Below are 57,671 nucleotides of genomic sequence, written 5' to 3'. Positions count from 1 at the left end.
TTCTGGAACACCAGGTGAATCCGGCAAACCAAGTGTTGCCACACCAGAACCTGCTTTAATTAAAAGTGAATCGCTATGACCATGATAGCAACCAATAAATTTTACAATTTTATTTCTACCTGTATATCCTCGAGCCAAACGCAAAGTATCTAAAGTTGCCTCTGTCCCTGAAGACACCATGCGCACTTTTTCAATAGAAGGCACACGCTCAATAACAAGTTCCGCTAATTTATTTTCCTGTAATGTAGAAGCTCCGAAACTTGTACCATTGTCGACTGCCTCGTGTATCTTGTCGATAACTTGTTTATTCTTGTGACCTAAAATTAAAGGCCCCCAACTTAAGACGTAATCTATATACTCATTACCATCAATATCATATATTCTTGAACCTTCACCATGATCCATAAAAATCGCTGGTGTATCGACCGATTTAAATGCTCTTACTGGACTGTTGACGCCTCCGGGCATTAATTGTTCGGCTTTTACCATTGCTTGTTCTGAGTTACTATATCGCATTATAAAAAACCTCCTATTATTCGTCTAAATAACGACAAATATCTTTTGAAAAATAAGTGATAATCATATCCGCACCAGCACGTTTCATGGAAATCATTTGTTCCATAACGACTGCTTTTTCATCTATCCAACCATTTAGAGATGCAGCTTTTGTCATACTATATTCACCGCTTACATTATAAGCAACAACTGGAACGTTAGTTGTGTTTCTAACATCTCTAATAATATCTAAGAAACTAAGGGCTGGTTTAACAATCATCATATCTGCACCTTCATGAAGATCGCTGTCTAGTTCTCTTAATGCTTCTCTACGATTCGCCGGATCCATTTGATAAGTCTTACGATCTCCAAACTGTGGTGTTGATTCTGCAGCATCACGGAATGGTCCAAAGAAACTTGAAGCATATTTAATTCCGTAGCTCATAATCGGTACATTGTAATAACCTGCTTCATCTAAACCTGCTCTAATTTTTGCTACAAAACCATCCATCATATTACTAGGAGCAATGATATCTGCGCCCGCTTCAACTTGTGAAATCGCTGTTTTCACTAATAATGGCAATGATTTATCATTATCAACATCTTTGGTTTGTTCGTTGATAACACCACAATGGCCATGGTCAGTGTACTCACATAAACATGTGTCGGCTACGATTAATAAGTCATCATACATTGCTTTAGCTTTTCTAGTAGCTTCTTGAACAATGCCGTTATGATCAAAAGCACCTGTACCTATAGCATCTTTTTCGTTAGGTACACCAAAGAACATAATTCCTCTAATGCCTAAATCATAAGCTTCTTTAATTTCCTCATCTAATAAGTTCAGACTTAATTGATAAACACCAGGCATAGATTTAATTTCTTCTTTAACATTATCGCGTTCTACAACAAATATCGGATAAATCAAATCTTCTTTATTTACATGAGTTTCTCGAACTAAACTTCTCATTGAATTACTAGAACGTAATCGTCTATGTCTATCAAATTGCATTTTCTTCCCAACTTTCTAAAATTTTATTGACTAAAGCATCTAAGGTTTGTTTATCAGCTACGATACCCTCTTTTTGAAAATGATTCAACGTATCTAGTGTTTGTTGTCCAATAACAAAATAATTATCAAATGATACTTTTTGGTTATCTTCAAAAAAATAACGTACTGCTGATGAACTTGCGAATGAAATCGCATCAATTTCACCTTGTTCAATTAACATTTTAACATGCTTAATATGCTTTGTATGTGGCACAGGTTTATATAAATTAATCTTTTGAACGCTATAATTTTGTTCAATTAATCCGTTTTCAAGGATAGGTCTAGCAGCTGCGCTAGATGGCAATAAAATTTTGCTGTTTTTTTGTGTTTTAAATGTGTTAAGAAACCCTTCTTGAGAATAGTCATTTGGACAGAATGATACTTTCAATCCAATTGAAGTGCAATAAGCTGCTGTTTTTTCACCAATAACAGCAATTTTATTGTAGTTTACTTTAGCTAAGAACGGTTGAAAAAGTTCAACCGCTTTTTTTGACGAAAAAATAAGCCAATCATAGTGAACATTAAGCAAATTCAAATTAAAGGTTAATGGTTCTACACTTATAAATGGCTTGTGTAGTATACATACATCCTCTTTTAGAAATTCACTCGTCTGTGTCATTACTATAACTGGTCTCATTTTTTATCACCTCGAAGTATTATTGTTCTTCGTTTAGTGCTTTAATTATTTCATATGCGCCTTGCTCATTTAATACTGTGGTAACTTCCTCACCTAATGCAATTGGATCTTTTCCACGTACTGTATGTTCATAGCGTTCTTTACCGTCCGGTGACATAATTAAACCTGTAAATTCGATTGTCCCATCACTTTCTTTTGTTGCATAACCACCTATCGGAACCTGGCAACTTCCATCCATGCGTGTTAAGAAAGTACGTTCAGCAGTTACACAGTCAGCGACATCCTGATTATGAACTTTGCTTAGTAATGATAACAATGCTTCGTCATCTGAACGACACTCAATACCTAAAGCCCCTTGGCCAATCGCTGGTATTAGTGTTTCTTTATCTAAATAGGTTGTGACAATATCATCTGACCAACCCATGCGCTTTAAGCCAGCAGCTGCTAAGATAATCGCATCATAGTCCTCTGTCTCAAGTTTACTTAAGCGTGTATCGATATTTCCTCGTATCCATTTAATCTGCAAATTAGGATATTTTGCAAGAATTTGTGCACCTCGACGCAATGAACTTGTTCCAACGATACTATGATCTGGAAGTTCATTCAACGGTACATGATTTTTTGCGATATATGCATCATATGGATTTTCACGTTCAGGTATACAACCTAAAGTTAACCCTTCTGGTATCACACTCGGAACATCTTTCAAAGAATGTATAGCCATATCAATTTCATGATTAAATAATTCGTTTTGAATTTCTTTGACAAAAAGCCCTTTTCCACCCACTTTTGACAATTGCTTATCAACGATGAGGTCACCTTTTGTAACAATTTCTTTAATTTCTATATCTAAACTTGGATCAATGGCTTTTAATTTATCAATAAATTGTTGGCTTTGCGTTAACGCCAATTTACTTCTTCTTGAACCAACGACTAACTTACGCATGTTGCGTAACCTCCTAGCAATAAATCTATTTATGATTTCATGTTCAGTATATTATATCCCTGTCCATTGATGGAAATCAGATATATGAGAAGCGAATAATAAATTAATCATACTTAAACAAAACAAAATGATATTAAAATAAATCAATTTATGTTTTGATATCGTGTGCCTTACTCTTAACATTAGGTACACCCCATATAATATGGTGATAATTATAGACATAATTACTTTTGGATCTACAATAATCTTCATACCAATCGTGTTGAAGCCCCATTGTGCCCCTAGAATGATGCTTAATATGATAAATATAAACCCTACTAAACTATTATAAAACACAACTTGTTCAAGTGTGGCAACACTGCTGATTCTAAAATATTTTTGATCAAATCGCTTCTGCTTCAAGTTTTTAAATTGAATTAAATATAAAATACTATTTACGAATGCAAACGCAAAAACAGCATAGCTAATAATGGCAAAAGTTACATGCACTATTAGCAATTCATTTATTACATTTAACTTCTCACCTGTACCTTGGTAATGCATTGGTTGAAACGTACTAATTGCGATAAAAACGACCCCGATTAAATTAAATAAAAAAATCGATATATTGACTTGCTTAATGACATTAATCACTATAGATATAGAAATAATAAACCATGATAATGCAAAAAACACATCAAAAACATTTCCCAAGGGCACTTGATTAGTGGCAGTTACATAAAAAGATAAGGAGATTGTTTGTAACACCCAAACAATCCCCAATGTAACAAAACCAATTCTTCTAATCTTATAAAACTTTTTGACAAAATCGAAAAAATAACAAGCAATACTAAATAAATAAATTAATAATATTAGTTCATTTAACCTTATGAACAGAAGTTCTTGCATATCATCACCATTTGCTAATGCTTATTCAAAACTTAATATCTGACCTGTTTTTATATTTTTCTCTCGCTTAGTAGCATCATACGTGTGTTCAGCTTCAATATCAAATATGTTTTGAAATAGCTCTAATTTTTCGTTACTTTTTTTATCACTACTCAATTCTTTAGCTTGTTTTATAGGGTCTTTCAACATTTGGTTTATAATACTTTTTGTGTGTTTTGAAATAATCTTGCGTTCTCTTTCAGTTAAACCTGGCAGTTTTCTATCTATGCTATCCATCGTATCCTCTTGAATTGTCATGGCTTTTTCTCTAAGTGCACGAATTACTGGTACAACGCCCAACATATTCACCCATTCATTATGTGCATCTATTTCATTTGGGATACTTTGTAAAATTTGTTCTGCTGCTAGTTGACGTTCTCTAAGGTTTGCATCTACTAGCCCTTTCAAATCATCAACATCATAATTAAACACGTCTTGGATTGCATCAATGTTTGGTTCGATATCTCTAGGAACTGCAATATCAATCATTACTAACGAATCTGTTTTACGTTCAGTAGCTGTATCTTGTAACATATCATTTGTCACAATATAGTCTTCTGAACTAGTTGAACTAATTACTATATCTACGTCTGCTAAAAGTTTTGGTAGTGACTCCATTGATTCAAATTTAACTTGATGTTTCATTGCTAAATTTTGAGCTTTGCTCAGTGTTCTATTAACAATTGTGATATCTGTTACACCTGAACCAATTAAATTCAAGAGTGACAATTCACTCATATCCCCCGCACCTATGATTAAAGCTTGCTTGTTATTAATTTTGCCAAATACTTTTTTACTAAGTTCAACAGCCGCATATGAAACACTTACTGCATTATCTGCAATATCCGTTTCATTATGTGCCTTTTTCGCAAAAGTAATAGCCTGTTTAAATAAATGATTAAAGATAGCGCCTGTTGTGTCTTCTTCTTGAGCTAAAAAGAATGCATTTCTAATTTGCCCTAAAATTTGTGTCTCACCAAGAACAACAGAATCTAATCCTGAAGTGACTTGCAATAAATGTTTTACTGCTTCGTCCCCCACCTTAACTTCAGTCATATCTTTAATTTCTTCAATATCTAATCCAAATGACCTCGCTAAAAATCTTTGTATATAATAGCGACCAGTGTGAATTTGATCTGCAACAGCATATACTTCTGTTCGATTACAAGTTGAAAGTATAACGTTTTCTAAAATAGATTTCGTTTCATATAAATCAACATTGGCTGAACGTATGGCATCATCTTTAAAAGCAACTTTTTCTCTAAGTGCTACATCTGCAGTACGATGATTAATGCTTACCGCAATTAAATGCATTTATAACGCCCTCCATACATAATACAATACGTAAATTATAACACATTTATTGCCAACGTTAAGTAAATTGCTTTGTAAATTAGAAGAATTATAATCTACAGTCAAATTGTTGTCATAATTATATTTATATCACGGTTATATGTAACTATAAATTGGCATCACTTTATAATCATTACAAATACTTTTCAATAATATTCCAAACTTGCTGTTGATTATTATTTTTGATTGAAGAATAACTTATAATTTCATCCTCAGGTTCCATTTCTAATTTTTGTTGAATATTAGCTAAATGTTTTTGTACTTTTCCTTTTGCAATTTTATCTTCCTTGGTTGCAACTACAAAAGTTGGAATTTCAAAGTATTTCAAGTAATTATACATCAGGATATCGTCTTCTGTTGGATTATGTCTTAAATCAACGAGTTGAATGACTAATTTTAATTCTTCTCTTTGAGAGATATATTTTTCAATCATTTTGCCAAATGCTTCTCGTTGCTTTTTGCTAACTTTAGCATAGCCATATCCTGGTACGTCTACAAATACAAGTTGATTATCTATATTATAAAAATTAAGTGTTTGTGTCTTCCCAGGTTGTTGTGAAGTTCGCGCCATATTTTTTCTACCTATCATACTATTAATAAATGTAGATTTGCCCACATTTGACCTGCCACTTAAGCCTACTTCACTTAAACCTGTTTCTGGATACTGTTCTGGTTTCACAGCACTGATTAATAATTCTATTTCATTAGGATTAACTTTCATTATTCACCCTCTTTTCTTTTAAGCTTGTTGCTTTATTATATTACACAAATTCTCAAATGAATATGTATTTTAATGAAATAACAAATGTCCCATAAAAAAATGAGAGTAAGACCGTAATCAAAAATTAACTTTGATTGCTAAATCCCACTCTCATAACATCACTAAAATATTTAATTAAGCAGATGTCTGTTCTTTATTAACAAGATTTCCATCTTTATCGTATAGTTCCGGTTCTTTTTCCTCATTGATTGTTTCTTCAGTAATCACTACTTTAACAACACCATCTGAAGATGGAACATCATACATAATATCAATCAATGCTTCTTCAATAATAGAGCGTAAACCACGGGCACCCGTTTTACGTTCAATTGCTTTATTACTAATTGCTGATAATGCTTCATCTGTGAATTCTAAAGTAACATCATCAAGCTCAAGCATTTTTGTATATTGTTTAACTAAAGCATTTTTAGGTTGTGTTAAGATGTTTTTCAAAGCATCTACATCCAGTGTTTCTAGGTTAGCTACAATTGGTACACGTCCAATAAATTCTGGGATTAGACCATAAGATTGTAAATCTTCTGGTCTAATTTGTTCAAGAATTGCATCTTCATCATATTTAGATGCTTCACTACTTGAGAAACCAATTACTTTCTCACCTAGTCTACGTTTAATGACTTCATCAATACCATCAAACGCACCACCAAGTACAAATAAAATATTTGTAGTGTCAATTTGTATTAACTCTTGGTTTGGGTGCTTACGCCCACCTTGAGGCGGAACACTTGCAGTTGTACCTTCTAAAATTTTAAGCAGTGCTTGTTGTACACCTTCACCAGACACATCACGTGTAATAGATGTGTTTTCTGATTTTCTCGCAATTTTATCAATTTCATCGACATAAATAATACCTTTTTCGGCTTTATCTATATCAAAATCTGCAGCTTGAATTAAACGTAATAATATATTTTCAACGTCATCGCCAACATAACCTGCTTCTGTTAAACTTGTTGCATCCGCGATAGCAAACGGTACGTTCAATGTTCTAGCTAATGTTTGTGCTAAAAGTGTTTTACCACTACCAGTTGGACCTATTAAAGCGACATTACTTTTTTGTAATTCAACTTCATCTTCGTTAGGGCCTAATTGTTGAACACGTTTATAGTGATTATAGACAGCAACAGCTAAAGATTTTTTAGCTTTTTCTTGTCCAATGACATAATCATTTAACTTGTCCATAATTTCTTTAGGTGTTGGTAATTCAGTTAAACCTTCAGGTTCTGACTGAGCTAATTCTTCCTCAACAATTTCTGAGCATAGCTCAATACACTCATTACAAATATACACGCCACTTCCTGCAACCAATTTTTTAACTTGATCTTGATCTTTACCACAGAAAGAACATTTTAAATTTTCTTCATCTTCATTGAATTTGAACATTCTATTTACACCCCTATTCCCTAAAGACTATACTAGATAGTATTTTAATATGCAACTTGCAGCTTTAACAAGTTATTTGCACAAAATAGTGTAGCAGACACATTGTTTGAATGCATCTGCTACTGATTTACTATATTAAACGACTAACATATAAGTCACAAAGCAATTTGCTCTAATGATATTTAGTTACGCTTCTGAGTCATCTTTAGATGGTTCTACTAATTTAGCTTCATCAACTAATAAATCAATTACTTTTTGGATACGCACATCATTTTTAACAATATCCGTATTACCTAGTGTTTGTTTAATATCTTCTACTGAAATATTAAATTGTTCACTCATTTTTTCTAATTCTTTATCAATATCCGCATCTGAAACTTCGATTTCTTCTGCATCAGCAATAGCAGTTAATGTTAAGTTTGTTTTAACACGTTCTTCTGCATCATCTTTCATTTGTTCTCTTAATTGTGACTCATCTTGACCTGAAATTTGGAAATAAGTTTCTAAGTTAAGTCCTTGTTGTTGCATACGTTGTCCAAATTCTTGAACCATGCGATCTAATTCAGTGTTAATCATTGCCTCAGGAACATCAATTGAAGCGTTGTTTGCTGCTTTGTTAATTGTTTCTTCTTTTTGATTGTTTTCAGCATCTGTTTCTTTTTGTTCAGTTAAACGTTTACGCAAGTTTTCTTTGTACTCATCAACAGTGTTTGCTTCTGAATCTAATTCGTTAGCTATTTCATCTGTCAATTCTGGAACGTCTTTATATTTAATTTCATTAACTTTTGTTTTAAAAGTAGCTTCTTTACCAGCTAATTCTTCAGCATGATATTCTTCTGGGAAAGTTACGTTAACATCTTTCTCTTCACCAGTTTTAACTCCTACTAATTGCTCTTCGAATCCTGGAATAAATGAACCTGAACCAATTTCAAGATCATAGCCTTCAGCTTGGCCACCTTCAAATTGTTCTCCATCTACATAGCCATCAAAATCGATGTTAACTGTGTCGCCATTTTCAATAGCGCCATCTTCTTTAACCACCATTTCAGCTAAGTGACCTAATTGATGATCAATTGATTCTTGTATTTCTTCATCAGTTAACTCGACATCTTGTTTTTCAACTTCTAAACCTTTGTAATCACCTAATTGAACTTCTGGTTCTACAACAACATTTGCTTCAAATGTCATTTCACTACCTTTTTCAATTGATGTTACATTAATTTCAGGTTGATCAACTGGTTTAATGCCAGTTTCGTCAATAGCCTCACCATATGCTTCTGGTAATAAGATATCAACTGCATCTTGATATAATGCTTCTACGCCAAAGCGTTGTTCAAAAATCGGACGAGGTACTTTCCCTTTACGGAAGCCTGGTACGTTTATTTGTTTCACCACTTTTTTGAAAGCTTGATCAATTGCTTTGTCTACTTTTTCTGCTGGAACTGTAACGCTTAATACGCCTTCGTTACCTTCCTTTTTTTCCCAAGTTGCTGTCATGTATAAAAACCTCCATGATTATCCTATTTTATTTTTTCAACTTCACTATTATAGCACACGACTATGTCCTACACAAACCCTGTGCTTATATCGCTTTATTTTCTTGTAAAATTTTAACATTATTTGAAAAATAGTCGTACTACTTTTAATCATTACCCAATTCATTGACGATTAATTATTCGATTCTATCAAATGATGTAATAAATTTAATTACATCATTTGATTCATCTAAAATTTCTAAACCTAGCATTGATTTAAAATAATTAGTATATGCTTCAATCCAAGCATTGTTATCTGCAATTCTCTCTATGTCTAATGGGTATAATAAAATTGCGTGATTATTCATTAGATGTAGGGCTTCTTCGATTATTTGGGCAGCATCTTCTTCAATACATTCAATTACCTTTGGAATGATTGTTAATTTAAATAACGTATGTTCTAAGCCAGGCAGATGATTTGGTATGACTTCCATATTATAATCGAACTTTTGAATATCCAACACTTGATCGTATTCTGCGAATCTTAAGTATTCAAGCATGATACTTAACACATTATCCGCGAGTTTTACATTATCTATAATATTTACAACAGTACTTTGATATCGAAACTGGTTAAAATCAATTAGCGTTAAAATGGTATTGATTTGATCACGCAGTGAAATAGTGTCAAAATTCTGAAGCATATGTGTAGCATGTTCATTATGTTTATCAATTTGGCTCAATGCATGCTCTTTGATTGGAAATAATTCCATTCTCGTCCTATGATTATTGACTTCTTCAATAATTTGGTTGATTACTTCCACTACTTCAAAATATTGACCGAGACCGTTTAAACTTTTCACATAATACACCATCAAGTCATCATACTTTGTTGTGCCTTGCTTAAGTAAAATAATAGCTTCTTCACGCAATTCAAGAAAATGTTGCATCTTATATAGCATTGCACATTTTAGTAACGCCATTTGTTCATCTAATTCAAATTGTTCTTCAAAGCGTTCTACAAGCTGATACATTTCATCTAAATCATTGTTATTAAATGATTGCTTGATTTCTCTTCTCAATTTATCTTTTGATCGTGGAAAAGGAATGATATCTGACATCTTTTACACCCCTATTGTTTAGCTTGTAATATTAATGCACTCCATGATTCAAATTCATCATAGTTATCAATTTTACTCTGATCTACCCATTTAATTCTTAATGTATCTGTTTCCTTAGATTCAACATCGTTGCTATTTACATTAATTTTAAATACAACACCGAGGTGAACTTCTCCGACCTCATTGTTATCATCGTTTATAAAACCTATATAAGCTAAATTCTGTGACTTGCTATCAGATAAACCCACTTCTTCTTCTAATTCTCTTTGTGCATTGACTCTCAAGACCTCGTTTATAGATTCGGCGCCTTTAACATCATTCATATGGCCACCAACACCAATTGATGATTGGCCATGTAAACGAGACTCACCGCCACCCGATAAGCGTTCATAAACTAAAATTTCATCATGTTCATTTTCTAAAATACAATATGAAATTAATTGTTTATACGATGGATCTTCTTCCATATCACCGCGTCGCTTCACGTCGTACTTTCCTAGTGTGTCAAAAATAGCTTGACCTTTTGTAGTGTTTTTATCTAAGAAACCGTTGAATCTGTTTTTTTCATTATCAAATAAAATCGTTCTTGGAACTACCGTAATCATTTCATCAAATTTAGACATTAGGTTCTCCTTAAAATATGACTTCTTAATTATTTTATCAAATGAAAGTTATTTATCAAAATGATTATTCTAAGTTGGCTCACCATTTTGTAATAGTCCTTCATCAATCCAAATAACCCGAAGTTTCTATGTATTTTTGTGCATTAAAGTCAAGTAAAAATAAAAGAGATGTACACAATTGTACATCTCTTTACTTGATTATTATTTTAAAGCGTCTTTAGCTTTAGCCACTAATTCACCGAAAGCTTTTTCGTCTGAAATAGCAATTTCAGAAAGCATTTTACGGTTGATATCAATTTCAGCTTTTTTCAAACCATTCATTAATCTAGAATAGCTCATGTCATGTTGACGAGCTGCTGCATTGATACGTGTAATCCACAATTTACGGAAATCACGTTTTCTTTGACGACGGTCACGGAATGCATATTGACCTGATTTCATAACTTGTTGTTTTGCTACTTTATATAATGTACGTTTTGAACCGAAGTAACCTTTAGCTAATTTAATCGTCTTTTTACGACGCGCTCTTGTTACTGTTCCACCTTTAACTCGTGGCATAATAAATTCCTCCTCTAAATATGTTCAACCATAATGAACCTTGTTGTTGGTATAGCATTAATTATTTTTTATAAGCTAATAGTTGTTTTACACGTTTCATATCTGATTTGCTTACTAATGATGCTTTACGTAATTTACGTTTTTGTTTAGTACTCTTGTTTGCAAATAAGTGAGATGTGAAAGCTCTAGAACGTTTTAATTTACCTGAACCAGTTCTTTTAACACGTTTAGCTGCTCCACGGTGTGTTTTCATTTTAGGCATGATTCATTTCCTCCTGTAATATCAGTTATTATTTTTCGTTAATTGGACTTAACATGATGAACATTTGACGTCCATCCATTTTAGGTCTTTGCTCAATAGTAGCGATATCTTTGCATTCTTCTGCAAATTTTTCTAATACACGTTGACCAATTTCTTTATGCGTAATCGCACGACCTCTAAAACGGATTGAAACTTTACATTTGTCACCTTTTTCCAAGAATTTACGTCCATTTTTCAATTTTGTTTGGAAATCATGTTCCTCAATTGTCGGACTTAAACGAATTTCTTTAAGGTTAATTGTTTTCTGTTTCTTTTTCATTTCTTTTTCTTTTTTCTGTTGTTCGAATTTGTATTTACCGTAATCCATAATTCTAGCAACAGGTGGTTTAGCATTCGGAGCCATGATGACTACATCTAAACCTACACGCTCTGCCATTTCTAGAGCTTCATTTTTAGTTTTAACACCAATTTGTTCTCCGTCTTGACCGATTAAGCGTAGTTCTTTTGCACGAATCTTTTCGTTAACTTGAGTTTGATCTTTTGCTATGGTTGACACCTCCAAGATTTTTACGAAATTATCCCAAGCAAAAAGAGCGAGTATACAATATACCCGCTCTTCTCTACACATGACAATGCCATGTATATATAAGACCTGCCAACTGCCTTCAGCGTCGCAACAGGTGAGAAGCGGGAGCTTCTTCTTGGTTCGTTTCGTATTCAACGTTACCTATCTTATCAATAATACGTAGACAAGTCAACCACTTTTTTATTATTTGTTTATTTCTTCCATATCAACATCTTGGCGTAAATCAACTTGTTCTAATGGAACGATTTTAGTTTTATAACGCACTTTATGGTATATGAAGAACGCCAAGAATACTGGAATACCCATATATGTGATTACAAATCGATTCAAATCAAAGTTCCCTGTCTTAATAAAATCAACATCTTGACCAATGATTACAAGCACGCACAACACTCCGGCGAATATTGGTCCGAATGGGAACAATTTCGCTTTATATTTTAATTTTGATTTATCATAATTCTGTTTGTCAAACGCTTTTCTAAATCTAAAGTGACTCACAGCAATACCTACCCATGCTATGAAACCAGTCATACCACTTGCAGCAACAATATACTCATATGCGTCACCACTCAAGTGTTGTAATACAAATATTGCGATCACAATTAGCGCTGTAACAATTAACGAAACATACGGCACACCATTTTTATTTGTTTTACCAAATAGTGGATAAGCAAGTTTATCTTTACTCATTGAATACAGCATTCTTGTTGATGCGTACATACCTGAGTTTCCTGCTGATAGTACGGATGTTAAGATGACTGCATTCATAAATGAAGCTGCGAACGCCAACCCTGCATTTTGAAATACTAATGTAAATGGCGAAGTAGAAATATCATCTCCACCGCCCATAAGCGCAGAACTATCATACGGAATAAGCATGCCAATAACGAAGATAGCAAGTATATAAAAGATTAATATTCTCCAAAATACTTGTTTAATCGCTTTTGGTACTGCTCGTTCTGGATTTTCAGATTCACCAGCCGTAATACCTATTAACTCAGTACCTTGGAATGAGAAACCTGCTACTAAGAACACACCTAAAATTGTTAGTAAACTACCACCTAGACCATCGCCTAGAATAGGACCTCCGCCTTTAGTAAATGTTTCAAATCCTACAAATTCTCCTCCCATAATACCAAGTATGGTTAACAGGCCAATTGCAATGAAAATAATTACTGTGACAACCTTAATTAACGCAAACCAATATTCACTTTCTCCGTACACTCTAACAGATAAAGCATTAAGTCCAAAGATAATAATTAAGAATAGACAACTCCAACTCCAAGCCGGTATCCCAGTAAGCGGTGTCCAATATTGAATAACTTGCGCAGCTATCGTAACATCAGCTGCAACCGTGATAACCCAGTTAAACCAATAGTTCCACCCCAAAGCAAAACCTAATGACGGATCAACAAAACGTGTCGCATACGTGCTGAAAGATCCTGATACAGGTAAATATGTCGCCATCTCACCTAATGATGTCATAAGGAAAAAGACCATCGCTCCGATAATTGCGTATGCTAATAGTGCACCAAGTGCTCCAGCATCGTGAATCGCACCACCAGAGGTCATAAATAATCCAGTCCCTATACATCCCCCGATAGCAATCATGGATATATGACGATCTTTCAGTCCCCTTTTAACTCCATTATTTTGTTCCTCTTGATTTCCCATAGAAGCTTCCTTTCTTTAAATTTAGAGGCCAACGTTCTATATGATTAATATAATACGTATACAGTTAACAACACTTAGGTACATGTTTAGAAATACAAACACATTGCGCTAAATTTTAGTTCTATTCCGTTACTGTATATTTTATAATCATTTAACCAAAACAAAATGGTTGCATACCCATTAGATATGCAACCATTTTAATAATAGCATTTATATAGGTAGCACATCACATATGTGACAGTCCAGCTCCTTTCGGCAACTGTCCCAACCTGTACTGTAAATGGCCAATACAAGCTTCGGCATTTTCACCTTTCGTGTATCCAACATACGCCCCAGATGGCTTCTGAATCACTACTCTTTGAAAACGCAACCTCTAACTCAAATTTAATTTTATTTTAATTACTCACTAACCAGTAATATACACGATTTTAAGAAGACTTTCAAGATTATCTTTGTTTTTTCAATCTTATTTCATCAACTAAGTTCCAAATGAATTCATCTTTTTCAAGCGTTTCTTGATCTTGAGAACCATACTTTCTTACGTTCACTTCTTTATTTTCTACTTCTTTATCACCAACTACGAGTTGATATGGTATTTTTTGCATTTGCGCTTCTCTGATTTTATAACCCATTTTTTCATTACGGTCATCAATTTCGACACGTACACCCTGTGATTTCAATTCATCTTGAATAAGTCTTGCATAATCATAATGTAAATCAACATTAACAGGAATAATTTCTACTTGTTTTGGCGCTAACCATGTAGGGAACGCACCTTTAGTTTCTTCTGTTAAGAAGGCAACAAAACGTTCCATTGTCGATACAACACCTCTATGAATTACGACTGGTCGATGCTGCTCACCATCATTACCAATATATGTCAAATCAAACTTTTGTGGTAGTAAGAAATCCAGTTGTGCTGTAGATAACGTTTCTTCTTTACCCATAGCTGTTTGAACTTGTACATCGAGTTTCGGACCATAAAATGCCGCTTCACCAATTGCTTCTTCATAGTCTAATCCGAGTTCGTCCACCGCTTCTTTCAACATGCTTTCAGCTTTATTCCACATGTCGTCATCATCAAAGTATTTCTCTTTATCTTCTGGATCTCTGTAACTTAAACGGAAACTATAATTTTCAAAACTGAAATCGTCATACACATCAATGATTAAGTTCACTACACGTTTAAACTCTTCTTTGATTTGATCTGGACGTACAAAGATATGAGCATCATTCAATGTCATACCACGCACACGTTGTAATCCTGATACTGCACCACTAGCTTCATAACGATGCATTGTTCCTAATTCGGCAATTCTAATTGGCAACTCGCGATAAGAATGTGGTTTGTTAGCATAAATCATCATATGGTGTGGACAGTTCATCGGTCTTAGTACCATCTCTTCATTTTCATCCAACTTCATAGTTGGAAACATATCCTCTTGATAATGATCCCAGTGACCTGATGTTTTATATAAATCAACATTTGCCATTACCGGAGTGTATACATGATCATACCCCATACTCACCTCTTTATCGACTATATAACGCTCAATTTCACGACGAATTGTAGCACCATTTGGTAACCATAGTGGTAAACCAGCGCCTACTAATTGATTGTTTGAAAATAATTCCAAATCTTTACCTATTCTACGGTGATCGCGTTCCTTTCTTTCTTCAAGCATTTGTAAGTGTGCTTTTAAATCCTTTTTATCAAAGAATGCTGTGCCATAAATACGTTGTAACATTTTATTATTGCTATCACCGCGCCAATATGCGCCAGCAGTAGATAATAATTTAAATTCTTTAATTTTTGAAGTTGAAGGGACGTGAACACCACGACATAAATCTGTAAATTCTCCTTGTGAATACAATGTGACATTTTCATCTTCAGGAATCGCATCTATCAATTCTTGTTTATAAGGATCATCCGAGAAAAAGGCTTTTGCTTCATTTCGAGAGACGACTTTGCGCTCAATCGGATGATTTTCGTTTACGATTTGTTTCATTGTTTTTTCTATTTGTTCGAAATCATCGGAAGATATCTTTTCTTCCATATCAAAATCATAATAGAATCCACCTTCGATAACAGGTCCAACACCAAAATGAACATTACCATACAAACGTTTTAACGCTTGTGCCATTAAATGTGCTGTAGAATGACGCAATACTTCCAAAGCTTCTTCAGAACCTGGAGTCACGATTTCTATATCTCCATCACTTTCAATGGGTCTAGTTAAATCGATAAGTCGTCCATTTACTTTGCCCGCTACCGCTTTTTTTCTTAATCCTGGACTAATAGATTGTGCAATATCTTCTGTTGTTGTTCCTTTATCAAATACCTTTGTATTACCATCTGGAAATTTTATATTAATTTGATCCATCTCACATGCCTCCTAATTTATTCAAGCTCTCAAATCATCACGAACCGCTCAAAGATGTTTATGTAGAAATACAAAAAAACCCCATCCCTAAAAGGGACGAGGTCTTCGTGGTACCACCCTAAATTAAAGTCACTTAGCAATTAACTATTGGCAACTTTACTCTACATAAGATAACGGTCTTGAGCCGGATACTTATTACAGTATCATTGACGAAGTAGTAATCAATAATGTCACCTACCAATTCTCAACAATTATTGGCTCTCTGTGAGGTAATCATTTATCCATCGTGTCTCCGTTTTATTTCGTGTGATTTAGATTTAATTATATTATACAACATTTATTTTAAATTTCAATCGTTCCGATAATTTTTTCCTTCTAGGTAGTACGGATCGGAAAGTGTCTTAATCCGTTCCATAATTCTAGCAGCTTTTGTCTTTTCGGTACCATCTCGTGTAACTGATAAATGATATTCTAATTCTTCAAAGCTTAAATTTGAACTAAAAAAGGTTGGTAGCTCTTGAACCATTCTATAATGTAACAACGGACCAATCACTTCATCTCTTGCCCATGGTGTAATTTCTTCAGCACCAATATCGTCTAGCATAAGTATATTCGCTTCTCGCACTCTGGCTAGTTTTGATTCAAAACTACCATCCTTAAATCCGCCTTTTAATGAACGAATAAATTCAGGTAAATAAACAATAGTAGAAGGTATTTTTTCAGTTTTTAATTGATTCGCGATTGCACCAAGTATAAATGATTTCCCAGTACCAAACGGTCCATATAAATATAAACCTTTCACTTGCGATTGATGATTAGTAATCTTATCACAAATTTGATTTGCAGCCATTGCTACATCTAACCTATCTCTTCTATCCATATAGATATCTTCCAACTTAGCATTCAGCGTATCTCGTTGCATGTGGTGTGAAGTAATTAAATGTGCATTGAATTTTTCTTCATCATATTTGATTTTACATGGACATGGTAGATATCGAATCTTTATATGCTTGTTTTCTACATATAATTCAGGTATGTGACCTTTCACAAAGTTAGGACAGTCTTTATATGCATGGCCATCATAGTGTTTTCTTTGATCTTTATATTCTTGTAAAATGTTTAAGTCCTCATCAATCATTGCATTTGTTAATTCAGACTTATGTGATTCTAAAAACTGCTTAACGTCTGGGTCATTGATAACAACTTTTTTTATTTTTTCTATGCGTTTTGATAAATCATCTGATTCACCCATAATATGGTTGAAAGATTTCATTTATTTGTCCTCCTTCCATCTGTTTTTTAATTGATTAAGAAATTGTTCCCTATCTTTTTTTAGTGTTTCATCGTCCTCGCCCTTAGTTTGCGTATTCGTTTCATTTTTATCTCTTTCTTCCAACCATTTCGGTGTCATTTCTCTAGATGCTAATTGTTTCTGTTTAAAATAAGGTTTATTGGATTGCGTTTCTTTCTTCGGTTGGTTAACTTTGATGGCATAATCATAAGCTTGCGCCGCTGTTTTAATGCCTTTTTTCTTCCAATTCGATGCTATTTCAAATATATATGATTTTGGTAGCTTCATATCTTCTTTCAACATTACAAATTGTAATAGTATATTAATCACACCAAACGACAAATTTTCACGCTCTATAAGTTCTTCAATCATATATTTTTGTTGCATGGTTGGTTCAGATTCTGACCAGGATGCAAGCATATCAATTGGACTTGTTTCTTCCAATTGTTTGAGCCAGTCATTATTTTCGTTTTCTGATTGGTCCTTTTGATTATCTATTTTTTGATCAGATATGTTTTCAGGTTTAACCTTTAAAGTAGGTAATTGCTGTTCATGTTCCATTAGATAATAACTTCTTGCATGTTTACGCAATTCTTCAAAAGAAAGTGTTTGTGCACTGGTGATTGATTTTAAAATAATGCGTTTCATCGCCTCGGGTGTTAAGCCATATAATGTAGCAATTTGTGTAATTAACGCTTTCGCATCTTTATCTATGATTTCAGTGCTTATAAAATGATTTTGCAATAAATCATATAATGTTTCAAAATCAAACTCGACTCGGCTGAGGTTTAAACCTTCATATGTTGCTTCATCTATTATTTGTGATGTATCATTTTCATAAGCTTTATTAGGCACTTTAAAGACATCTGTAAAAGTACGGGTCACATCTTGAAATTGATTTAGATCAATGTGTATTTTACTTTCAAAATGTCGTTTTAATTGTTGATAACGCTGTTTACTGACCTCACTATATAAATAAATGGACAACATAGGATCGTTAAAAAACTGTTTTGCTGAAGGTGGTTGAACCAACTCATAAATAAATGTTGAATATTGTGAATTATGGTTAACAAATGATTTAACAAGACCAATTCCTTCTAATAAGTCCATTTCTTTTCTGAAATCTAACAGATTTATTTTCAATTCACTCATAACTATATAATGAGTTAGAACGGTGTCTGGTTCTAACTCAGCAAATTGATTTAAATAATGATACAAACCAGTTGCATTCGATCCAATCATTGGCGTAAACAACCTATTCAAGATTTCTAAATGATTATTGTTTATAGTAAAATTACGAACAACACTAAAATTATCATGTGGTCTTAAACCATAATCAAATGATTGTAACCCCATTAGGAATCACTCCGTTTGTTTTCTGCTAATATACCTTGCATAGATTGTAATAATTGGTCTACATCTTTAAATTCTTTATAAACGGATGCAAACCTTACATATGACACTTGGTCTACATGCATTAATAAATTCATGACATGTTCACCAATTTCTCTTGATGAAATTTCAGCATGACCTTCGTCACGTAACTTCCATTCAACATTATTCGTAATATCTTCTAATTGTTGATAACGTACAGGTCTTTTTTCACAAGAACGCACTAACCCATTTAATATTTTTTCTCGTAAAAATTGCTCACGTGTACCATCCTTTTTAACTACGATCAATGGCCTTTTTTCTATATGTTCAAAAGTTGTAAATCTAGTCCCACACTTTTCACATTCTCTTCTACGTCGAATCGCATTAACTTCATCTGCATGTCTAGAGTCTACAACACGAGAATGAGTCGAATTACATTTCGGGCATTTCATCGAATTATCACCCTCTCTATTTGATTACCTTTCATTATACTATAAATATGTATGTCACAAAAGATTCGCTATTACACTTAGTCTATATCCTAATAAAAGTTAATATGATAGTCCATGTTATAAGTACATTTTTCAATTGTACTTAGTATAAAATAATGGGTGATTGTGAAATGGATAAATGTAATTGGGAATGCTATCAATAAATAATAAAAAACACCACACAACGTAGTCATTCATTTAAGAAACTACAGTGTGTGGCGTTTTGAATTTAAACAACTATTTGTTTACTGTTTGTTGTATTTAAAAGCTAATTTGCTACAGCAGCTACATCATTTTTTAGCAATTGGCCAATTTGTGCAGCTACATCTACTACTCTATTAGAATAGCCCCATTCATTATCATACCATGCGATAACTTTGACTTTATTATCACCCATTACCATCGTGCTTTGCGTATCTATAATTGCTGAATGTGGATTCGTATTGAAGTCCATTGAAACAAGTGGTGCATCTTCAGTAGATATAACCCCCTGTAAGTCATAATCCTTAAATGCTTGATTTACTTGTTCAGCTGTTACGTTTTCCTCTAAATCAACTACCAGATCAACTAGTGAAACATTCTTCGTTGGCACGCGTAAAGCCATACCATGTAATTTGCCTTCTAATTCTGGTAATACTTCTTTCAATGCCTTTGCAGCACCTGTTGAAGTAGGAATAATACTTTCATTACAAGAACGTGCACGTCTTAAATCTTTATGCGGGTTATCAATATTATTTTGATCATTTGTAATTGCATGAACAGTTGTCATTAAACCATTTTGAATTCCAAATTGATCGTTTAATACTTTTGCTACTGGTCCGATACAGTTTGTAGTACATGAAGCATTACTATAGATATCAAATTTTTCTATATCTAATTGATCATTATTCACGCCTTTAACAATCATCTGCACATCTCCACCTTTAGATGGCCCAGTTAGTAATACTTTTTTAGCACCTGCTTTAATATGAGCAACAGCTTTATCCCCATGATTAAATTTACCAGTTGCCTCAATAGCAATATCGATATTTAATTGTTTCCAAGGTAAATTTTCAGGATTTCTGTCAGAAACTAATTGGATTTTGTGGTCACCAACTTTAATTCCAGATTCTATAGGCTCAACTTTATAATCGTAAGCACCATGTGTTGTATCATAATTTATTAGGTGAGCAATTGTTTCGGGCGGGTAACTTGCATTAATCGCTACTACATTTAAATCATTATTTTTAAGCGCGATTCTCAATACCATTCTTCCTATTCTACCCATTCCGTTAATTGCAATATTTGTCGTCATTCGAAGCACCCCTCGTTTTAGTGTTATACTTTATGGAAATAGTATAACATAAATATTCAGAATAGAAAGCGTTTTCTTTAGAAAATATAACAGATTTATTAATAAACTTTTATATTTTCTAAAGAACTAAGATTAACTTTTAAAAATTCTGAATATGTCATTACTTATGCTTAAAGATATTACAAAATCAAAGCTTATAAAAAATTGCCACCCAACGATAATATCGTTGGTGGCAATTGAAAATTTTTATAATACATCTTCAGAATAACTTTCAATGTAGCCTTCTTCTAATAATAAATTTTCTAAATTTTGTTTTAGTTCTAATTTTGTGTCCCGGTTATCTATTACATGATCTGCCATTCTACGTTTTTTATCTATAGAAATTTGACTGTAGACGCGTGCTTTTGCGTCCTCCATTGAAATATCATTTCGTTCCATCAATCTGTCAATTTGTATACTTTCAGACGTATAAACTAACCAGACCTCATCTACCGTATCTTGTAAATCATTTTCAAACAATAATGGTATGTCCATAATGACATTATACCCTTCATTGAGGTATTGTTCTTTTTCTTTTTCCATTATATCTCGAACAATTGGGTGAACAATTGCATTTAATTCTAACCTTTTTTCAGGCTGATTAAATACAACTTCACCTACATAAGACCTATTCATTTCTCCATTTTCATCAATTGCTTCTTCTCCAAAGGCTTCTTTAACTCGCTCCAGGCCTTTTGTACCTTTTTCAACTGCTTGACGTGATGCAATATCTGCATCCACAACTTTAAAGCCATGTGCAGTTAATAGTTCTGATACCGTAGATTTTCCTGATGCGATACCACCAGTTAGTCCTATAACTTTCGGCATATTCTCACTCTTCCTTTATTGTTGGCAAGTAGGACAAAAATGACTATTTCTTGTTGCAATTACTTGTGTTGCAATGTCATCTCCGCACACTTTACAAACTTTTTGTTTATACACGTTGAGGTGTTGTTGCATCGTACCAGTGCTACCATCAGCATGACGATAGTCTGAGATACTCGTTCCACCATATTTTATACCCGCTTCTAGTACTTCTCGAACATAATAAAATAATATTTCTCTTTCTTGATTATTCAAACTTTTTGATACTCTAGCTGGGCGAATACCGGCTCTAAATAATGCCTCACATGCATATATATTGCCGCAACCTGAAATCACTCGATGATCCAAAATCATTTGTTTGATTGGTTTATTTTGATACAGTTTTTTATCAAACCACCCCAAGTAATGATTCATAGCATCTTGATCAAAAGGTTCAGGTGCAATTTCTAAAAATGAGGGATATTCCTCAAATGATGCTACATTTCTAATTTCTCCAAAACGACGTATATCTGAATACACGAGTAATTTATCATTATCTAACTTGAAAATAACATGCCAATGTTTGCGATAATTCGGCACATTTATATCTTCAATCTTATCCACGACAAAGAATCCGCCAGCCATTCCTAAATGACTAATAAGTATTCTATGATCTCCCTGTTTTTCTAAATAAAAAAGAATGTACTTACTTTTTCTTTCAATATCTTGTATTGTATAATGCTCAGTGAATTTTTTAAATGTATCTAACTCCATACCTTTAATGATTGTTTCGCGTTGATTGGCTTTTCCTTCTTGTACTTTATCAGAAAAAATAATGGATGCTATGTTTTGTCCTTTTACAAATGGCTTAATTCCTCTTGTTACATGTTCTACTTCAGGTAGTTCAGGCACTCGTTTACCTTCTTTCTATTTTGCATCATACCACGTTTCTCCATAACTAGACTCAACTTTAAGTGGCACGTCTAATTCTAATGCGTTGTCCATAATATTTTCTATAAATTCTCCAAATGTTTCTACTTCTTCTTTAGGTAATTCAAAAATTAATTCATCGTGAACTTGCAATAATAATTGGGCATGGAAATTTGTATGTTTAACTTCATTTGCGAAATTGACCATCGCTAATTTGATAATATCTGCTGCACTACCTTGTATAGGTGTATTCATAGCTGTTCTTTCTGCAAAACCACGTAAATTAAAATTTCTACTCGTAATATCCGGAATATAACGACGACGATGTAATAAAGTTTCTACGTATCCCTGCGCTTTACAATCTTTAACAATATCTTCCATATATTGTTTCACCCCAGGAAAACTGTCTAGGTAATCATCAATAAATTGTTTTGCTTGTTTACGTGTAATACCTAAGCTTTGACTCAGCCCATAATCACTTATGCCATACACAATACCAAAGTTAACCGCTTTTGCTTGTCTACGCATAATACTATCAACTTCATCTGGTTGCACATCAAACACTTTCATAGCAGTTGCTGTATGAATATCTTCATCATTAATGAATGCTTGTTTCATACTCTCGTCTTGCGTAATATGTGCAAGTACACGTAATTCAATTTGTGAATAATCAGCAGAAAATATCACATTATTTTTGTCACTTGATTTAAATGCTTTTCTTATTCTACGACCTTCTTCTAATCGAACAGGTATATTTTGTAGGTTTGGATCAATAGATGACAATCTACCTGTTTGAGCGAGTGTTTGATTAAATCGTGTATGAATACGGTTGTCTTCACTGATAACTTTTTGAAGTCCTTCTACGTAAGTTGATTGTAATTTTGAAAGTGTTCTATATTCTAAAATATAATCAATGATAGGATGTTGACCTTGTAATTGTTCTAGCACATCTACAGCTGTAGAATAGCCTGTTTTGGTTTTTTTAATAACAGGCAATTCGAGCGTTTCAAATAACACTACACCTAATTGCTTAGGTGAGTTAACGTTAAATGGTTCACCGGCTGCTTCATAAATATTGTCAATGAGAACATCGAGTTTTAGTTGTATTTCTTTTTCCATTTCTTGCAAATCACTAGCAACGGTATAAATACCTGTTTCTTCCATTTTACTTAAAATCCGAGCTAATGGTAATTCCAAATCATCTAATAAATTGGTTTGATTATATTCTTTTAACTGGGATTGCATTTTGGGTTTAGCTTTATTAATCGCTTCAATTATCGTTGCGACATGATGATTTAAAACATCATCTTCAGGTACATGTCTTTTTTTACCTTTCCCGTATACTTCAACACTTTCCTTCACATAGTATTGTCCATAATTTGTAACCACAGAATTCACATCATCAATAGTACGTGATGGGTCAATTATATAACTTGCAAGCATGGCATCAAATACGATGTGTTTAATGGCTATATCTAAACGGTGAGCAACAATATATGATTTTTTAGCATCATAGACATTTTTTTCAGTTATCGAACTTTCTAACCAGTTAATTAATTCGGGATAATCATGTATTTTTTTAGCATCGATAACTATATGATGCGAACCGTCATATAGCGCAAATTTTAATATCTCATCCTTTAAATAATTCGAACCATTCAATTCGAAATGAATTGTGGCTTCTGTTAAATCATTAAAATCGACATGAGTGAAATCAGACGAGATTGCTATTTCCATTTTTTCAGTAGAGGAGTTACTACCATCCACATCAATTTGATCTAATAATTGTTTAAATTCAAGCTTTTTGAAGATATCAATTTTTGCTGTTAAATCTGGATTTTCAGGTAATTTCGTATCTTCTAGTGCCACTTCTAATGGGCTATCACAATTAATAGTGGCTAGTTCTTTACTCATTAATGCATCTGCTTTACTATTTTCAAGTTTTTCTTTTAATTTTTTACCTGAAACTTCTTCAATATGTTCATAAACGTTTTCCACTGTAGAAAATTGTTTTAATAGTTTAATGGCTGTCTTTTCACCCACACCTGCTACACCTGGGATATTATCTGATGCATCACCCATTAAGCCCTTCATGTCTATAATTTGATTTGGAACTAAACCATCATATTTCTCAGCAATAAACTCTGGCGTATAGTGATCCACCTCGGTTACGCCCTTTTTCGTATAATAAATTGTTACATCATCTGTAGCTAACTGTGTCAAATCTCGATCACCAGTAACAATAATTGTTTCAAATTTAGCGTGATTAGCCTCTTTACTTAATGTTCCAATAATATCATCGGCTTCATAATTTTCTAATTCATATCGTTTAATTTGATATGCATCTAACAATTGTCGAACATATGGGAATTGTTCACTAAGTTCGGGTGGCGTTTTTTGACGCCCACCTTTATATTCACTATATTTATCGTGTCTAAATGTCGTTTTTCCTGCATCAAATGCAACAAGAAAATGTGTAGGCTGTTCTTCTTTAATTATTTTTTCAAGGAACATCGCAAAGCCATAAACGGCATTGGTATGTATACCTGCCTTATTTTGCAAAAGTGGTAAAGCGTAAAATGCTCTAAAGCTCAGACTATTACCATCTATTAAGACTAATTTATTCAATGTTTTAACCTCCAACACATATTTATATTTATTTTAGCACAAATAGCTAGCGTAACAGTATCGATACGTCATATTTGCTTGTTACATATATTTAGCTAAATAAAAAAGACGGTCAAATACCTTTTGAGGTGATTTGACCGATATAAAAGTTAACTACAACTATTTTTTAAATTATAGCATGATTCGCTACGTTATTCGAAGAAAGTAACCCTAAATGTTGATCCTTCATTTGGTTGGCTAAAGACATTAATTCGTCCATTGTGCGCTTCCATAATATGCTTAGTAATTGAAAGACCTAGACCAGTACCACCTGAATCTCTACTTCTCGCTTTATCTACACGATAAAATCTTTCAAAAATATGTTGCTGATCTTCTGCACTGATACCAATACCAAAATCTTGTACCTCCATGATACGTTTATTCGCCTCTTTATAAACACGGACGATGACGTCGCTAGATGATTTGGAATAACTCACAGCATTAGATATTAAATTCAAAGCAACTTGAGACACCTTATCTTTATTCGCATCAATCACAATATCTGGGTTAATTTTATTAACAATTGTTATCTGTTTATCTTCCGCAATATGCTGCATATGCTTAATTGTATTTTCTGCAATTTCTGAAAGACTTACATATTCAGTTTCGATTTCCGTTTGTTGCTCAACATGTGACAAATCTAATAAATCAAAAACCAACGTTTCAATTCGGTCCGATTCTTTAGAAATTATTTTCAAGAATTCATTTAATGTCTGTTCATCGTTTTTAGCACCATCTAATAGCGTTTCTGCAAACCCTTTAATAGACGTAATAGGTGTTTTTAATTCATGTGATACATTAGCAACAAACTCACGTCTTAAATTTTCTAGTTTTTTAAGATTCGTAATATCATGTAACACAATAACCATACCGTAAAGATTTTTCTTTGTTTTTGAAAGAATAGGTACACAAGCTGTATCAAAATATTTTTGATGAACTTGATCAATCGTTAATTCAATTTGGTCGTAAATTGGTTTTTCCACTTTAAAAGCTTCAGTGATAAGTTTTTGTAGTTTCAAATCTACAAAGCCAACATAGCTTTTATGTTCAACTACTTCATCAGGTGTAAAGACATTATAAAATGACTTATTTGCCACAACAATTTCACCATATTTATCAATCATCAGTATAGAACTTGGTATATTTTCTACAGTTGTCTTTAATCGATTTGATTGAAGTTTCTGCTTATGGTTCAACCTTTGTAATCTTCGAGCAAGTTCATTTGTCGTTACAAACAATTCTCTTGTCTCTTTGACATTGCTTTCTGGTACTCTTACGTGATAATACCCTTCTGCCAAAAGATTAGTTGCATATGTAACTTCATTAATCGGTCTAATATAAGTACGATTGATACTTCTAACAACTAAAAATATAATAACGATTACAAATAAACCAATAAGCCCAATATATTTCCACATTTGTATCTGCAATTCTAATATCTCATTATTTATACCACTTAAATAAACATCTTTGTCATCAATTGATGTTTTAAATGTAAATCTGCGATCATCATTTTGCTTATCATAAATCAACCTAGAGGGATTTGCTTCATTTTTAATATCATTATTGATTTGAGTTCCTTGATTTGTGGAAAACAAGACATCGTTACTTTCTACTATATTGACAGTAAGTTTTTCGCTTTTAGCAATATCAATCATTTCACTTTCTTTACTATTTTTATACAAGTTAACAAGATGTTCTGCTTGATGTTCTAAGTCACCTTCTTGAGATGTAGAGACTGTATTATAAATAGCATGTGTGATGATTGCACCTAAAGCTAAGAAACTAATAATAACGATGGTACATAATAAAAATAATAGTCGTTGATGAAACTTCAACATTAGACTTTAGGTCTATCCAATTTATAACCTAAGCCACGAACTGTTTTAATTAGTTTAGGTTGCTTTGGATTTTCTTCTAATTTGTCTCTTAAATGACTTATATGTACATCCACAATTCTAGAATCACCAGCAAATTCATAATTCCATACAGAGTTGAGCATATGCTCGCGCGTAATTACTCTGCCTTGTCTTTCTATTAAATATAATAGTAATTCAAATTCTTTAGGCGTTAGCTCTAATAATTCATCATCTTTATATACTTCAAAATATTCAGGTCGGATTCTAATCGATCCTATGATAATATCATCTTCATCATTCTCAACTGGAACTGCTTCATTTACAATAGCAGACCTTCTTAATATAGCTTTCACTCTCGCAACTACTTCCCTAGGTGAAAATGGTTTAGTCATATAATCATCTGCACCTAATTCTAAACCTAAGACACGATCAAACTCATCATCTTTAGCCGTCAGCATAAGAATAGGTACTAGATTTTTTTCAGTCCGAATAGATTTACAAACTTCAATTCCATCTTTTTGGGGAAGCATTACGTCCAAGACAATCAATTCTGGGTTTGTAGCATGTACCTTTTCCAATGCCTCTTCTCCATCATAGGCAACTTCTACTATGTATCCAGCTTGTTCTAAATTATATTTTAACAAGGTTACAATTGATTGCTCATCATCTACTACAAGTACTTTTTGTGACATAGTATACCTCCATATTTGTTTTTACAAATTAATTATAACTTAAATTTTAATAAAAATAACATAGTTTAAAATGATTTAACATAAACTTTACAATGCATCTAATATCGACCTATGTAAATATTTTTTGAAACTTTTGTAATTTTGCTATAAACAAAGTGTTGCGCTTTTTGTAACTATGTTGATAGTTGCTATCAATATATTGAGTTAATAGAATCTTAACATTATATACATAATATGAACACCTTAACGTTATGTTTTAATGCATGACTACTTGTCTTAATCATTGTTTCATTACAACCTTGATACATAACATATGACATCTATAATTAGTTTCAAATGTATTGATATAAAAAAGACGAAATTCTATCGTTAAGAATTTCGCCTCTTGTATTATGCACTAAATTGAAATTAACAACTATTGTCTCTTGCAATTAGATATTTTTGATTAATTCATCCGCAAATTCTGAAGTAGAAACTTCTTTAGCACCATCCATTAAACGTGCAAAGTCATATGTTACAACTTTAGAAGCAATTGTTTTTTCGATAGATGCCGTTATTTTATCTGCTGCTTCTTGCCATCCTAAGTGTTCTAACATTAATACGGCACTTAAAATTTCTGATGACGGATTAACTTTATTTAAACCAGCATATTTTGGTGCAGTACCATGTGTAGCTTCAAAAATTGCGTGCCCTGTTTCGTAATTGATGTTTGCTCCTGGGGCAATTCCGATGCCACCTACTTGTGCTGCTAATGCATCTGATACATAATCACCATTTAAGTTCATTGTAGCTACAACATCGTGATCAGCAGGACGAGTTAAGATTTGTTGTAAGAAAATATCAGCAATTGAATCTTTAACGATAACTTTACCATCTTTTTCAGCTTGTTCTTGCGCTTCATTAGCTTTATCTTTGCCTTCTTTTTCAACAATTTCATCATATTGTTGCCACGTGAATACTTTATCACCAAATTCATTATGTGCTAAATCATAACCCCATTGTTTAAACGCACCTTCAGTAAATTTCATTATATTACCTTTATGCACTAGTGTTAATGATTTACGATTATTGTCTAACGCATATTGAATTGCTGCACGTACTAAACGCTCTGTTCCTTCTTTAGATACTGGTTTAACACCAATACCAGATGTCTCAGGGAACCTAATATTTTTAGCACCCATCTCATCTTGTAAGAAGTCGATTAATTTTTTTACTTCTGGAGAGCCTTCTTTAAATTCAATACCAGCATAAATGTCTTCAGTATTTTCACGGAAGATGACCATATCTGTATCTTCAGGACGCTTAACAGGTGAAGGTACACCTTGGAACCAACGAACTGGACGTAAACATGTGAATAAATCTAATTCTTGACGTAATGCAACGTTTAGTGAACGAATCCCTCCACCTATTGGCGTTGTTAAAGGTCCTTTGATCGCAATTAAATATGATTCAATTGTATCGAGTGTTTCTTTTGGAAGCCATTCGCCAGTCTCGTCATAAGCTTTTTGACCAGCTAATACTTCTTTCCATTCAATTTTCTTTTCACCATTATATGCTTGTTCAACAGCTGCATCGATTACTCTGCTAGCTGCTTTCCAAATATCTGGTCCGATGCCATCACCAATAATAAATGGGATAATCGGATTGTTTGGTACTGTTAAACCGTCATTTGTTTTTACTACTTTTTCGCCTGCCATGTAAAAAAACCTCCGTGTATTTGAATTCGATATTTAATTGCACTTACTAAATCGTTCTGTTTATTGCTTTACCTATCTTTCTTCAATCGGTGCATAAGTTCTGTTAGTTTCACCAATATATTGAGCTCTTGGGCGCATAATTCTATTGTCTCTATATTGTTCTAAAATATGCGCAATCCAACCAGAAGTTCTACTTACTGCAAAGATTGGCGTAAATAAATCATGCTCAATGTTCATACTGTGATAGACCGTAGCACTGAAGAAATCAACATTTGCAATTAGCCCTTTTTCTGCTTTCATTTTGTCTGCGATTTTAACTGAGATATCGAATAATTGACTTTGCCCAGTTTCAGCAGTAATTTTTCTACTCATTTCTTTTAAGTATTTTGCTCTTGGGTCTCCATCTTTATAAACACGGTGCCCAAAGCCCATAATTTTCTCTTTGTTTTTTATTTTATTATCGATATATTCATCAACTTCTTCAATTGATTTAACTTCAGATAACATACTCATTACACGTTCATTTGCCCCGCCGTGTAATGGACCTTTTAAGGAACCAACTGCTGCAACAATACCTGAGTACATATCTGATAGCGATGAAACCGCACATCTTGCTGTAAATGTAGATGCGTTAAGTTCGTGATCAGCATGTAATACAAGTACCTTATTAAATGCTTCAATTTCGATATCACTAGGTAATTCGCCTCTTAACATGTATAAGAAATTACCAGCATAATTTAACTCTTTGTTTGGTTTGACTGCTTCTTTGCCTTCTCTAACGCGTGCATATGAAGTAACAAGTGAAGCGATTTTAGCCTGAATGCGAATTGCACGTTCTAATGTTTGGCTTTCTTCTTCGTCTTCCGCATGTTCATCAAAATGTGCAATATAAGAAACAGAAGTTCTTAATGCTGTCATTGGATGAACATTTCCTGTTGCGTATTCTTTAAAGTGGTTATACACTCTAGGATTTAGTGTCATATATTCAAAGAGTTTTTCTTTTAATTCTTTCAATTCTGATTCACTAGGTAATCGATAATGCCATAATAAGAAGATAACTTCTTCAAATTCAGCATTTTGCGCTAAATCATCAATATCGTAACCAGCATAAGTCAATTGGCTATCGATGATAGAACTTACTTTTGTTTCAGCTGCAATTACCCCTTCTAAACCTTTTTGTAACTCTGCCATATATAATTCCCCTTTTCTATTTCGTTATGAAATGGCTTTCATAAACCATTATATCCAATTTTGTCACTTTTGTGAATATTTAGGTTTCAATTTTCTTACCAAATCAATAAGAAATATTTATTTGTTTATATGCCCTAAAACACGCAACTATCTTTTACGTTGTTATAAATTCATTTTAATATGTAACCACTCTCACTTCAATTTTTATATCTTTTCAATTGGTTATCATGATTAATAACAAATTATTAATGTACTATTATACTGTATTAAGAGCGATATAGTTTCAGAAAATAGTTGTTTTATTTTATATTGCATTGCATAATAATAAATAACTAAATAAAGGAGTATTAAAATATGGCAAAACAACAGTTACAAAGAGAACTAAGTAATCGTCACATTCAGCTTATTGCAATTGGGGGAGCAATTGGAACTGGATTATTCTTAGGTGCTGGCCAAACAATCGCTTTAACTGGCCCGTCTATTTTACTTACGTATATTATAATTGGCTTTATGCTATTTATGTTTATGCGTGGATTGGGAGAAATATTAATTACTAACACTAATTTCAAATCATTTGCAGATGTAACCAATCATTACATTGGTCCTTTTGCAGGTTTTGTTACAGGTTGGACCTATTGGTTATGTTGGATTATTACAGGTATGGCTGAAGTAACCGCAGTAGCAAAATATGTCAGTTTTTGGTTTCCAAATATACCAAATTGGATGAGTGCCTTGTTTTGTGTGCTTGTCTTAATGTCACTTAATTTATTAAGTGCTAAGTTGTTTGGAGAATTAGAGTTTTGGTTTTCTATTATCAAAATCGTTACAATTATCGCTTTAATTGTTGTTGGTGCTATTATGATTATCATGGCATACAATACGCAATTTGGGCACGCTTCATTAACAAATCTTTATAACAATGGTATTTTCCCTAAAGGAATGAGCGGTTTTGTAATGTCGTTCCAAATGGCATTGTTCTCTTTCGTAGGAATCGAACTTATAGGTGTAACAGCCGGTGAAACAAAAGATCCTATTAAAACATTACCAAAAGCAATTAATAGTGTACCTACACGGATATTAATATTTTATGTTGGTGCTTTAGCAGTAATTATGTCTATCATTCCATGGAACCAAATCAATCCTGATGAAAGTCCTTTTGTAAGGCTCTTTGCACTTATTGGGATACCATTTGCAGCTGGTATTATCAATTTTGTAGTATTAACTGCTGCCGCATCATCGTGTAACAGCGGTATTTTTTCAAATAGTCGTATGCTTTTTGGATTATCATCTCAAAAGCAAGCACCACCCTTTTTTAACAAAACAAATAAAAATGGCGTGCCACATATAGCTATTTTCGTGTCATGTGGATTACTCATGATCGCAGCATTATTGAACTATATTATTCCAAATGCAACATTAGTGTTTACTTATATCACTACTGTTTCTACTGTATTGTTCCTTGTGGTTTGGGCTTTAATTACTGTGGCGTATATTAACTATCATCGTAAAAATCCAGAACTACATAAGCAATCGACTTTCAAATTACCAGGTGGTAAATACATGGGGTATGCTATATTAGCCTTTTTTGTATTAGTGTTTAGTTTATTATTCGTAAATACAGATACAAGAATTGCAGTATTCTTAACACCTATTTGGTTTATCATTTTGGCATTAATGTATTTACGTTATAAACAAGTAGCTAAAAACCAACATTAAGCAAAATAACATGAAGTTCTATATTAAAGCTTTATTGTCCTAGCTTACATTAAAAAGCACCCCTAACTCATCCGATTGAGTTAGGGGTGCTTTTACATGAACATTACGCCGTTTAACTTAAAGTACGTTAGCATAACCTTCGAATATTTTTCCTTGGTTCGCATCTACTGTAATTAATACATCATTTTGAATTTCTGAAGTAGCATTTTCTACACCTACAATTGTTGGAATACCCTTTTCAAGACCAATAATCGCACTTGGTGACGTAATACCATTTTCTTCAGTGATAAGTCCACTTGCTTTTTCAATATAAGGTACAAGTGTTTCGTCTACAGAATGCGTTACAATAATTGATTCTGATAAATCTTTACCTTCTAGTTCGCTCGCATCATTAACAATTAATGTTTGACCTACAACTGAGCTTCTACCAATACCTTGTCCTTTAGCTAGTTCGTCACCTACAAGATGTAATTTCATCATGTTTGTAGTACCTTTTTCACCAGTTGGAACTCCTGCTGTAATAATAATTAGGTCACCATTTTGAACTCTTTCTGTTTCAACTGCTGTTGCTACTGCATTATTTAATAATGCGTCTGTCGTTTTACGGCCTTCTTTAACAACTGGGTATATACCCCAAACTAAAGCACACTGACGCGCAGTTTCAGCACTTGGCGTAACTGCAATGATGTCAGATTGTGGACGATACTTAGATATCGTACGTGCAGTCGAACCACTCTCAGTAGCTGCTACGATTGCTTTAACATTTAAGTTTAAAGCAGTATGTGCTACTGAAACACCAATCGCATTTACTAATGAAGTTTCAACTAATTTAGTACGGTCGGACAATAATTTTTTATAATCTTGTGCTGCTTCTGCTGAAACGGCAATATTACGCATTGTTTTAACTGCTTCTTCAGGATATTGTCCTGCAGCAGTTTCACCTGATAGCATAACTGCATCTGTACCATCATATATCGCATTAGCAACATCACTTGCTTCTGCACGTGTAGCACGAGGATTGCGTTGCATAGAATCTAACATTTGAGTAGCTGTAATGACTGGTTTACCTAATTTATTACATTGTCTAATTAAATCTTTTTGAACCATTGGTACAGATTCTGGTGGGATTTCAACACCCATATCACCACGAGCAACCATTAAACCATCTGATACTTCAAGAATTTCTTTAATGTTATCAATACCTTCTTGGTTTTCAATTTTAGGAATAATGCTGATATTTGTATTGTGTTTAGCTTCTAACAGTTTACGAATATCTAATACATCACTAGGGCGACGTACAAAGCTTGCCGCAATAAAATCTACACCTTCACTGATACCAAAGTTAATGTCATCGGCATCTTTATCTGTAATACCAGGTAAACTCACTTTCACGCCTGGTAAGTTAACACCTTTTTTATTTTTTAATTCACCAGTATTAAGAACATCACATAATACTTCGCCATTTGCTTTATCAATTGATTTAACTTGTAATTCAATTAAACCATCATCTAATAAAATATATGATCCCTCATTGACATCATTAATAAGGTTTTCATAAGTAACTGAGAATTTTTCAGGAGTACCTTCTACTTCATTCATGCTTACGATAACTTCTGAACCTTTTTCAAGTTCAATAAGACCATCTTTCATATTATGTGTACGTATTTCTGGTCCTTTTGTATCAAGTAAGATTGCAACTGTTTTTCCTAATCTTTTAGAAACTTTACGAATTGTATCTATTCTTGCTTTATGCTCAGCATGGTCCCCATGTGAAAAGTTTAAACGTGCTACATTCATGCCAGCCTTGATTAATTTTTCAAGCATTGCTTCAGATTCGGACGCAGGTCCTATAGTACAAACAATTTTAGTTTTTCTCATTATTATTTCCTCCCAGTATTTTAAATAGATAATTCGTTCGTTAATTCATAAGTTTCAAAGTCAAACTCGTGTTCGTGTGATCTAAATATCTCTTCAAAAGGTGTATCAGTTAATTCATTGTTACGAATTCCAACTCCAATCGCAGTTTTCCCTTCTAACAATAAATCAACTGCATGACCTCCTAAACGCGACGCTAATACACGATCTGCGCCACTTGGACTTCCACCACGTTGAATGTGTCCTAACACAGAAACACGCGCGTCAACATTGATATATTTAGTCAATTCTTCAGCACATGCTTCACCTGACATACATCCTTCAGCAACCATTACAATTGAATGCTTTTTGCCACGTTTGATTCCGTTATCAATTTTTTCTGCTATGTCTTTAATGTCTATTTCGACTTCAGGAACAATGATTGTTTCAGCACCTACAGATAATCCTGCCCAAAGTGCTAAATCACCACAGTCACGTCCCATAACTTCAATGATGAAAGTTCTAGCATGGCTAGAAGCCGTATCACGAATCTTATCAACACATTCAATGATTGTATTTAGTGCCGTGTCAAATCCAATTGTAAAATCAGACCCATTAATATCATTATCAATCGTACCTGGTATGCCAATTGTTTGAATTTCGGGGCATTCTTCACTAATGCGTTGTGCACCTCTATAGCTACCATCTCCACCAATAACTACGAGTCCTTCGATGCCTCTTTTACGTAAATTATCTATACCTTTTTTGCGGACTTCCGCTTCTTTGAATTCTGGACATCTTGCAGAATATAAAAAAGTCCCGCCTCGTTGAATTGTGTCACCTACCGAACCGAGTTCTAGTTTCTCGATATCATCGTTTAATAACCCTTGATAGCCCTGGTATACTCCATAGACTTCAATATTATTATAAATCGCTTTTCTAACTACAGCTCTAACCGCTGCATTCATGCCTGGAGAATCTCCACCACTTGTCAACACTGCAATTTTTTTCATGACGACATACCTTTCTAACATGTATTTCTTATTCTAAAAATACCATAAAATCTAAGCTGTTGCCATTAAAATAAGGACTTGTGACAAATGTAAACGTTTTATAAACAAGTATTCAATAAATATACACATAGTAAGCGTTTCCTAATAAGTTTTCGAAATAATTGAATACATATATTCTATTACCTTAAATTGAATTTCAATAAACAAAGCATCGAATAACAACACTATAATGATCATATAAAAAAGAAGCTAAGACATTAAACATCTGTCTAGGCTTCTTCTTAAATATCTTGCTAATTATTCTGTATATGAACCAATCGTTCTGAATTTTTGATATCGATCTTCAACAAGTTGCTCGTTTGTTAACTTATTCAATTCTGCTAAATGCGTTTCAAAAGTATGTTTTATACTTTGCGCCTGTGTTTCGACATCATGATGTGCTCCACCTAACGGCTCTTTTATAACTTCATCTGCAATATTCAATTCATATAAATCTTCTGCCGTGATTTTCATCGTTTCTGCTGCAATTTTAGCTAGATTACTATCTTTCCAAAGCAAAGCAGAAGCACCTTCAGGAGAAATAACAGAATATGTACTGTTTTCTAACATTAAGATGCGATTTGTAATACCCAAACCAAGCGCGCCTCCACTTCCACCTTCACCAATTACTATTGAAATCACTGGTACAGTTAGAGAAGCCATTTCAACTAAATTTCTAGCTATTGATTCACTTTGACCTCTTTCTTCCGCAGCCTTACCTGGATATGCACCTTTAGTATCAATAAAAGTGAAAATAGGTCTGTTAAATTTTTCTGCTTGTTTCATTAGTCTTAATGCTTTTCTATAACCTTCTGGATGCGCCATACCGAAATTACGATATATGTTGTCTTTTGTATCTTTACCTCTTTGTTGACCCACTATTGTTACTGCTTGACCATTTAGATAGCCAATACCACCAATCATTGCTGGATCATCTCTGTAATTTCTATCACCATGCAATTCAATAAACGAATCAAAAATATGTGGTATATAATCTAACGATGTGGGTCTTTCTTGTAAGCGTGCTAGTTGCACTCGATCCCATGGCTTGAGATTGGTATATACTTTTTCAGTTTCCCTCGCTAATGATGCTTCAAGCATATCTATTTCTTCTTGTAAATCGACATCATTTTTCTCTTGAGATTCTTTCAAAGATTCAATTTTATTTTTTATTTCAAACAATGGCTTTTCAAAATCAAGCATTCGTTTTCACCTCTTGGTGCATTTTTAAAATATCAGATAATGTCGTTCTCATTTCTTTTCTATGGACGACTTTATCCAATTGTCCGTGTTCTAGTAAAAATTCAGCAGTTTGGAAATCATCCGGTAATTTTTCGTTAATCGTTTGTTCAATAACACGTCTACCAGCAAATCCAATTAACGCCTTTGGTTCACTAATATTAATATCACCCACCGAAGCAAAGCTTGCAGAAACGCCACCAGTTGTTGGATTAGTTATATATGAAATGTATAATAATCCTGCATCTGTATGTCGTTTTAATGAAACGCTTGTTTTACCCATTTGCATTAAGGAAATAATGCCTTCCTGCATTCTAGCGCCACCACTTGCTGAAAACAATATAAACGGCAATCGGTTTTCAGTACAGTATTCAATGATTCTACAAATTTTCTCACCTAATACCGATCCCATACTTCCCATTCTAAAGCGTGCATCCATGACTGCTACACCAAATGTAACACCGTCTAACTGCGCAGTGCCAGTGACAACTGCTTCATTTAAGCCAGTTTTTTGTTGGTCTTTTTGAATTTTCTCTTCATAACTTGGGAAGTCCAATGGATTAGCAGAGGTCATTCCTTTATCAAATTCTTTAAATGTCCCTTCATCAGAAATAGCTTCTATGCGATTGTGCGCAGTTAGTGCAATATGATGATCACAATTAAAACAAACATTTAAATTTTCTGCTAGTTCTTTTGTATACATAATTTTTTTGCACTTAGGACATTTGGTCATGATACCCGCTGGTACATCACTTTGTTTTGAATCAGATACTGTTACGTACTTTTTCTTTTTACTGCTTCTATTGAAAAAATCTTTAAACATTGGTAAACCTCCACTTAACCATCGCTTACTTACTCCATACCAAATTGGTCGTTGCAATCAGCGTTAATGAATATTATTTATCTAAGTCTGTTAATTTCATTGTTTTATTATATATTTCTTCTGGATCAACATCTACTCTTGCTACCCCAGATTCCATTGCAGCTTTTGCAACTTCTCTAGCGACAGATGGCGCTACACGTTTATCAAAAGGACCTGGTATACAATAGTCCGGATTTAACTCTTCTGGTTTAATTAAATCAGCTATAGCTTCAACAGCTGCTTGTTTCATCTCTTCATTAATATGTGTAGCCTCAACATCCAATGCGCCTCTAAATATGCCTGGGAAAGCCAACACATTATTTATTTGATTTGGAAAATCTGAACGCCCAGTACCGATTACTTTGGCACCTGCAGCTTTAGCTACATCAGGTTTAATTTCAGGATTTGGATTAGCCATTGCAAAAATAATTGGATCATCAGCCATAGATTCAACCATTTCTTTTGATAATAAATCTGCTACAGATACACCAATAAATACATCTGCGTCTTCGATGACATCTTTTAGACTGCCGTCTACTTTATCTCTATTAGTCCACTTAGCTACATATGCTTTCGTATCATTCATACCAAATGAGCGATCTTCATAGATTGCTCCCTTTGAATCACACATAATCATGTTTCTTACACCATAAGAATAAAGTAATTTAACAATTGCAATACCTGCAGCACCAGCACCATTCAGTACAACTTTAATATCAGACAAATCTTTGTCAACTATTCTTAAAGCGTTAATCATGCCTGCAACCGTTACAATCGCCGTACCGTGTTGGTCATCATGGAAAACTGGAATTTTAGTTTCTTTTTTCAATCTTTCTTCAATTTCAAAACAACGTGGTGCTGAAATATCCTCCAGATTAATACCACCGTAATTGGGTTCAAGTAATTTTACAGTCTTAATTATTTCCTCTGTATCAGTAGTATTTAAGGCAATTGGCACCCCATCTATACCAGAGAAACTTTTAAATAAAACAGCTTTCCCTTCCATAACTGGAATACTTGCTTCAGCTCCTATATTTCCTAGCCCTAGCACTGCAGTTCCATCAGTAACAACTGCTACAGTATTGCCCTTCATTGTATATTCAAAAACTTTACGAGGATCTTCATGTATTTCTTTACAAGGTTCCGCTACACCCGGAGAATAAGCTAGGCTTAATTCCTCTTTATTTGTCACTTTTACTTTAGGTGAAACTTCTAATTTCCCTTGATTTCTTCTGTGCATTTCTAAAGCTTCGTCTCTTAAAGTCATGTAATCTACCCCTTACATCCAATTAGTTTAAAATAACACTCATATACATTTTTATTACAATCTAACCTAAATTACAAATAATATCGTTAACTCGCACGATAATTTATTTTGCTAGTTAATGTTTGTAATAAAAACATATAGGTATGTTTAGTTATTATATATTTTTTCAATCTTAATAAAATAAAATTAAAACTGATGGCAAGTTTATGCTTAACCATCAGTTAACTATACCATAGTTTATAGCGCGATTAAAGTTAAATAATTCTTATATCCCATGGTGAAAACCTTTGAATCAGTTCACTTAACAATTCATTATCCCGTGTAACATAGCCAATCGTTTTTATGTTATTTTGACGTTCATTAAAATATTGTACTGGTATTTGATCACGTACATTTTCTTCAGTTAAAAATGGATGCATCGTTGATTCATCATCTAGTTTTCTAATAACAATCTGTTCCGCTTGTTCAAACTTCGTTTTTTCAAACTTATCTATTGAATCTATTTGATTCAAAATCAGTTGCTGCTTATTATTTCTATTTTCAAACTTACCCCTTACGACTAGCATTTGAGATGTATTTAACTCAGTTTCATATTTTTTGAATGTATCTGGGAATAGTACACCATCCAAATTGTCAACACCATCGTTTAGGGTAACGAACGCCATATTTTGTCCGTTTTTCGTTCTAATACGTTTCATATTATCCATTTGAACAAAAATAGGTTTATTATCTTGGGCGTTTGCAAGTTTATATATACCTAGATATTGTTTTTGCTCAAACGCTTTTTCCACCGGATGTGTGGATACATAAAACCCTAAATATTCTTTTTCATATTCACTAAGTACTTTATCTGGCAGTTCGTCCTTTTCTTCATAAGTAGCTTTAGGTGTGAGCACATCAAATATGAAGCCATCTTGCTCTATATCTGAAATATCATCTAAGACTTGATCTATAGATTGTAATAGCGTCGCTCTATTTTTGCCGAAAGTATCAAATGCGCCAACTAAAATAAGTGATTCTATTAATTTTCTAGATTTTATCCTTTTCGGGATACGGCGAGTAAAATCAAAAAAGTCTTTAAATGCGCCGTTAGTTTTTCGTTCTTCCACAATTAGCTTAACGCTTTGATAACCGATTCCTTTTATGGCACCAATTGATAGATAAATGCCTTTTTTTGTAGCTTTATAAAACCAATGACTATGATTTATATTAGGTGGCAAAATGTTAATATTCTGGTGCTTTGCCTCATCAATCATCTGTGCGGTTTTCTTTTCACTTCCGATTGAATTACTTAAAATATTAGCATAAAAATAATTAGGGAAATGAACTTTTAAGTAACCCATGATATACGCTATCTTCGAATAACTAACAGCATGCGCACGAGCAAATCCATAATCTGCAAATTTTAAAATCAAATCAAAAATTTGTTTACTTAATTGCTCACTATAACCATTTTTTAAGGCGCCATTCACAAAATGTTGACGTTCGCTTTCTAAAACCGCTCTATTCTTTTTACTCATTGCACGTCTTAAGATATCCGCTTCACCATAATTAAAGTTGGCGAATTTACTCGCAATTTGCATTATTTGTTCTTGATAAATAATGACACCATATGTCGTTTTTAAAATGGGTTCTAAATCGGGATGAAGATATTGTACTTTATCAGGATTATGACGTCTTGATATATAGGTTGGAATTTCTTCCATTGGTCCTGGTCTATATAGTGATGTTACCGCTACTATATCTTCGAAATGCTCAGGCTGTAATCGTTTCAGTACATTCCTAATACCATCAGACTCTAATTGGAAGATACCTGTTGTATCCCCCTGTGATAATAATTGAAATACCTTTTTATCGTTAAAAGGTATTTGTTCTATATCTATGTCAATATTTAAATCATGTTTTACTTGTTTCACAATTTGATGAATAATCGAAAGATTACGCAAACCTAGAAAATCAATTTTCAACAGACCGATTCTTTCTGCCTCAGTCATTGTCCATTGCGTTAACAGACCTGTATCACCAAGCGTCAATGGTGCATATTCATAAAGAGGATGATCATTGATAATGATACCTGCTGCATGTGTTGAAGTATGTCTTGGCAATCCCTCTAACTTCTTACATATTTCAAACCATCGTTCATGTCTATGATTACGGTGAACAAATTGTTTAAATGCATCAAGCGTATAGGCTTCGTCCAATGTAATGCCAAGCTTATGGGGGATTAATTTAGAAATTTCATTTAATGTAACTTCATCGAAGCCCATTATCCTACCAACATCTCTAGCCACCGCCCTTGCAAGAAGATGACCAAAGGTAACAATACCTGCGACATGATTTTCACCATATTTTTCTTGGACATACTGGATAACTTTATCTCGATGCGTATCTTCAAAATCAATATCTATATCCGGCATAGTGACCCGTTCTGGGTTTAAGAAACGCTCAAATAATAAATTATACGCAATCGGGTCAATCGTCGTAATGTTTAGTAAGTAACTAACGAGCGAACCAGCAGCAGAACCACGTCCTGGCCCCACTAATACATCATTGTTTTTCGCATATTGAATTAAATCACTAACTATTAAGAAATAATCTTCGAAGCCCATTCTAGTGATAACTTGATACTCATGTACTAAACGCTTTTGATATATATTATTCTTATCTTCAGTTAAATTTAATCGCTGAAGTTCTTTCTCTAATAATTGCCATAAGTAATCGTTGGATTGCTGTTGGTTTGGCGTTTTATATTTTGGTAGCAGAGATTGATGATAACTTATTTCCGCCTGACAAAGCTGCTCAATGCGATATGTTTGTTCTAAAACTGTATCACTTAATGATAAATTTTCTAATTCTTCACTGGTATATAAATGTTCATCATAGTCAGGTTGTTCACTCACTAAATCTAACTTACTATTGTCTTTAATAGCAGCCATTGCAGAAAGCGTATCTGAATCTTGTGGATTAAGGTAACGTGTACTTTGTGCCCAAACCATTGGTAAATCAAAGGTAACTTCACTCGTATGATTCACAAATGTATGATTATGATTTAAAAAACCAGAAATGATTGATTTATGAGTTTCTGTAACATGTTTAAAAATGACTATAAGATGACTTGAATATCTTTTTAACCACTCTATTGGTGTCTCTGACTTTTCTTTCATCTTTATTGCTGAAGATAATTTGAATAAATCTTTTATCCCAGAATTATCTTGTGCTAATACGATAGTTTCAACCTCCGTTAAACCATCAGTAACATGAATCGTCATACCAAAGATTGGATGGATATTTGCAGCAATACACGCGTCATAGAATTGTGGAAGTCCATACAAAACATTCGTATCTGTAATTGCAAGTGCTGAATATCCTTCTTTTGCAGCTTTCGCAACAACTTCTTTAATTCTAATACTTGAATTTAGTAAATCGTACGTCGTATGAATGTTTAAATGCGCAACCATTTGCAAATACCTCCTATCTTATTAAAGTTTATGATTCAATGCTTCAGCTAGTTTTTCAAAGTGTTCCCAGTCTCTCACAGATACACCAGATGCATTTTGATGACCACCGCCACCAAAATCGCTCGCAATATCGTTTATAATGATCCCTTTAGAACGAATACGACATCTAATTTCTGAACCTTCATCAACTGCAAATACCCATATTTTCAATCCTTGAATATCGGCAATTGCATTTACAAACAGTGATGCCTGATTTGCAGCAATATCAAATTGTTCTAAGACTTCTTTAGTAATGACAACCTTGCAGAAACCTTTGTCATTTAAATCAAAATGTTGTAGCACATATCCTTGAAATGGTAATAATTTGGGATTTTTTTCCCCCATCTTATTAAGCACTTCATTATGATTGAATGGAAATTTTAATAATTGACTCGCAACATTCATCGTATGTGGCGTTGTATTATTGAATAGGAATCTTCCTGTATCTCCAACGATACCAAGATAAAGTACTCTGGCTACGGTTTCATCTATGATAGACACGTCATTAAAATGAACGATAAAGTCAAATATAATTTCACTCGTTGAAGATGCTTGATCATTTACATAGTTAATATCACCATATTGGTCTACTGCAGGATGATGGTCTATTTTCACTAATAAACGCCCTTTATTAAATCTTTCATCACTGATACGAGGTGAATTAGCGGTATCACACACAATGACTAATGCCTCGTCATAAACATCATCAGATATTTCATCAAACGTACCAATAAAATCTAATGAAGGTTCTGCTTCTCCTACAGCATAAATCTTTTTATTTGGATATTTGAGTTTTAAATAGTTTTTCAGACCCAACTGCGAACCGTACGCATCTGGATCTGGTCTGACATGCCGATGTATAATAATCGTTTCTGCTTCATTGATTTCGTGCATGATTTCATTAAATTCTTTCGTCATCTATATCTTCCTTTTTATTATAAATTTATTAATCTATCATTTGGCAAATAATCATTGCTTTTGCTACTCGATAACCTTCACTTGTCATCGTTACTTCTAGTTTAGAAAAATTTCGACCTACATCTAACATATCATATTGTACATGTATTTCAGACTCAATTTGCACTGTCTTAATATACATAATATTTAAACTCTCAATCATAACCTCTAATTTCTTTAACTTTCTCATTTCATAACGAACTGTTTCTTCAATAATGGCAACGAACACCGATTTACTTAATGTCCCAAATTGGTTTGTTAATAATGGTGTAATTTGCACTTGAATTCCATCGTTTTCAATAGTTATATGCTTTGCAATTTGATCATTAATTGTTTCACCAACTTGAGGTTGCCTACTTAACAATTGCATAGCTGTTAATACGTCTTTTCTTGTAATTACACCGATTAGCTTTTTACTTGCTGTTGTAACAGGTAACAGTTCAATGCCTTCCCAAATCATCATATGCGCGCAGTTCGCAACAGTAGTAGATAGCTGTACGTTGATCGGCGATTTAGTCATGATTTGTGCAAGTGTATTTTGATTTTCCATTTTAATGATTTCTTTACTTGTCACTATACCTACTAACCGCCAATCTTCATCGATGACTGGAAATCTTGAATGACCTGTTTTACGTGCTCTCATTTTATAATCATTTAAACTCATACGATCAAATACAACGGTTTCTTCCGATACTGGTTTAACAATATCTTCGACAACCAATATTTCTTTACGAATCATTTGATTGTACATTGCTCTATTAATAATGTTTGCGACTAAATATGTATCATAGTTTGAAGAAAGAATTGGTAAGTCGTGTTCATCTGCATATTTAATGATTTCTGCTGAAGTATTAAAACCACCAGTAATTAGCACTGCACTCCCTCTTTTAAGTGCAGCTAACTGCACATCTTTACGATTACCAACTATCAACAGTGTATGAGTACTTAAATATTTTACAACATCATCGATTTCCATTGCACCAATTGCAAACTTTGTTAGTGTTTTTATCAAACCATTCCTACCACCTAACACTTGGCCATCAATAATTTTTACAATTTCTGCAAAAGTAAGTTGCTCAATTTGCTCACGTGATTTCTTTTCAATACGTACGGTTCCCACTCTGTCTATTGTTGCTACTAATCCAATTTGACCTGCGTCCTTTATTGCTCTATAGGCTGTTCCCTCAGATACATTTAAATCCTTTGCAATCTTTCTAACAGAAATCTTTTGTCCAACTACTAGAGATTCTATATACGCTAAGATTTGTTCATGCTTTGTCATTTCAATAACCTCTTTTATTTTGACAGTTTCTATGACATTATAACTTTTTATCACTAAAATTGCGATGTAACTCATCAAATTATCACGTGATTTTCTATAAACATCTTTATAGTCACATAAAATAATATAAAATCATCGTATAAGTAAATTAATATGTTAAATAGACAAATTTAATTGGCTTTATTAATAAAATTTTATTAGAATGAAGTCAAGGAGGGATGAACAATGTTCAAAAATATACTACTTGGTGTTGATACAACGCTTAAAAATGAAAAAGCACTTGAAGAAGTTTCTAAGCTATCAGGTGAAGGTACTAAAGTAACAATTTTAAATGCTATTAGTGAACAAGATGCACAAGCATCCATCAAATCGGGTGTTCACTTAGATAAACTCGTACAGAAACGTAGCCAAGGTTTAGAGAGCACACGCCAAAGATTAGAAGCGCATGGCATCAAATATGATGAGATTATTGTGCGTGGCAATGCGAAAGAACAATTAGTTAAAGAGGCTAATAGTGGAAAATATGAAATCGTTGTTCTCAGTAACCGTAAGGCTGAAGATAAGAAAAAATTTGTATTAGGTAGTGTTAGCCATAAAGTTGCAAAAAGAGCACACATCCCAGTATTAATAGTAAAATAATAAAAAAAGCCTGAAGAACTTTAAAGAACTTCAGGCTTTAAATATTTTCAACCGCTATTTTATCAGATAATTAAAATGCAACTGCTTCGCCAGGTTTTAAGATTTGAACTTCCCCAACCGTCACAGCTTCTTTAAATTTACTTGGATCTTGTTCAATCAGTTCGAACGTATCATAGTGTATTGGAACAGAAATTTTTGGTTTAATGAACGTATTAATCGCATAACTTGCATCATCAATGCCCATTGTAAAATTGTCACCAATTGGTACAAAACAAACATCTACTGGATGGCGTTCGGCAATTAATTGCATGTCACTGAATAATCCAGTGTCACCAGTGTGATAGATTGTCTTACCTTCAATTTCTAAAATAAGCCCCATTGGCATACCTAAATATACTGGCACACCGTTTTCATCTGTTAAACTTGAACTATGAAAAGCTTGTACAAATTTTACAGTTCCAAAGTCTAACGTTGCTTTACCTCCGATGTTCATTGGTCTTACATTTTCCACATTATGATAAGTAGTTAGATAATCACCTAACTCTGCAGAACCAATGACAGTTGCATGGTTTCTATTAGCCAATTCTACTGTATCTCCAAAATGATCCCCATGACCATGTGTCAAAATAATATAGTCCACTTTTAACGTAGAAGCATCTAAATCAGATTGACCATTCCCTGAAATAAATGGATCTACGATAACCTTTTTACCATTTGCTTCAAAATAAATTGTTGATTGTCCATGAAATGAAAGTTTCATTATTTAATTCCTCCCGTAATGCTATTTAGTTTATGTATACCACAAATATATCATGGTATAACACGATTATTGGAATTCAGTTCAGTGTTTTCCCTCTTAATTTTAAATATTTTTCTATGAATTTTTTTTATTATTCTATTTAACTTTTGAATTCCTTCATGAAGTAACATAAAATTAAGAGTAATTAACTTTGTAGGAGGATGATTGAAAAATGAAATTAGCACAGATTACCGAAGTCTTAAAATCACAACAGGCAGATGCAGCATGGATAACAACACCTTTAAATATCTTTTACTTCACAGGTTATTTAAGTGATCCTCATGAACGTCTACTAGCGCTACTAATTAAAGAAAATGGTGAACAAGTATTGTTTTGCCCTCAATTAGAAGTTGAAGAAGTACATGCCTCACCATTTGAAGGTGATATCATAGGCTACTTAGACACTGAAAATGCGTTAGATAAATATGAAGTTAAATTCAATAAATTGCTTGTTGAAGCAACGCACTTAACAGTACAACGACAACGAGAACTTATTGAAGCATTTGATGTTCAAAGCTTTGGCGATATCGATCAAACCATCAAAACATTACGTAATGTTAAAAGTGATGCTGAAATAGAAAAAATTAAAAAAGCTTGTGAACTTGCCGATAAATGTATCGACATTGGCGTTAGCTTTTTAAAAGAAGGTGTCACAGAACGTCAGGTCGTCAATCATATAGAATATGAAATTAAAGCTTATGGTGTAAACGAAATGAGTTTCGATACAATGGTATTATTTGGTGATCATGCAGCTTCGCCTCATGGTACGCCAGGAGATCGTCAATTGAAACAAGATGAATTTGTCCTGTTTGATTTAGGCGTTATCTATGAAAATTATTGCAGTGATATGACGCGAACAGTTAAATTTGGTACGCCTGACGCCAAAGCGCAAGAGATTTACGATGTTGTATTAAAAGCTGAAAAAGCAGCTATAGAAGCCATTAAACCAGGTGTTACAATTAAAGATGTCGATGATATTGCACGCAACATTATTACTGAAGCAGGCTATGGTGAGTACTTCCCACATCGCTTAGGTCACGGATTAGGTTTAGAAGAACATGAATATCAAGACGTTTCAAGCACGAATACAAATCAATTTTTAGCAGGAATGGTTGTCACAGTCGAACCTGGTATCTATGTTCCTGGCGTAGCCGGTGTAAGGATTGAAGATGACATATTAGTAACTGAAAATGGCAATATAAGTTTAACTGGTTACGAAAAATGATTAAAGAAGCGGTAGTGGAAACTATTCAACAAGTTGAACAAGCAATTGCTAATGGCGCTAACAGAATAGAGCTTTGTGATAACTTAAGTGTGGGTGGAACGACGCCAAGTTATGGTATGGTGGAAATTGCAACTGAAATATGTAAACATAATCAAGTTGAAATTGCAGTGATGATTCGTCCACGTGGTGGCGACTTTGTTTATAACTTATATGATTTTGAAATCATGCAACGCGACATAAAAATATTAAAAAAATTGAACGTAGATTATTTTGTGTTTGGTTGTTTAACTAAGGATACACTTATAAACGAGTGGCAAATGAAAACACTAAAACAGCTGTCCTTTCCTACACCAGTAGTTTGTCATATGGCTTTTGATGAAATACATTTAGAAGGACAAATTAAAGCATTGCATCAATTAATCGATATCGGCTTTACACGTTTATTAACTCATGGTGGTCCAAGTGATACACATCTATTTGATAATTTAAATCAATTAGGTAAACTTGTGGTTAATTCGGGTGGCAACATCGAAATAATGCCAGGCGGTGGATTGAATAAAGACAATTTACCCGACCTTATTGCAGCGTTTCCTTTCCAAGAAGTCCATGGTACTAGAATTGTCTAAATATTTTTGCTTTATTATTACAAAAAAATATGTTAGTGACAGATAATAAAAAACTGGTTATGTTTAATTGAGTTAATCACTCGAAAACATACCAGTTTTTTCGTTTTATTATTCACTTTGTTAATTCTTTTTTACTTCCTACTATTTAAGTGCACTATCGATATCTGTATATGATAGATTCAATGCTTGTGCAACACCTTTATTTGTCAACTCGCCATTAATAGTATTAAGTCCTAATGATAACGCATGATTATCTTGTAAAGCTTTTAAGTAGCCTTTGCTCGCTAATTGTTGCGCATAAGGTAACGTTGCATTGTTTAATGCAATCGTTGATGTACGTGGAACCGCTCCTGGCATATTCGCAACTGCATAATGTACAACACCGTGCTTTTTATATGTTGGGTCATCATGAGTTGAAATTCGGTCAGTGGTTTCAAAGATACCACCTTGATCAATCGCAATATCAACGATAACGGCGCCATCTCTCATTTCTTTCACCATATCTTCCGTAACAAGATTTGGTGCTTTAGCGCCAGGTATCAATACAGCTCCAATAACTAAATCACTATCTTTCACACACTGCTCTATATTTAAAGGATTAGACATGATTGTGTGTACTCGACCATCAAATAAGTCTTCCAATTCTTGTAATCGTTTAGGATTAACATCTAAGATAGTAACATCTGCTCCTAAACCAAGTGCAATTTTAGCAGCATTTGTGCCAGCTTGTCCTCCGCCAATAATCGATACACGACCTTTGGAAACGCCAGGAACACCACCTAGTAAAATACCCATGCCGCCTTTATATTTTTGTAAAAACTCAGCACCAATTTGCGCAGACATACGTCCTGCAACTTCACTCATCGGTGTTAATAATGGTAACGAACGATCTGGCAATTGTACTGTTTCATATGCAATACCAACGACTTTGTTTTCTAGTAATGCTTGTGTTAATTTTTCTTCATTCGCTAAATGTAAGTAGGTAAATAGAATTAAACCTTCTTTAAAATATTGAAACTCTTCTTCTAATGGTTCTTTTACTTTCATAACCATATCTACGTTCCATACTTCAGCTTGCTCATTAACGATTTTAGCCCCAGCTTCTGTATAGTCAACGTCTTCAAAATACGAACCTAAACCAGCAGATTTTTCAACAATAACAGTATGGCCTTGTTCTACCAAAGCATGTACACCACTTGGCGATAAACTCACTCTATTTTCGTTGTTTTTAATCTCTTTTGGAATACCTATAATCATTTCATCCACCTCCAAATTTATAGTAACGCGTATCTAATGAAAGCGCAATCAAAGTTTAGAGTATTTTTACAATATATAAATTGTGTTAATATTCTGTAAACGGTGGTATAATATAAGTAAGAAAAATAAGGAGGTAATAACGATGCTAACTTATAAAAATATTTTAATAGCTGTCGATGGATCACATGAAGCTGAGTGGGCATTTAATAAAGCTGTGGATGTAGCAAAACGTAATGATGCAAAATTAACAGTGGTGAATGTTATTGATTCAAGAACATATTCTTCATATGAAGTGTATGATGCACAATTTACTGAGAAATCTAAAAATTTCTCAGACGATTTGTTAAAAGGTTATAAAGAAGTCGCTACAAATGCTGGTGTAAAAAATGTTGAAACACGTTTAGAGTTTGGCTCACCTAAAGCGATTATACCTAAAAAACTTGCAACAGATGTAAACGCTGATTTAATCATGTGTGGTACTTCAGGTTTAAATGCAGTAGAAAGATTTATCGTTGGTTCAGTATCTGAAGCAATTGTACGTCACTCACCATGTGATGTGTTAGTTGTTCGTACAGAAGAGCTTCCTGAAGATTTCCAACCACAAGTTGCTACTGACGAATTTAGATCACAATATCAAGCTCATTAAATCATTATGTAAATTACAGCACTTTGAATTAATAATACGTTGTATTAGCTGACTGAGATAAAGAACTTATCTCAGTCTTTTTTGTTGGCCATAACTAACCATCATCAACTTTCTTAATAATCTTTTCCTCATCTAGCCTAGAGCATAAAAGATTATTATTTCCAGTACTTTACAATATAGACATTAAAATTTTATTTTGATTTCATAAATGCATTTTATAATTAATTTGATAACTGAAAATTAAAAAGGAGCTTGCATATTTATGAAAATCATTTATCAATCATTTACATCTGTCTTAATAGCATTAGCTGCACTTAGTCCCATTCATAGTCACCCTATCGTTGCACAAACAACAAAACCAACAACTCAATCCGACAATCATACTGTTGACAATCTTAAACTGATTGATAGTTATACCCTACCTTATACATCCAAATTAGATGATACAAAAGTTGGTGGTATTTCTGGAATTAGTTACAATCCGACCACTAAGAATTGGTTATTAATAAGTGATGACCGATCGGAACATAATGCTTCTAGATTTTACGAGGCAAAATTAAATTATAACCAGAATCACTTTAATAACATTCAACTAAAGTCTACCCATTTTTTGAAACAACCCAACGGCTCAAACTACATCAACAAAAAGCATTTTAAAGATAATCCACAACTAGAGGTTGCCGATCCTGAATCTATTCGCTTAGACCCTTTGTACAATCAGATAATGTATACCAGTGAAGGAGACCCTGGTATAGGACTTAATCCTTTTATCCGAATAGCATCAAGAAATGGTAATTTCATCTCTGAAATACCCATCACTAGCACACAAAAAATGGATAAGCATTTTAACCACGGCTTTCGTAATAATCTCTCATTAGAAGGCAGCACTTTTTCGACAGATGGTAAAACGATTTGGACAGCAATGGAAGCACCTTTAATTCAGGATGGAAAAGCACCCACCCCTTTAAAACGAGGATTTTCGCGTATCACACAATATGATAGACAAGGTAACTTACTATCAGAATATGCCTATCATTTAGATGCTATACCTAAAGCACCTGGTAAAGGAAAGGAGGCTGAAAATGGCGTCTCTGAATTATTAGCTATTAATAACCATGAATTTTTAACCTTAGAACGCGCGAGTGTTCAATCTTCTGATGGTTCATATCAAAATGATGTACGTATATATAAAATCAATACTGAGGGAGCTTCCGATATTAAAGATCAAGACACATTAAAGCACAATAAATTTAGGCCAGTAAAAAAAGAGCTCGTTTCTAATTTAAATAAAGAACATATTGCACATATAGATAATTTAGAAGCTATATCTTTCGGCAAAAAATTACCCAATGGTCATGACAGTATTGTTGTTGCTGCTGATAATAATTTTAATAAATCTCAAATATCACAATTCATAGCTTTTGAAGTTATTCCAGAATAATATAAAGGGCATTTTCCAAAATTGGAAAATCCTTTATATTATTTATATTATGATTTATTTAAGATCACTGAAAGTGATAACGTCACGAGCAATCATCACTTCTTCGTTTGTTGGTATTACAATGACTTTAACAGGTGAATGAGGATAGTTTATAAAAGCTTCTTCTCCATGAATGCTTTCGTTTTTCTTAGCATCCCAATATACGCCCATAAATTCTAAACCTTCTAATACTTTAGCTCTTACAGCGTCAGAATTTTCACCAACACCAGCAGTAAATACGATAACATCTACACCATGCATGCGTGTCGCATATGAACCGATATATTTGTGAATGCGTGATGCGAAAACATCAAGTGCTAGTTGAGCTCTTTCTTTACCTTCTTCTGCTTCTTCTTGAATATCTCTTAAATCACTAGATGTACCTGAAATACCAAGTAATCCTGATTCTTTATTGAGTGTATTTAATACTTCCTCTGCATTTTTGCCAGTCTTTTCCATAATAAATGGAATTAATGCTGGATCAATATTACCTGAGCGTGTTCCCATCGTCACACCAGCCAGTGGTGTGAATCCCATTGATGTATCAACAGATTCTCCACCATCAATAGCAGCAATAGATGCCCCATTACCAATATGACATGAAATAATACGTAATTCTTCAATTGGCTTACCTAATATGTCAGCTGCTCGTTGAGATACATATTTATGACTCGTGCCATGAAAACCATATTTACGAATACCAAAATCTTTATAATATTGGTACGGTAAACTGTACAAGTATGATTTTTCAGGCATTGTTTGATGGAATGAAGTATCAAACACTGCAACATGTGGAATTTCTGGCAATAACTTGCGGAAAGCACGGATTCCCATTAAGTTAGCAGGATTGTGTAAAGGCGCTAGTTCACTTAAAGATTCGATTTGTTTTTCTACTTCATCAGTTATATATACTGATTCTGGGAATAATTCTCCACCATGAACAACTCGATGCCCAGTGCCATTGATATCATAGATACTATCAATAATACCATGTTTTTTGAAACTTTCTAACATGATATTAACTGCTTCTTCATGATCAGTAATATCTTTCGTTTCTTTGATTTTTTCCCCATTTAATTCAATAGTGAACACAGAATCTTTTAAACCAATACGTTCAATAAGCCCCTTCGTTACAATTTTTTCTTCCGGCATTTCAATAAGTTGAAATTTCAAAGATGAACTACCAGCGTTTATAGCCAAAATCAATTTTGACATAAGCATAATGCCTCCATTTTCAATTAAGTTTTATATCCACTACTATTTAATCATTAATACAGTCTGAATTCAAGAATATTACAGTTTAATTCTCAGGATGATTTTCTTGCATCCACGTATTTAAATCTTGTAGAAATGCTTGGAATTGTTGCGGACTTTTGAAATCTGGTATATTAGCCAACAATACTTCAACTGATTTGGTCACATTCGTTTCTTTTTTCTGTAAAACTAGAATCGATTTACGTGCTTTTTCATTTTTAAATAATGTTGAAGGTAAATTTAAAAATGCCTGCATTTCTGTTTCTGTAGCAATGAAATTTTGTAACTGTTTCACATTGTCACCCTCAAAAATGTTGCTTGGGACAACTAAGAATGCAAAACCGGATGGTTTCATCGCTGTAATTGCTTGTTCAATTAGCAAAAAATGAGAATAACTATGACCTGTTTCAAAACCAAGTGCCATCTCTTTACTTCGATCATCTACAGGATAGTATCCTATTGGTAAATCCCCAATCACAACATCAGCCTCTTCGAAGGGTAAAGGCATAATTGCATCTTGTGGGTAAACATCAAAAGGTATTTCTAAAAAGTTTGCCAAATGAACACTCACTCTAGAGAGTACTGGATCTACCTCAACTAAGTGGTGCATTAATGTGTGCTTTGAAAGCACTTCGTGTACTGAGGCACTTAAATGTCCTGCACCACTTGCAATATCCGCAATATGCATGGACTCGTTGTTTTTCAAGAATCGTTCAGCTAAAAACCCTAAAATTAATCCAATAGAATCAGGTGTAATTTGATGGTTGGCTTGGATATCTTCTTTTTGCATTAAACTAAGATAAGCAAACTGAAATGCCTTTCTTCTATCTTGTAACGTCGCTTGTTCTAATAAATCTCTTTTATTTATATAAACATGTTCCATGGCAAGTCCTAAATTTTCGATAAAGCTTTGTCCATTCGTATCATTTAAAGATTTTGCTTGCTCATCTAACGTTTTGAATAACTGCTCCATTACTGTTTCTTCTTGTGTCATTTAATAGTCCTTTCTAAAAAAACTGCCCATAATTTGATTGAAATCAAGTCAGTTTATACTAACTTATTTTACCAAATAATTATGGACAGTAATTTTTATAATGTCAATGATACTGTTTGCTTCTGTAACAATATTTTCAACATATTAAATATATATAATAACAGGATTAAATACTACGATACGCTTCTAAAGCTGATTCAAAGTCAGGGAAGTCTGTACCTTCAGAAACAATCTCTGAGTATACTACTTTATTATTTTTATCTAATACAAAAACTGAACGAGCAAGTAAACGTAAACCTTCCATTACTACACCGTAGTTTTTACCAAAAGATAAATCTTTATGATCACTTAAAGTAACAACGTTATTTAATCCATTAGATGCACACCATCTCTTTTGTGCAAATGGCAAATCAACTGAAACTGTTAATACAACGCCATCTTCTTCTGATGCATCTTCATTGAATTTACGTGTTTGTTGATCACAAACACCTGTATCTATTGATGGTACAACACTTATTAATTTCTTTTGACCATCATAAGTTGATAAGTTTACTTCATTTAAATCATTATCAAGCAATGTGAATTCTGGAGCTACTTCTCCTGTTTTCACTTGCGAACCTAATAATGTTACTGGTTCTTGTTTGAATGTAATTTGCGCCATTTAAACGCCTCCTAAATTAAAAGTGCTTACAATACTAATTATAACGCTTTACTATTATGAATGATACTATTCTAACTATAAAAAGTGTTAATCTACTTTAAATAAAACAATTTTTCAAATTTATTTTTTATAACAACTGTATCGGCAAAATAATCGTGTATACCTCTGTGTTTTTTGGTGAAAATTGTAACTAAGTATGGTAAGTTTGCAAATACCCCGCTGATAATACGTCCTATCCACTCTCTAAATAAGACGTCAGGCCATGTTAATTGTTGTCTATCTATCCGTTCAACTCTGATGTTACAAATGATCTTACCTAAAGTTTGTTTAAAATATTTTGTCATTAGTACAAAATATAAATAAAATACGAATGCATCCAATAGATGGCCAATACTAAAATAATCTATCCATAATTTTACTGTGTCTAAATTAGTAAAATGGTAAAGTGGTTTTAAAATTAAACTATGAACACCAAAAATGATTAATAAATCAATAATAAAAGCACAAAATCTAATACCAAAACCCGCATATAAACCTTTTAACATTTGTTGATGATATAGTGCATCAGCATCTGATTGCATAGTTTGTTCACTACTATTTGTAAGATTCACATTTTCATATTGTTTGTTTTCCATATTTACACCTAACCTTCGTATAGATACATAGGCTCCGTTTTAGTATCATTAGTAATTATTGCCTTCACATCTTTAAACTCATTTGTAAATTGAGCAATACTCGATTTAACATTATACATTGATGTAAACCAACCACCATCTGTACTATATTCAAACACTTCTGCATCTTTGGCATTCATATCTTTCTTCAATGCTTTAACAGTTTCATTTTCATAGCCAATATCATCAATTAAACCATTGCTTTTCGCTTGTTGAGCGCTATAAATACGACCATCTGCTAATTTTCTAACTTTGCTTTCTGACATTTCTCTTCCGTCTTTAACGATATTAACAAATCTATTGAAACTATCATCTAATACAGATTGTAAGATATCTCTTTCTTCACCAGTCATTTCTCTAGAACTACTTAAAATATCCTTATGCTCACCAGATTTTATTACATTCTGTTTTATACCTAGATTCTTTTGTAATCCTGAATAATCGATACTAGACATGATAACTCCGATTGAACCCGTCATACTTTGTGGTCCAGCGTAAATTTTATCAGCAGGTGCTGAAATATAATATCCACCTGAGGCAGCCATACTGCCCATATGAACATAAACTTTCTTATTCTTCTGTTTTATCTCTTTTATTTTTTCATAAATTTCATCACTTGGGTATGTACCGCCGCCTGGTGTATTTACGCTTAACAATACACCTTTAACAGAATTATCTTTTTTTACATTGTCCAACTGTTTCAAAAATGCTTCATGATTGTATCCTTCTCCACCAAACATGCCACCACCATTGCCTTCAGCAATTTCACCATTTAATGTTAAATGGGCGATACGTTTACTAGAGTTCCCTTCATCTTCTACTTTTTCTGTAAAAGGGTTCGTATCCGATGTCGTCGACTCATTAAAGAAAGATGACACAATAGCGGAAACAGAACTCATTATGATGCCCCCTAATACAATGACAACCGCTAGTACAATGGCTATAATACGCTTTTTCGACATTATTAGTCACTCCCATATATTTTCTATTGACTTATACTTTATTTAAACACAAATATTTACTAATTGTATACCTTTAATAAGATTTTAAAAAAGAGAGTAGGAAAGCAATCAAGACGTTTCGTTTGATTTCATTTTCCTGCTCTCATTTGCGCTTGGATTCATCTTTCAATGCTAGGCGTTTGTAAGACTTTGCAATATATATGATATAAATAAATCCCCATTATCCAATCATCATAAATTTATATCCAACTCGTACAACATAGTTTCACTGTAATCAGTTAAAATACGCGTTATGTATAAAATTAAACTATTAATATACTTACTTATTGACGTCTTTCTATAATATTTGCATTAAATAATCATAAGTGTTTTTCAAAATTAATATTGCAGTCACTACTATAAACAACACTTTTACATATCCCACACCTTTTTTAATGGCAAACATTGCACCAACGTAAGAACCACATATCATACTTACTGCCATAATCAACCCATAAAAATAGTCCACCTGGTTCAAACAAATAAATAGGATTAATGCACCTAAATTTGAAGCAAAATTTAATACTTTGGCATTACCTGCAGCACCTAAAAAATCAAACCCAAACATTAACAAAATAAATAGCATAAAGGAACCCGTACCCCCGCCTAAAAAGCCATCATAGAAGCCGATTAGACACATTAACAAAGCAAATAGTATGGCTTTACTAATAGTTAATTTTGTAAAGGTACGGACATTTCCCCAATCCTTTTTTAAAATTGTATAAATCATGACTAGCGTTAATATTATGATAACAACTGGCTTCAAAAGCTCTGATGGCAAAAACGTAGCGACACTCGCTCCACCTATTGCAAATAGAAAAACAAATGGAAATAATTTGCCTACAATTTTTAAATCTACATTACCTGACCTAAGAAATCGCAGTGCACTGGTTAATGAACCAAATGCACTGGCTAATTTATTAGTACCTAAAGCCATAGAGGGCGACATACCAACTGCAAGCAGTGCGGGGATTGATATTAAACCGCCTCCACCTACAACTGCGTCAATGAACGCAGCTAAAAATCCAAGAAGAACAATGATGATTACAATTGAAACATCCCATTCCAACATTTAACCAACCCCTTTATTTATTCTAAAAGATACGTCCATATTTAATTGTGTATATTAAAATAACTCATCGGCAAGCGCTTGTGTTGCTGAATCTTTTTCACTTTGGTAATCACTCGTTATATGCAATGTTTCAATACCATCAACAGCTTGTTGCACCAATGGTTCAAAATCATAACCGCTTTCATATTTTTCTACTTTATCTATATCTGGTTCAGTTATTGGATTTTTGGGGGTGAATATTGTGCAACAATCTTCATATGGTTGTATTGATACATCAAATGTACCAATATTTTTTGCTTTTTTAACAATATCCTCTTTATCTAAAGTTAGCAATGGGCGTAATACTGGCGTTGAAGTAACATGATTTATAGCGTACATACTTTTCAGCGTTTGGCTTGCAACTTGGCCCAAGTTTTCACCATTAACAATTGCATGCGCATCAATGTCATGGACCACTTTGTCAGCAACTCGCATCATCATACGTCTAGTAGAAGTCATTGTGTAACGTTCATGTACTACTTTATTAACTTGTTTTTGTAAATCTGTAAAAGGCACAATATGCAATTTGATTGGTCCAACACTTTCAGATAAAATACGCGTTAATTCAATAACTTTTTCTTTTGCCTTTTCACTGGTGAATGGTGGGCTATGAAAATGAATAGCTTCTACTGTAACACCTCTACGCATCACTTCAATGCCTGCGACAGGGGAATCTATACCTCCAGATAACATGAGTAATGTTTTCCCACCAGTACCTACTGGTAAGCCACCTGCACCTGCAATAACTTTATCGTACATATAAATTGCATCTAATCGCACTTCAACTTTTATATTATGATCTGGATTGTGCACGTCAACAGATAAGTGATCCGTTGCATCTAACACAGCACCACCAATTGTTCTTTGTAGTGCGTAAGTATCATAAGGGAAGTTCTTATCTGAACGTTTTACATCAATCTTAAATGTATCTCCAGTTGCGTAACCCTTAGCAAAACGTATTGCCAATTCATTTGCCGTTTCTAAGGTTTTTTCAATTTT

Annotated in this window: 50 protein-coding genes, 1 riboswitch and 1 other annotated feature (2 of these 52 cut by a window edge); of the genes, 6 read left to right on the top strand and 44 right to left on the bottom strand. The window is 33.4% G+C overall.

Translation table 11 applies throughout. The annotated features are described in order from the left end of the window. The 27 genes from hemL to BTJ66_RS01165 all read right to left on the bottom strand — a co-directional run. Positions 1 to 516, bottom strand: partial view of a glutamate-1-semialdehyde 2,1-aminomutase gene (hemL, locus tag BTJ66_RS01295; protein ID WP_099089192.1) — the 5' end (the start) only. The gene continues 768 nt to the left of window position 1, outside the view; the window shows 516 of its 1,284 coding nt (coding positions 1-516); it begins with the start codon at positions 514 to 516; its stop codon lies off the left edge, out of view. Positions 517 to 532: 16 nt separating this feature from the next. Next, positions 533 to 1,507 carry a porphobilinogen synthase gene (gene hemB / locus BTJ66_RS01290; RefSeq protein ID WP_099089191.1) on the bottom strand — a complete coding sequence of 325 codons (975 nt, stop codon included), beginning with the start codon at positions 1,505 to 1,507 and terminating at the stop codon, positions 533 to 535. Continuing rightward, the gene (locus BTJ66_RS01285; RefSeq protein WP_099089190.1) at positions 1,497 to 2,183 is read right to left on the bottom strand and encodes a uroporphyrinogen-III synthase; all 687 of its coding nucleotides are present in this window, start codon (positions 2,181 to 2,183) and stop codon (positions 1,497 to 1,499) included. The genes hemB and BTJ66_RS01285 overlap by 11 nt, the downstream gene beginning before the upstream one ends. A gap of 19 nt (positions 2,184 to 2,202) precedes the next feature. Beyond that, positions 2,203 to 3,129: a hydroxymethylbilane synthase gene (gene hemC / locus BTJ66_RS01280; protein WP_099089189.1), complete on the bottom strand. Its 927-nt coding sequence runs from the start codon at positions 3,127 to 3,129 to the stop codon at positions 2,203 to 2,205. 51 nt (positions 3,130 to 3,180) lie between these two features. Further along, positions 3,181 to 4,017: a cytochrome c biogenesis protein CcsA gene (gene ccsA, locus BTJ66_RS01275; RefSeq protein WP_099089188.1), complete on the bottom strand. Its 837-nt coding sequence runs from the start codon at positions 4,015 to 4,017 to the stop codon at positions 3,181 to 3,183. Between the two features lie 21 nt (positions 4,018 to 4,038). Continuing rightward, positions 4,039 to 5,370: a glutamyl-tRNA reductase gene (gene hemA / locus BTJ66_RS01270; protein WP_099089187.1), complete on the bottom strand. Its 1,332-nt coding sequence runs from the start codon at positions 5,368 to 5,370 to the stop codon at positions 4,039 to 4,041. A 172-nt stretch (positions 5,371 to 5,542) separates the two neighbouring features. Next, the gene (gene yihA / locus BTJ66_RS01265) at positions 5,543 to 6,130 is read right to left on the bottom strand and encodes a ribosome biogenesis GTP-binding protein YihA/YsxC (protein ID WP_099089186.1); all 588 of its coding nucleotides are present in this window, start codon (positions 6,128 to 6,130) and stop codon (positions 5,543 to 5,545) included. Between the two features lie 174 nt (positions 6,131 to 6,304). Next, the gene (gene clpX / locus BTJ66_RS01260; RefSeq protein ID WP_099089185.1) at positions 6,305 to 7,567 is read right to left on the bottom strand and encodes an ATP-dependent Clp protease ATP-binding subunit ClpX; all 1,263 of its coding nucleotides are present in this window, start codon (positions 7,565 to 7,567) and stop codon (positions 6,305 to 6,307) included. A gap of 186 nt (positions 7,568 to 7,753) precedes the next feature. Next, positions 7,754 to 9,064, bottom strand: coding sequence for a trigger factor (tig, locus tag BTJ66_RS01255; RefSeq protein ID WP_099089184.1), 1,311 nt, complete (start codon positions 9,062 to 9,064; stop codon positions 7,754 to 7,756). Between the two features lie 175 nt (positions 9,065 to 9,239). Next, positions 9,240 to 10,163 carry a hypothetical protein gene (locus BTJ66_RS01250; RefSeq protein WP_099089183.1) on the bottom strand — a complete coding sequence of 308 codons (924 nt, stop codon included), beginning with the start codon at positions 10,161 to 10,163 and terminating at the stop codon, positions 9,240 to 9,242. An 11-nt stretch (positions 10,164 to 10,174) separates the two neighbouring features. After that, positions 10,175 to 10,786, bottom strand: coding sequence for an NUDIX domain-containing protein (locus tag BTJ66_RS01245; RefSeq protein ID WP_099089182.1), 612 nt, complete (start codon positions 10,784 to 10,786; stop codon positions 10,175 to 10,177). Between the two features lie 201 nt (positions 10,787 to 10,987). Then, positions 10,988 to 11,344: a 50S ribosomal protein L20 gene (gene rplT / locus BTJ66_RS01240; RefSeq protein WP_002483065.1), complete on the bottom strand. Its 357-nt coding sequence runs from the start codon at positions 11,342 to 11,344 to the stop codon at positions 10,988 to 10,990. Between the two features lie 61 nt (positions 11,345 to 11,405). Next, complete coding sequence (gene rpmI, locus BTJ66_RS01235; protein ID WP_002483064.1) at positions 11,406 to 11,606, bottom strand: 50S ribosomal protein L35; 201 nt, start codon at positions 11,604 to 11,606, stop codon at positions 11,406 to 11,408. Positions 11,607 to 11,634: 28 nt separating this feature from the next. After that, the gene (infC, locus tag BTJ66_RS01230) at positions 11,635 to 12,162 is read right to left on the bottom strand and encodes a translation initiation factor IF-3 (RefSeq protein ID WP_099089239.1); all 528 of its coding nucleotides are present in this window, start codon (positions 12,160 to 12,162) and stop codon (positions 11,635 to 11,637) included. Between the two features lie 23 nt (positions 12,163 to 12,185). Beyond that, positions 12,186 to 12,315, bottom strand: a sequence feature (ribosomal protein L20 leader region). A 60-nt stretch (positions 12,316 to 12,375) separates the two neighbouring features. Further along, complete coding sequence (locus BTJ66_RS01225) at positions 12,376 to 13,866, bottom strand: amino acid permease (RefSeq protein WP_099089181.1); 1,491 nt, start codon at positions 13,864 to 13,866, stop codon at positions 12,376 to 12,378. A 211-nt stretch (positions 13,867 to 14,077) separates the two neighbouring features. Continuing rightward, positions 14,078 to 14,250: riboswitch (Lysine riboswitch) on the bottom strand. 62 nt (positions 14,251 to 14,312) lie between these two features. Further along, positions 14,313 to 16,250 (bottom strand): threonine--tRNA ligase, encoded by a 1,938-nt coding sequence (thrS, locus tag BTJ66_RS01220; RefSeq protein WP_099089180.1) that lies wholly within the window; start codon positions 16,248 to 16,250, stop codon positions 14,313 to 14,315. A gap of 349 nt (positions 16,251 to 16,599) precedes the next feature. Continuing rightward, positions 16,600 to 17,523 carry a primosomal protein DnaI gene (gene dnaI / locus BTJ66_RS01215; RefSeq protein WP_099089179.1) on the bottom strand — a complete coding sequence of 308 codons (924 nt, stop codon included), beginning with the start codon at positions 17,521 to 17,523 and terminating at the stop codon, positions 16,600 to 16,602. Further along, complete coding sequence (locus BTJ66_RS01210; RefSeq protein WP_099089178.1) at positions 17,524 to 18,897, bottom strand: replication initiation and membrane attachment family protein; 1,374 nt, start codon at positions 18,895 to 18,897, stop codon at positions 17,524 to 17,526. Further along, positions 18,897 to 19,367 carry a transcriptional regulator NrdR gene (gene nrdR, locus BTJ66_RS01205; RefSeq protein WP_099089177.1) on the bottom strand — a complete coding sequence of 157 codons (471 nt, stop codon included), beginning with the start codon at positions 19,365 to 19,367 and terminating at the stop codon, positions 18,897 to 18,899. Before nrdR ends, BTJ66_RS01210 begins: the two co-directional genes overlap by 1 nt. Positions 19,368 to 19,674: 307 nt before the next feature. Next, positions 19,675 to 20,700: a type I glyceraldehyde-3-phosphate dehydrogenase gene (gene gap, locus BTJ66_RS01200; RefSeq protein WP_099089176.1), complete on the bottom strand. Its 1,026-nt coding sequence runs from the start codon at positions 20,698 to 20,700 to the stop codon at positions 19,675 to 19,677. A 246-nt stretch (positions 20,701 to 20,946) separates the two neighbouring features. After that, on the bottom strand, positions 20,947 to 21,567 hold the full coding sequence (gene coaE / locus BTJ66_RS01195; RefSeq protein WP_099089175.1) for a dephospho-CoA kinase: 621 nt from the start codon (positions 21,565 to 21,567) through the stop codon (positions 20,947 to 20,949). Positions 21,568 to 21,582: 15 nt separating this feature from the next. Further along, positions 21,583 to 22,455, bottom strand: a complete 873-nt coding sequence (mutM, locus tag BTJ66_RS01190) for a bifunctional DNA-formamidopyrimidine glycosylase/DNA-(apurinic or apyrimidinic site) lyase (protein ID WP_099089174.1) — start codon at positions 22,453 to 22,455, stop codon at positions 21,583 to 21,585. Positions 22,456 to 22,470: 15 nt separating this feature from the next. Then, positions 22,471 to 25,101 (bottom strand): DNA polymerase I, encoded by a 2,631-nt coding sequence (gene polA / locus BTJ66_RS01185; RefSeq protein ID WP_099089173.1) that lies wholly within the window; start codon positions 25,099 to 25,101, stop codon positions 22,471 to 22,473. 191 nt (positions 25,102 to 25,292) lie between these two features. Continuing rightward, positions 25,293 to 26,981 (bottom strand): two-component system histidine kinase PnpS, encoded by a 1,689-nt coding sequence (gene pnpS, locus BTJ66_RS01180; RefSeq protein ID WP_099089172.1) that lies wholly within the window; start codon positions 26,979 to 26,981, stop codon positions 25,293 to 25,295. Beyond that, positions 26,981 to 27,691, bottom strand: coding sequence for a response regulator transcription factor (locus BTJ66_RS01175; protein ID WP_099089171.1), 711 nt, complete (start codon positions 27,689 to 27,691; stop codon positions 26,981 to 26,983). The genes pnpS and BTJ66_RS01175 overlap by 1 nt, the downstream gene beginning before the upstream one ends. A 431-nt stretch (positions 27,692 to 28,122) precedes the next feature. After that, positions 28,123 to 29,388: an NADP-dependent isocitrate dehydrogenase gene (icd, locus tag BTJ66_RS01170; protein WP_099089170.1), complete on the bottom strand. Its 1,266-nt coding sequence runs from the start codon at positions 29,386 to 29,388 to the stop codon at positions 28,123 to 28,125. A gap of 72 nt (positions 29,389 to 29,460) precedes the next feature. Continuing rightward, entirely contained in the window at positions 29,461 to 30,579 is a 1,119-nt protein-coding gene (locus BTJ66_RS01165) for a citrate synthase (protein WP_099089169.1), read from the bottom strand. Positions 30,580 to 30,933: 354 nt separating this feature from the next. Between BTJ66_RS01165 and BTJ66_RS01160 the strand changes: the two genes are divergently transcribed. After that, positions 30,934 to 32,295 carry an amino acid permease gene (locus BTJ66_RS01160; RefSeq protein WP_099089168.1) on the top strand — a complete coding sequence of 454 codons (1,362 nt, stop codon included), beginning with the start codon at positions 30,934 to 30,936 and terminating at the stop codon, positions 32,293 to 32,295. A 117-nt stretch (positions 32,296 to 32,412) separates the two neighbouring features. Here the strand turns inward: BTJ66_RS01160 and pyk are convergent, their stop codons facing one another. The 8 genes from pyk to BTJ66_RS01120 form a co-directional block, all read right to left on the bottom strand. Further along, the gene (pyk, locus tag BTJ66_RS01155) at positions 32,413 to 34,173 is read right to left on the bottom strand and encodes a pyruvate kinase (RefSeq protein ID WP_099089167.1); all 1,761 of its coding nucleotides are present in this window, start codon (positions 34,171 to 34,173) and stop codon (positions 32,413 to 32,415) included. A 20-nt stretch (positions 34,174 to 34,193) separates the two neighbouring features. Further along, positions 34,194 to 35,162 (bottom strand): 6-phosphofructokinase, encoded by a 969-nt coding sequence (gene pfkA / locus BTJ66_RS01150; RefSeq protein ID WP_099089166.1) that lies wholly within the window; start codon positions 35,160 to 35,162, stop codon positions 34,194 to 34,196. Between the two features lie 297 nt (positions 35,163 to 35,459). Continuing rightward, positions 35,460 to 36,404, bottom strand: coding sequence for an acetyl-CoA carboxylase carboxyltransferase subunit alpha (locus BTJ66_RS01145; protein ID WP_099089165.1), 945 nt, complete (start codon positions 36,402 to 36,404; stop codon positions 35,460 to 35,462). Then, positions 36,397 to 37,263 (bottom strand): acetyl-CoA carboxylase, carboxyltransferase subunit beta, encoded by an 867-nt coding sequence (accD, locus tag BTJ66_RS01140; RefSeq protein WP_099089164.1) that lies wholly within the window; start codon positions 37,261 to 37,263, stop codon positions 36,397 to 36,399. The genes BTJ66_RS01145 and accD overlap by 8 nt, the downstream gene beginning before the upstream one ends. Before the next feature lie 73 nt (positions 37,264 to 37,336). Continuing rightward, positions 37,337 to 38,569 carry an NADP-dependent malic enzyme gene (gene ystJ, locus BTJ66_RS01135; protein ID WP_099089163.1) on the bottom strand — a complete coding sequence of 411 codons (1,233 nt, stop codon included), beginning with the start codon at positions 38,567 to 38,569 and terminating at the stop codon, positions 37,337 to 37,339. A 254-nt stretch (positions 38,570 to 38,823) separates the two neighbouring features. Then, entirely contained in the window at positions 38,824 to 42,027 is a 3,204-nt protein-coding gene (locus BTJ66_RS01130) for a DNA polymerase III subunit alpha (protein WP_099089162.1), read from the bottom strand. Between the two features lie 21 nt (positions 42,028 to 42,048). Further along, positions 42,049 to 42,984: a DHH family phosphoesterase gene (locus tag BTJ66_RS01125; protein WP_099089161.1), complete on the bottom strand. Its 936-nt coding sequence runs from the start codon at positions 42,982 to 42,984 to the stop codon at positions 42,049 to 42,051. Positions 42,985 to 43,012: 28 nt separating this feature from the next. Next, complete coding sequence (locus BTJ66_RS01120; RefSeq protein WP_099089160.1) at positions 43,013 to 44,305, bottom strand: DRTGG domain-containing protein; 1,293 nt, start codon at positions 44,303 to 44,305, stop codon at positions 43,013 to 43,015. Positions 44,306 to 44,530: 225 nt separating this feature from the next. Between BTJ66_RS01120 and BTJ66_RS01115 the strand changes: the two genes are divergently transcribed. Further along, positions 44,531 to 44,944 (top strand): universal stress protein, encoded by a 414-nt coding sequence (locus BTJ66_RS01115; protein WP_099089159.1) that lies wholly within the window; start codon positions 44,531 to 44,533, stop codon positions 44,942 to 44,944. A gap of 70 nt (positions 44,945 to 45,014) precedes the next feature. Here BTJ66_RS01115 and BTJ66_RS01110 read toward each other — a convergent pair whose 3' ends face one another. Beyond that, positions 45,015 to 45,704 carry a metal-dependent hydrolase gene (locus BTJ66_RS01110; protein WP_099089158.1) on the bottom strand — a complete coding sequence of 230 codons (690 nt, stop codon included), beginning with the start codon at positions 45,702 to 45,704 and terminating at the stop codon, positions 45,015 to 45,017. Between the two features lie 211 nt (positions 45,705 to 45,915). Here BTJ66_RS01110 and BTJ66_RS01105 point away from each other — a divergent pair, with 211 nt between their 5' ends. Both BTJ66_RS01105 and BTJ66_RS01100 read left to right on the top strand, forming a co-directional pair. Beyond that, positions 45,916 to 46,968 carry a M24 family metallopeptidase gene (locus tag BTJ66_RS01105; protein ID WP_099089157.1) on the top strand — a complete coding sequence of 351 codons (1,053 nt, stop codon included), beginning with the start codon at positions 45,916 to 45,918 and terminating at the stop codon, positions 46,966 to 46,968. After that, the gene (locus BTJ66_RS01100; protein ID WP_099089156.1) at positions 46,965 to 47,594 is read left to right on the top strand and encodes a copper homeostasis protein CutC; all 630 of its coding nucleotides are present in this window, start codon (positions 46,965 to 46,967) and stop codon (positions 47,592 to 47,594) included. Before BTJ66_RS01105 ends, BTJ66_RS01100 begins: the two co-directional genes overlap by 4 nt. Before the next feature lie 141 nt (positions 47,595 to 47,735). On the opposite strand, the gene ald is transcribed toward BTJ66_RS01100, so the two are convergent. Then, positions 47,736 to 48,851 (bottom strand): alanine dehydrogenase, encoded by a 1,116-nt coding sequence (ald, locus tag BTJ66_RS01095; RefSeq protein WP_099089155.1) that lies wholly within the window; start codon positions 48,849 to 48,851, stop codon positions 47,736 to 47,738. A 142-nt stretch (positions 48,852 to 48,993) separates the two neighbouring features. On the opposite strand from ald, the gene BTJ66_RS01090 reads away from it, so the two are divergent. Both BTJ66_RS01090 and BTJ66_RS01085 read left to right on the top strand, forming a co-directional pair. Further along, positions 48,994 to 49,497 (top strand): universal stress protein, encoded by a 504-nt coding sequence (locus BTJ66_RS01090; RefSeq protein ID WP_099089154.1) that lies wholly within the window; start codon positions 48,994 to 48,996, stop codon positions 49,495 to 49,497. A gap of 262 nt (positions 49,498 to 49,759) precedes the next feature. Next, positions 49,760 to 50,938, top strand: coding sequence for an esterase-like activity of phytase family protein (locus BTJ66_RS01085; RefSeq protein ID WP_099089153.1), 1,179 nt, complete (start codon positions 49,760 to 49,762; stop codon positions 50,936 to 50,938). 54 nt (positions 50,939 to 50,992) lie between these two features. Here the strand turns inward: BTJ66_RS01085 and BTJ66_RS01080 are convergent, their stop codons facing one another. The 7 genes from BTJ66_RS01080 to thiI all read right to left on the bottom strand — a co-directional run. Then, a complete protein-coding gene (locus BTJ66_RS01080) occupies positions 50,993 to 52,192 on the bottom strand; it encodes an acetate kinase (protein WP_099089152.1) in 1,200 nt (399 codons plus the stop codon). Between the two features lie 85 nt (positions 52,193 to 52,277). Then, the gene (locus BTJ66_RS01075) at positions 52,278 to 53,225 is read right to left on the bottom strand and encodes a class I SAM-dependent methyltransferase (protein ID WP_099089151.1); all 948 of its coding nucleotides are present in this window, start codon (positions 53,223 to 53,225) and stop codon (positions 52,278 to 52,280) included. Between the two features lie 166 nt (positions 53,226 to 53,391). After that, the gene (gene tpx, locus BTJ66_RS01070) at positions 53,392 to 53,886 is read right to left on the bottom strand and encodes a thiol peroxidase (protein WP_099089150.1); all 495 of its coding nucleotides are present in this window, start codon (positions 53,884 to 53,886) and stop codon (positions 53,392 to 53,394) included. Positions 53,887 to 53,978: 92 nt separating this feature from the next. Then, positions 53,979 to 54,467 carry an RDD family protein gene (locus BTJ66_RS01065; RefSeq protein WP_238597571.1) on the bottom strand — a complete coding sequence of 163 codons (489 nt, stop codon included), beginning with the start codon at positions 54,465 to 54,467 and terminating at the stop codon, positions 53,979 to 53,981. Positions 54,468 to 54,529: 62 nt separating this feature from the next. Next, positions 54,530 to 55,522 carry a signal peptide peptidase SppA gene (gene sppA, locus BTJ66_RS01060; protein ID WP_099089148.1) on the bottom strand — a complete coding sequence of 331 codons (993 nt, stop codon included), beginning with the start codon at positions 55,520 to 55,522 and terminating at the stop codon, positions 54,530 to 54,532. Positions 55,523 to 55,859: 337 nt separating this feature from the next. Beyond that, on the bottom strand, positions 55,860 to 56,633 hold the full coding sequence (locus BTJ66_RS01055; RefSeq protein WP_099089147.1) for a sulfite exporter TauE/SafE family protein: 774 nt from the start codon (positions 56,631 to 56,633) through the stop codon (positions 55,860 to 55,862). Between the two features lie 54 nt (positions 56,634 to 56,687). After that, positions 56,688 to 57,671, bottom strand: partial view of a tRNA uracil 4-sulfurtransferase ThiI gene (gene thiI / locus BTJ66_RS01050; RefSeq protein ID WP_099089146.1) — the 3' portion only. 240 nt of this gene lie beyond the right edge of the window; only the last 984 of its 1,224 coding nucleotides appear in the window; the start codon falls outside the window, past its right edge; it ends in the stop codon at positions 56,688 to 56,690.

This window comes from Staphylococcus edaphicus (assembly GCF_002614725.1).
In the GTDB taxonomy this organism is placed as follows: domain Bacteria; phylum Bacillota; class Bacilli; order Staphylococcales; family Staphylococcaceae; genus Staphylococcus; species Staphylococcus edaphicus.
This window is presented reverse-complemented; position numbering and strand designations above follow the sequence as displayed.

Bases quoted from the DNA above. Each gene is read 5' to 3' on its own strand.
- nrdR (WP_099089177.1), bottom strand. From the start codon at position 19,367: ATGAAATGCCCGAAATGTAATTCGACTCATTCTCGTGTTGTAGACTCT.
- BTJ66_RS01090 (WP_099089154.1), top strand. From the start codon at position 48,994: ATGCTAACTTATAAAAATATTTTAATAGCTGTCGATGGATCACATGAA.
- thrS (WP_099089180.1), bottom strand. From the start codon at position 16,250: ATGGATCAAATTAATATAAAATTTCCAGATGGTAATACAAAGGTATTT.
- BTJ66_RS01115 (WP_099089159.1), top strand. From the start codon at position 44,531: ATGTTCAAAAATATACTACTTGGTGTTGATACAACGCTTAAAAATGAA.
- ald (WP_099089155.1), bottom strand. From the start codon at position 48,851: ATGATTATAGGTATTCCAAAAGAGATTAAAAACAACGAAAATAGAGTG.
- hemC (WP_099089189.1), bottom strand. From the start codon at position 3,129: ATGCGTAAGTTAGTCGTTGGTTCAAGAAGAAGTAAATTGGCGTTAACG.
- BTJ66_RS01085 (WP_099089153.1), top strand. From the start codon at position 49,760: ATGAAAATCATTTATCAATCATTTACATCTGTCTTAATAGCATTAGCT.
- accD (WP_099089164.1), bottom strand. From the start codon at position 37,263: ATGTTTAAAGATTTTTTCAATAGAAGCAGTAAAAAGAAAAAGTACGTA.
- ccsA (WP_099089188.1), bottom strand. From the start codon at position 4,017: ATGCAAGAACTTCTGTTCATAAGGTTAAATGAACTAATATTATTAATT.
- BTJ66_RS01210 (WP_099089178.1), bottom strand. From the start codon at position 18,897: ATGGGGTTACAATCATTTGATTATGGTTTAAGACCACATGATAATTTT.
- BTJ66_RS01075 (WP_099089151.1), bottom strand. From the start codon at position 53,225: ATGACACAAGAAGAAACAGTAATGGAGCAGTTATTCAAAACGTTAGAT.
- gap (WP_099089176.1), bottom strand. From the start codon at position 20,700: ATGACGACAAATATTGCAATTAACGGAATGGGTAGAATAGGAAGAATG.
- BTJ66_RS01250 (WP_099089183.1), bottom strand. From the start codon at position 10,163: ATGTCAGATATCATTCCTTTTCCACGATCAAAAGATAAATTGAGAAGA.
- hemB (WP_099089191.1), bottom strand. From the start codon at position 1,507: ATGCAATTTGATAGACATAGACGATTACGTTCTAGTAATTCAATGAGA.
- yihA (WP_099089186.1), bottom strand. From the start codon at position 6,130: ATGAAAGTTAATCCTAATGAAATAGAATTATTAATCAGTGCTGTGAAA.
- clpX (WP_099089185.1), bottom strand. From the start codon at position 7,567: ATGTTCAAATTCAATGAAGATGAAGAAAATTTAAAATGTTCTTTCTGT.
- BTJ66_RS01100 (WP_099089156.1), top strand. From the start codon at position 46,965: ATGATTAAAGAAGCGGTAGTGGAAACTATTCAACAAGTTGAACAAGCA.
- BTJ66_RS01145 (WP_099089165.1), bottom strand. From the start codon at position 36,404: ATGCTTGATTTTGAAAAGCCATTGTTTGAAATAAAAAATAAAATTGAA.
- tpx (WP_099089150.1), bottom strand. From the start codon at position 53,886: ATGGCGCAAATTACATTCAAACAAGAACCAGTAACATTATTAGGTTCG.
- BTJ66_RS01285 (WP_099089190.1), bottom strand. From the start codon at position 2,183: ATGAGACCAGTTATAGTAATGACACAGACGAGTGAATTTCTAAAAGAG.
- BTJ66_RS01225 (WP_099089181.1), bottom strand. From the start codon at position 13,866: ATGGGAAATCAAGAGGAACAAAATAATGGAGTTAAAAGGGGACTGAAA.
- BTJ66_RS01105 (WP_099089157.1), top strand. From the start codon at position 45,916: ATGAAATTAGCACAGATTACCGAAGTCTTAAAATCACAACAGGCAGAT.
- BTJ66_RS01080 (WP_099089152.1), bottom strand. From the start codon at position 52,192: ATGTCAAAATTGATTTTGGCTATAAACGCTGGTAGTTCATCTTTGAAA.
- BTJ66_RS01160 (WP_099089168.1), top strand. From the start codon at position 30,934: ATGGCAAAACAACAGTTACAAAGAGAACTAAGTAATCGTCACATTCAG.
- pnpS (WP_099089172.1), bottom strand. From the start codon at position 26,981: ATGTTGAAGTTTCATCAACGACTATTATTTTTATTATGTACCATCGTT.
- BTJ66_RS01165 (WP_099089169.1), bottom strand. From the start codon at position 30,579: ATGGCAGAGTTACAAAAAGGTTTAGAAGGGGTAATTGCAGCTGAAACA.
- BTJ66_RS01245 (WP_099089182.1), bottom strand. From the start codon at position 10,786: ATGTCTAAATTTGATGAAATGATTACGGTAGTTCCAAGAACGATTTTA.
- BTJ66_RS01065 (WP_238597571.1), bottom strand. From the start codon at position 54,467: ATGCAATCAGATGCTGATGCACTATATCATCAACAAATGTTAAAAGGT.
- BTJ66_RS01120 (WP_099089160.1), bottom strand. From the start codon at position 44,305: ATGACAAAGCATGAACAAATCTTAGCGTATATAGAATCTCTAGTAGTT.
- BTJ66_RS01130 (WP_099089162.1), bottom strand. From the start codon at position 42,027: ATGGTTGCGCATTTAAACATTCATACGACGTACGATTTACTAAATTCA.
- BTJ66_RS01175 (WP_099089171.1), bottom strand. From the start codon at position 27,691: ATGTCACAAAAAGTACTTGTAGTAGATGATGAGCAATCAATTGTAACC.
- BTJ66_RS01125 (WP_099089161.1), bottom strand. From the start codon at position 42,984: ATGACGAAAGAATTTAATGAAATCATGCACGAAATCAATGAAGCAGAA.
- BTJ66_RS01110 (WP_099089158.1), bottom strand. From the start codon at position 45,704: ATGAAACTTTCATTTCATGGACAATCAACAATTTATTTTGAAGCAAAT.
- coaE (WP_099089175.1), bottom strand. From the start codon at position 21,567: ATGCCGAAAGTTATAGGACTAACTGGTGGTATCGCATCAGGAAAATCT.
- icd (WP_099089170.1), bottom strand. From the start codon at position 29,388: ATGGCAGGCGAAAAAGTAGTAAAAACAAATGACGGTTTAACAGTACCA.
- dnaI (WP_099089179.1), bottom strand. From the start codon at position 17,523: ATGAAATCTTTCAACCATATTATGGGTGAATCAGATGATTTATCAAAA.
- pyk (WP_099089167.1), bottom strand. From the start codon at position 34,173: ATGAGAAAAACTAAAATTGTTTGTACTATAGGACCTGCGTCCGAATCT.
- sppA (WP_099089148.1), bottom strand. From the start codon at position 55,522: ATGTCGAAAAAGCGTATTATAGCCATTGTACTAGCGGTTGTCATTGTA.
- tig (WP_099089184.1), bottom strand. From the start codon at position 9,064: ATGACAGCAACTTGGGAAAAAAAGGAAGGTAACGAAGGCGTATTAAGC.
- rpmI (WP_002483064.1), bottom strand. From the start codon at position 11,606: ATGCCTAAAATGAAAACACACCGTGGAGCAGCTAAACGTGTTAAAAGA.
- pfkA (WP_099089166.1), bottom strand. From the start codon at position 35,162: ATGAAAAAAATTGCAGTGTTGACAAGTGGTGGAGATTCTCCAGGCATG.
- BTJ66_RS01055 (WP_099089147.1), bottom strand. From the start codon at position 56,633: ATGTTGGAATGGGATGTTTCAATTGTAATCATCATTGTTCTTCTTGGA.
- rplT (WP_002483065.1), bottom strand. From the start codon at position 11,344: ATGCCACGAGTTAAAGGTGGAACAGTAACAAGAGCGCGTCGTAAAAAG.
- ystJ (WP_099089163.1), bottom strand. From the start codon at position 38,569: ATGACTTTAAGAGACGAAGCTTTAGAAATGCACAGAAGAAATCAAGGG.
- hemA (WP_099089187.1), bottom strand. From the start codon at position 5,370: ATGCATTTAATTGCGGTAAGCATTAATCATCGTACTGCAGATGTAGCA.